Here is a 57,671-nt window from a genome sequence, read left to right on the forward strand (position 1 = left end):
TTGTACAACTAATATAATTTTTATTATAATTTATTATTGCGCCCATTTTTTGTAAAATATTAACATATTTTATATCACCTTGAATACTATTTTTATTTATATTTTTTAATTTAACTGTACCTCCTTTAATTGCAGCTGCAGATAGAAAATATGAAGCAGAAGATGCATCTCCTTCTATAGTATATTCTCCAGGAGAAATATAATTTTGTTGGCCAGAAATTTTAAATTGTTTATAATTATTATTTTCTACATGAATACCAAAAACTTTCATTAATTTAATAGTTATATCAATATATGGTTTTGATACTAAATTATTAGTAATATTAATTAAAGTATTTTGTTTTAATAAAGGACTTATAATTAATAATGAAGTTAAAAACTGACTAGAGATAGAACCTTCTATTTTAATAATATTATTACCTTGAAAACCTCCTTTTATATTTATAGGTGGAAAATTTTTTTTTTCTAAATATTTTATAATTGCACCTCCTTCTTTTAAAGAATCTACAAGATGTTTAATAGGTCTTTCTTTCATTCTTGGTTCACCAGTTAAAATAATATCACATTTATCATTTAATGATAATACAGCTGTTAATGGTCTAATTACAGTTCCTGCATTTCCAAGAAATAATTTTAATTTTTTTTTAGGTGTAAAAATTCCATTATTTCCTATAATTAAACATTCTTTTTGATTATTTGATAAAATAAATTTAATACCTAATATTTTTAATGCATTTAACATATGATTAATATCATCACTACTAGGTAAATTTATTAATTTAGTAGTACCTTTAGCTAAAGCTGATAATAAAAGTACTCTATTAGAGATACTTTTAGATCCAGGTAAAGATATAGATCCTTGAATTTTATTAATAGATTGAAGAATTAAAATATTTTTCATAATATATTATTTAAATTAAATTTTAAAATTATCATAACATTTATGAGTATATTTTTTCAAAATCATTCATAAAATTTATTAATTTTTTAATTCCTTCAAGAGGCATTGCATTATATATAGATGCTCTAATTCCCCCAATTATTTTATGTCCTTTAAGATAATATAATCCATTTTCTCTTGATTTTTGTAAAAATAAATTTTCTTTTTCAGGATTTTTTAAATGAAAAACAATATTTGTTATAGATCTATTGTAATATTTAATATTATTTATATAAAATTCACTTTTATCAATAGTAGAATATAATAATTCTGCTTTTTGTTTATTTATTTTACTAATATATTTTATACCTCCTTTTTTTTTTAACCATTTTAAAACTAATCCTGATAAATATAAAGAAAAAGTAGGAGGTGTATTAAACATTGAATTATGTTTAGATATAATTTGATAATCTAATACTGAAGGTAATTCTTTTCTTTTTTTATAATTATTTAAAATTAAATCTTTTCTTATAATTAAAATAGTTAATCCCGCAGAACCAATATTTTTTTGTGCACTTGCATATATCATTCCATAATTTTTTATATTAATTTCTTTTGCCAGAATAGAAGATGATAAATCTGCAATAATAATTTTATTTTTAAGTTTAGGTTCTTCATTTATTGCAATACCTTCTATTGTTTCATTAGGACAATAATGTATATATTTTGAATTGTTACCAAAATTCCAATATTTCATTTTTTTTATATAATATATCCCATTTTCTTTTTTTACTGGATTAATAATATTAGGTTTACAGTATTTTTTAGATTCTTCTATTGCTTTATTAGACCAATGACCAATATTTACATAATCAGCTGTTTCATTATAATATAATAAATTCATTGGTATAGCTGAAAATTGTGTTCGAGCACCTCCTTGACAAAATAATATTTCATATTGTAAAGGTATATTCATTAATTCACGTAAATCTTTTTTTATATTTTTTACTAAATTAGTAAAATCTTTACTACGATGACTAATTTCCATAACAGAAACATTTAAATTATTCCAATTTATTAATTCATTTTGAGCTTTTTTTAATACTTCATAAGGTAATGACGCTGGTCCAGGACTAAAATTAAATATTTTTTTTATGTTCATAATTAATCCTATTTAAATAATTTTAAATTATAATTTTTTATTATATTGTATTATTATGTGTATACATGGACATTATAATACCAAAATTAGCCATAATAACGACAAGAGATGAACCACCATAACTTATCAAAGGTAAAGGAATACCAACAATAGGTAATAAACCACTTACCATACTTATATTAATAAAAGTACATAAAAAAAACATTAATGTAATACCACTAATTATAATTTTATTAAAAATATTATGACATTTTAATGATAAAAATAAACTTCTTCCTATTAATAATATATATAAAGTAATAAGAAGTAATACTCCTATAAAACCAAATTCTTCTGCAAACACAGAAAAGATAAAATCAGTATGTTTTTCTGGTAAAAAATTTAATTGTGCTTGTGTTCCATGCCTCCAACCTTTACCAAATAAACCACCAGAACCAATTGCTATTTTAGATTGAAAAAGATGGTATCCTTTACCTAATAAATCGTAATTTATTTTTAATAACATTAACATTCTTTCTCTTTGATAATCATGTAATAAAAAAACCCATGCAAAGGGGATAAATATTATAAATAAAATAATACTATTTATAATTCTTTTCCAAGATAACCCAGCCAAAAATAATATAATAGAACCAGATAAACCAATTAATATTGCAGTACCTAAATCTGGTTGTTTAGCAACTAATATAGTAGGTATTAATATTAAAATTATAGTTTTTAAAAATGTTCTTGTATCAATATAATAATCAACTTTATTAATAATATGAGCTATAATTAAAGGAACAGAAATTTTAGCTATTTCAGATGGTTGAAATTTAATAAAATTAATATGTAACCATCTTTGAGCTCCTTTTGTAGTACAACCCATAAATTTTACTGCAATTAATAGACAAATAGAAAAAAAATAAAATAAAAAAGAATATTTTTCATAAATATCGGGAGGAATTTGTGCGGCTATTAACATAATTATAAAACCTATACAAATTTGTATTATTTTATTTTTTAAAAAAATATTATTTTGTATACCTATTGAACTCCAAGTTGTAAGTAAACTAATTATCAAAATTAATATAATTAATAATAATAATATTAAATCTATATGTAATATAGAATTAATGAAATAATTTAAGTTTTTTTTTTTCATAATAAAATCACATAATTAAATATTTTATATTAAAAATTTTTCTGCATTTTTAAAAATATAATTTAAAATTTTTCTTGTAATATTTCCAATTAATATATTTTTATCATTATTTTCTATAATAATAGTAATAGCTATTTTAGGGTTTTTAAAAGGAGCAAAAGCTATTATAAGCTTATGATCTCTTAATTTTTTTTCTATTGTATTAATATTATATTTTTTTATATTTTTTAAATTAAAAACTTGAGCTGTTCCTGTTTTAGCTGCAACTTGATATTTTTTTACATCAAAAAAATATTTGTATAAAGTACCGTGTTTTTTATTTACTACATCATACATACCTTTTTTTACTATGTTCCAATATTTTTCAGGAAGATTTACTACTTTTTTATATTTTGTGTGTAAATAATATTTAAAAATATTATTTAATTTTTCTTTTTTATAAAGATGTAGAGGTTTACTAATGCCATTATTAATTAATATAGTTAATGCATTATGTATTTGTATCGGAGTTGCATTCCAATAACTTTGCCCTATACCTACTGAAATAGTATCTCCTATATACCAAGGAGTTTCTATATTTTTTAATTTCCATTGTTTTGTAGGAAGATTACCTAATTTTTCATTAAAAAGATCAATATTTGTTAATTTTCCATAACCAAATTTATTCATCCATTTATGAATTTTGTTAATTCCTATATTATAGGCTAAATGATAAAAAAAAGAATCAGATGATTCTTTTATTGCTTTATTAATGTTTAAATATCCATGACCATTTTTTTTCCAATCTTTATAAATTTGATTAAATTTAGGAATTTTCCACCATCCTGGATCAAATAATATTGTATATTCATTTATTAAATTTAAATTTAATGCTGCTAAAGCAATATATGGTTTAATTGTAGAAGCAGGGGGATAAATACCTTGAATAACACGGTTAATTAAAGGATTATCATTATTACTTTTTAATAAAAAATTTAAATTATTTTTTTCATTATTATCAATAAATAAATTAGGATTAAAACTAGGTGTAGAAACCATAGCTAGAATTTCTCCGTTTCTAGGATCACTAATAATTACAGCACCTTTTTTATCTTTCATTAATGAAAAAATATATTTTTGTAAATTGTAATCAATTGTTAAATAAATATCACTTCCTGTATATGCTTCTTGTGTACAAATATCATATTTATAAAATCCTTTATTATTTATAGCAATTTTTCGATAACCAGTTGTGCCATATATTTTTTTTTGGTAATATTTTTCGATACCACTTATTCCTATTGAGGATTTATCAATATAATTTTTTACTAATTTTTTTTTTTTAAAAATAATTTTTTTTTTATTTTTACTAAAATTAATATAACCTATTACATGAGCAAATAAATTTCCTTGCGGATAAAAACGTTTTTGATAAATTTTTAAAGACATGTTAGGAAATTTATATTTATTAACTAAAAATTTTGATACTTGAATATTATTCAAATCTATTTTTAAAATTATTAGTTTTGATGGATGATTTTTTATTTTTAGTTTTATTAAATTTATTAAATTAAACTTATTAATTTTTAATTTTAATAATTTTTGTAAAAATATAATATTTCTAAAAAATGCATTAGTATTATTAGGTTTAATTTGAATATGATAAAAACTTTTATTTTTAGCTAAAATTATACCATTTCTATCATATATTAATCCTCTATTGGGTTTTAAAAAAAAAAAACCTGCATAATTACGCTCAGATTGTAATTTATATTTTCTATAAGATTTTATTTGTAAATAATATAAATTAAGTATTAAAATAAATAATAATATTGAAGATATTTTAATTAATAATTTCGTTCTTTGTAAAAAAATTTTTGATTTTATTGTATAATTTTTTAAAAAATTATATTTTATATTCATTATTATATTTATACCTATATTATTTAATATCTTTTATGAAATTAATAAAATTAATCTTTCTAAATCAATCCAAAAATATTTTTCTGTATAATTTTTTATTAAAAAACTTTTAATATTTATTTCAATTTCTAACAATAATTTAACAATTAAAAATAATTTATTATTATTAATTCTTTTTAATATTTTTTTAAAATAAATTTGTTTTAATGAAGATATTAAAAATTTTTTAAATATAAAATTTAAAGAATATTTTTTTAAATTTCTATATATTTGTAAAATTAAAAAAATATTTTTTTGTAATTTATTAAAAATTAAAAAAATATTTTGTTTAGTATTTTTCATGTTTTTAATTATTATTAAACTATTTTGAGTATTACCTTCTAAAATAGAAGTTATTAAGTTTTTATCTTTAATAAATAAAAAATTATTAAAATAATTTTTAAAAAAAAATTCATTTAATGATTTATTATTTTTTTTGTGTATATATATATCTTTTATAACTTGATTTAAGAAAATTAAATTTTTTGAATAAAAATTTTGTAATATATTACAAATATTTTTATTTATAAATAAATTTAATTTTTTAAAACGAAAATAAATCCATTTAATAAGTTGCATATTATTTAATTTATTAAATTTATAAAATAATATATTTTTATTTTCTATAAGATTCTTAATAATTTTTTCAATATATAAATTTATATAATCATGAATTTCTATAATTAGAATATTATTAATATTTGTATATTTAATCAAATTAAAAATATTTTTTTTAAATTTAAAAAAAATATTTTTATTTAAAAAAATTAAATGTATTATTTGTTTTTTACAAAAAAAATCAGTTATAATAAACTTAAGAAAAATATTTTCCCAAATAGTATTATTATCTATAATTATAAGATTATTTTTTATATAATTTAGTTGTAATAATTTTTTAAATAATAAAACTATTTTTTGTTTAATAAAAAATATTTCATCTCCACCTATAAGGTAGCAATAAAATTTTTTATTATATATATTTTTATCAAAATCTAAAGATAATATTTGGTTCATTTTTTTATTAAAATTTATTTTTTATATAAATTTTATATTAATTAAAATTATAATTATTGTTGTTATTTTTTTTTTGTTACTATATTAAATATTTTTTGTGGAATATATATTGTTTTTATAATTTTCAGATTTATTAAAAAATTAGATATTTTATTATGTGATAATATATATTTTTTAATATCATTATGTTTATTTTTATATTTTTCCGGAATAGAAAAATTATATTTCTTTTTTCCATCTATTTGTATAATAACATTAAATGTATTATTTATTTTTTTAGTATTAATATCTATAATTAGAGGCCATGATTCATAATCTATATCATTTTTTTTTCCCATATGTTTCCATAATACAAAAGAAATATGTGGAGCAAAAGGATAAAGCATTTTTAATATAATTAATAAACCATTATAAATAATCATATGATCAATATCATTATATATTTTATATTTTTTAATTTGATTAAATAATATCATAATTGATGATATTGCTGTATTAAAAGATTGATTTTTTTCAAAATTATTTGTAACTTTAATAATAGTTTTATTTATAAAATCCTGTATGAGTAATTGATTTTTATTATAAAAAATAGATAATTTTTCTTTTTTATTTTTTTGATAATTATAAGATAAATTTTTATATTCATAAACAAATCTCCATATTTTTTTTAAAAATCTATACATTCCTTTGATTCCTGTTTCCTTCCATTCTAAATCCATAGTTGGAGGTGCTGCAAACATTATAAAAAGACGTAAAGAATCTGCTCCATATTTTTCAATAATATTTTGAGGATTAATACCATTATTCTTAGATTTAGACATTTTAATCATACCATGATTAATTAATTTTCTTCCTTCATTGTCTAAAATAATATTTTTTTTCTTATCAAAAATAATGTTTTTTTCATTTACCCAATGATATTTTTTTTCTTTATCTTTATAATAGTAAGCATTAGCTAATACCATTCCTTGACATAATAATTTTTTTACTGGTTCATCAATATTTAATAATCCTATATCTCTCATTAGTTTATGAAAAAAACGAAAATATATTAAATGCATAGTTGCATGTTCTATTCCTCCAATATATTGATCTACAGGTAACCAATAGTTAGCTTTTTTTTTATTTAACATATGATTTATTTCATTAGGACAAGTATATCTTGCATAATACCATGAAGATTCGATAAAAGTATCAAATGTATCCGTTTCTAATTGTCCTTTTATTCCATTATGATTATAATTGAACCATTTTAAATTATTTTTTATTTTTTTATTATAATTTTCATTTATATTTTTACTAAACAATTTCTTTGGAAAAATAAAAGGTAAATTTTGATTTTGTAATGGTATAAATTTTCCATTTTTTTGTATAATTATAGGAATAGGTGTGCCCCATATTCTTTGTCTTGAAATACTCCAATCTTTTAAATTATAATATCTTTTATAAGATGCATTTTTTTCTAAAATTAAATTATTAATAAATAATTTATTATTATCTTTAATATTATTAAATATATTTAATTTTATATTTTGTGATAAAAATAATATATTATATTTTTGTGTCAAAATATTATCTTCTTGATTATAATGAGGTATACCAATAGTAGCTTTAATTTTATTAAAATTAGATAAATAATTTACAATTATTATTGGTATTTTTTTTTTTAAAAAAATATTATATGCAAATAAATTACTATTTAAAGATTCTATTTTTTTTTGTGAAAATTCATATCTATCTAAAATAGATAAAGATGAATATTTATTAATAAAATTTTTAATTTTTTCATTCTTTATAAAATTTTTAAGTATTGGATGATTATACAAAATTTTTATAAAAACAATATTATTAATAATATAATAATATTTTTTTTCTATAAATATATTAAATTTATAATTAGTATTATAAATTTGAAAAATAATTTTTACTCCTTCTATTTTACCTATCCAATTTTTTTGCATATTTATTACTTTTTTAGGCCAACTGTGTAATTTTTTTAAATCATTAAGTAGTTCCTCTGCATAATTAGTAATTTTTAAAAACCATTGTTTAACTAATTTTTTTTTAACAATACTATTACATCTCCAACAACATTTATTAATTACTTGTTCATTAGCTAATATAGTTTTATCTATAGAACACCAATTTACTATATCATTTTTCTTATATGCTAAACCTAAATTATATAATTTTATAAAAAACCATTGTTCCCAACGATAATAACTAGAATCACATGTTGTAATCTCTCTATCCCAATCAAAACTAAATCCTAATAATTTTAATTGTTTTCTCATATATCGAATATTATTTTTAGTCCATATATTAGGAGAAATCTTATGATTATGAGCAGCAATTTCTGCAGGTAAACCAAAAGCATCCCATCCTATAGGATGTAAAACATTCTTACCTAACATACGTTGATATCTTGCAATAACATCTCCTATCGTATAATTACGTACATGTCCCATATGTAATTTTCCTGATGGATAAGGTAACATTGAAAGACAATAAAATTTTTTTTTATTATAATTTTCAATTACTTTAAAAGTTTTTTTCAACTCCCATTTTTTTTGTACATAAAATTCTATTTCTTTAGGAAAATATTTTTTTTTCATATAAAAAAAATTCCTGAATATATTATTCAATATTTTATTAATTTAAAATTATAAATTATTTTATAAAAAAATTTTTTATAATTTTAATTATATATAAATTATATTTAAAAATATGGATTTTTGTATCCAAGTAAATTAAGCATTTTAATTTCTTTTAATTGCATTAAACATGTTTCATTAATATTTTTATGATTATATTGTAATAAATGTAAACATGCATGAATAATAATATGAGCCCAATGTGATTGTAATGATTTTTTTTGTAAAAAAGATTCATTTTCAATAATTTCTTTACATAAAATAATATCACCTGATAATGTTTTATCTGAAATATTTCTTTCTAATAAAAAAGATAAAACATTAGTTGGTTTAGAAATTTTTAAATATTTTTTATTAAGTTTAAAAATATAATTTTTTTCTACAATAGAAATATTTAATATAATTTTTTTTATATTTTTTTTTGAAAAAATTGAATATAACCAATAAAAAATATCATCTTTAAAAGGTAAATTATTATTATTTTTACAAAAACTGTAATAATTTAAGATTATATTTAATTTCATAACATTCTAAAATAAAAATTAATTTTTATAGATAGACATAAATTTTCCATATAAAGAATATATATATGAATCAATAATTTTTACATAAATAAATTGACCAATATAATTTTTTTTACAAGTAAAAAAAACCATTCTATTATTTTCAGTTTTTCCAAAATATTTATTATTTTGATTTGATATCCCTTCTACTAAAATAATTTGTATTGTATTTACCATTTTTAAACTAAATTTTTTAGTTTGTTGTTTTATACAATCTTGTAATAAATATAATCGCTTTTTTTTTTCTAAAATATTTGTATTATCTTTCATTTTACTAGCTGGAGTTCCTGGTCTAGAAGAATAAATAAAACTAAAACTCATATCTAAATCTAGATCTAAAATTAATGAAATAGTATTTTCAAAATCTTTTTTAGTTTCTCCTGGGAAACCAACTATAAAATCTGAACTAATTTGAATATTAGGTCTAACATTCTTAATTCTATTTATAATAGAAACATAATCAGATATATTATATCTTCTTTTCATTAAAGATAAAATCTTATCAGATCCACTTTGTACTGGTAAATGTAAAAAATTTACTAATTTTGGAATTTTATTGTATACATTAATTAATTCATCAGAAAAATTTATTGGATGACTGGTAGTAAACCTAATTCTTTTAATATTTTCTATTTTTGAAATTAACGTTAATAATTTTGCAAAAGTATAATGTTTTTTTCTTTTATTATCAACATAATTATAAGAATTAACATTTTGTCCTAGTAAATGTATTTCCCTTACTCCTTGAGTAGATAAATTTTTAACTTCTATAAGTATATCTTTGTAAGGTCTACTTATTTCTTTTCCTCTAGTATGTGGTACTATACAGTAAGTACAATATTTGTTACAACCTTCTATAATAGAAATAAAAGCACTTACTTTGTCTGTTTTTGTCATAGGAAAAAATTGAAATTTTTCTATTTTAGGAAAACTAATATCAATTAAATATTTTTTAAATTTACGTACTTTATATATCATTTGAGGTAATCTATGAAAAGTTTGAGGACCAAAAATAATATCTACATAGTACGCTCTATTTAAAATTTTTTTACCCTCCTGTGTGGCAACACATCCTCCTACTCCAATAATAATTTCAGGATTTTTTTTTTTAAAATACTTCCATCTTCCCAATTGATGAAATAGTTTTTCTTGTGCTTTTTCTCTAATAGAACAAGTATTTAATATTAAAATATTTGCATTTTTACTAGATTTAGTAATTTTACAATTTAATTTATTTTTCATAATATCAGCTATCTTGGAAGAATCATATTCATTCATTTGACAGCCCCAAGTTTTGATATATAATTTATCATTTGACATAATTAATAACTATAAATTTATTTTTTATTAATTTTTATAAAAAATAAAAAAAATAAATAAACCTGGGGTACCTGGATTTGAACCAGGGATGCCGGTATCAAAAACCGGTGCCTTAACCACTTGGCTATACCCCATGAATATTATTTATTATATTTTGCGGAAGACGAGATTTGAACTCGTATTATATTATAATTTCAATAACCAGAACCTAAATCTGGTGCGTCTACCAAATTCCGCCACTTCCGCAAATTATTTTTTTTTATTTTAGCTACGATGGGAATTGAACCCATGACCTCAGCGTTATGAATGCTGTGCTCTAACCGTACTGAGCTACGTAGCCAATAACTATTTTTATATTATGTAAATAATAAATTATAACGTCAACTAATTTATTTATTTAAATTTATATTTAAATTAAATTTGTGAAAAGAGTAAAAAAAATATGTATAAATATAATAATTTTTACCAAAAAAATTTTATTTTTAAAATTATTGAAAATGATATAAAAAGTAAAAAGTATAATTTAATATATACTCGATTTCCTCCAGAACCTAATGGTTATTTACATATAGGTCATATAAAATCTATTTGTTTGAATTTTTCAATAGCTAAATTTTATAATGGTAAATTTTTTTTAAGAATTGATGATACTAATCCTTCAACAGAAAATATAAAATATATTAAATCTATAAAAAAAGATTTAAGATGGTTAGGTTTTCAATGGGATGAAGAAATTAAATATACATCAAATTATTTTAATATAATGTATGAGTATGCTATTGAATTAATTAAGAAAAATTTAGCATATGTTGATGAATTAAATACAGATGATATTAGAAATTATAGAGGTACATTAATAATACCTGGAAAAAACAGTCCATATAGAGATCGTTCAATTAAAGAAAATTTAAATTTATTTGAAAAAATGCGTTTAGGTAAATTTAATGAGGGTAATTTTTGTTTACGTGCTAAAATAGATATGAGATCAAAAATAATCCTCATGAGAGATCCTGTATTATACAGAATTAAATATAAAAAACATCATCAAACTAATAATAAATGGTGTATATATCCAACATATGATTTTAGCCATTGTATATCTGATGCAATTGAAGGAATTACCCATTCTTTATGTACATTAGAATTTCAAGATAACAGAATATTATATAATTGGATACTTAATAATATTAATATAAAAAATCATCCTCAACAATATGAATTTTCAAAATTAAATATAGAATATGGTATTACTTCTAAGAGAAATATTAATATTTTAATAAAAAATAAAATAGTTAGTGGATGGGATGATCCTCGTTTATTAACTATTTCAGGATTACGTAGAAAGGGATACACAGCTTCATCTTTAAAAAATTTTTGTTATCGTATAGGAGTGACAAAACAAAATAATGTTATAGAAATTTCTTCTCTAGAATCTTGTATAAAATTAGAATTAAATAAGTTAGCTCCTAGAGCAATGGCTATTTTAAGACCTTTAAAAATTGTTATTGATAATTTACCATTAGGTAAAAAAATTAAATTATTAATTCCAAATCATCCAAATAATAAAAACATGGGATATAAAAATATTTATTTTACTAAAGAAATATATATAGATATTTTAGATTTTTCTGAAGTAGAAAAAAAAAATTATAAAAGACTTATTCTAGGAAGTAAAGTCAAATTAAGATATTCTTTTATAATTAAAGCAAAAAAAATTATAAAAGATATTAATAACAACATTATTTGTATTCATTGTATATATTATAAAAATACATTAGGGATTAAAATAGATAAGAAAAAACAAGAAGTAAAAGGTATAATTCATTGGATATCTTTTTTTGATGCTCAACCAGCCATATTTTATTTATATAATAACTTATTTTTAAAAAAAAATATTAATAAATTTGATAATATTTTACAATTTGTAAACAAAAAATCATTATTAATATGTCATGGTTTTATCGAAAAAAATTTATTAAAAAATGATAAAAATCAATATTTTCAATTTGAAAGAGAAGGTTATTTTTATTTCGATAAAAAATATTCAAGTAAAAATAATATAATTTTTAATAGAATTTTATCTTTAAGAAAAAATAAATAAACTATATAAAAAATCAATTATATTAAATATAATATAATTGATTTTAAAATTATTATATTTTTAGTTCTTTAGTAATTTGTTTAGTCCAAACTTTAATACGTAAATCAGTTAATTCCGGTTGTCTATCTTCATCTATAGTTAATCCTAAAAAATAATTTTTATTTTTTAAACTTTTAGTATCATAAAAATGATATCCTTTAGTCGGCCAATATCCAATAATTTTAGCTTTATTAGTTTTAACTATGTTATAAATAACTTTTATAGCATCACAAAAATATTCTCCATAATCTTCTTGATCACCACAACCAAATAAGCCTATATATTTATTTTTACAGTTTACTTTTTGTAAAGTAGGTAAAAAATCTTCCCAATCACATTGTACTTCTCCATAATACCATGTTGGTACTCCTAATAAAAGGATATTATATTTTTCAATATCTTTTTTATCTGTTTCAGAAATATTAAATACTGAAGAAATTTTTTTATTTAATTGTTTTTGTATATTAAAAGCAACATTTTCAGTGTTACCCGTATCGCTACCAAAAAAAATACCAATTTTTGACATTTTATATTATTTGCTTTAAAAATATTATTTATAACATAATTTTAATATTAATTTAAATACTATTTTTGTATTTTCAATATGTAATAAGTGACCAGAATTTTGAATATTATATATTTTTGCATTAGGAAATTGAAAGAAAATATCTTTATAATTAATTTTATTTATATAATTTGATTGTTCTCCTTTTAAAAAAGAAATATTACCTTTCCATCTAGGAATTATATTCCAATCTAATATTTTTTTATATTCATTTTTTAAAATTGTAAAATTAAATTCCCATTGACCATTTATAAATGTTTTCAATAATGTATTTATTACATATTCATTTTTAATATATAATTTCATTATATGAAATGCATTTTTTCTTGTTAAAATATTTTTTTTATTTATTTGATCTAATGCAAAAAATATATTTTTATTAAAATATTTGTATTTTATAGGTGCTATATCTAGAATAATAATATTTTTAATATTATTAAATGGTATAAATTGAGTAATATTCATAGCTATTTTACCACCCATAGAATGACCAATAATAATAATTTTTTGTTTTATATTTAAAAAATTTAATGTATCTAATACATCTTTAGATAAAGATATATAATCCATTTTTTTATTTCTAGGAGATAAACCATGATTTCTAATATCTAATAATATAATTTTATACTTTAAATACTTATTTATAAATTTTCCTATTGAATATAAACTATTTTTATTTCCAAATAATCCATGTAATATAATAATTGTATATTCTTTTTTAAAAGAAGAAATGTTATTTGTAATAATTGAATAATTAAGAAGCATATAGAAAAATAAAATATATTTTAAATACCAATATTTTATCACATAAAATAAAAAAATTGAATTTTTTATAAATTTAAAATTATGATATACTTTATTTTATAAAAATAAAATATTTTTTAAAAAAAATATATTTTAAAATTAATATTTTAAAATATTAAATTATCATACTATATGAAAAATATTAATCCGACAAAAACTTTTTCTTGGAAAAAATTAAAAAATCATTTTCAGGAAATTAAAAAAATAACTATTAATGATTTATTTATAACTGATAAAAAAAGATTTGAAAATTTTTCAATTAATTTTGAGAATATGATTCTTTTTGATTATTCAAAAAATATTCTTAATCAAAAAACTATAAATTATTTAGTAAATTTAGCAAAAGAAACTAAATGTTTTGATGCTATTTATTCAATGTTTAATGGTAAAAAAATTAATGTTACAGAACAACAATCAGTATTACATACTGCATTAAGATATAATAATCTAAATTTTTTTTTAAAAGATAAAAAAATATATAACAATATAGATAAAATTTTAGAAAAAATTAAAAATATTTCTAATGATATAATTTCAGAAAAATGGAAAGGTTATACAAATAAAAAAATAAAAAATATAATAAATATAGGAATAGGAGGTTCTCAATTAGGTCCTTTAATGGTTACAGAATCATTAAAATCATATAAGAATAAATTAAATTTATTTTTTCTATCTAATATTGATCCTGATCAATTAATAAGTATTATTAATCAAATAAATCCGGAAGAAAGTTTATTTATTATTTCTTCAAAAACTTTTAGTACACAAGAAACAATAACTAACGCCTTAAGTATAAGAGAGTGGTTTTCAAAAAATATAAATACAAATTTAAACAAAAATATTTTTTCTAAACATTTTATTGCAGTAACAAATAATATTAATGAAGCAATAAAATTTGGTATAGATAAAAAAAATATTTTACCATTATTATCTGAAATAGGAGGACGTTTTTCTTTATGGTCTTCTATTGGAATTTTAATTTCTTTATCTATTGGTTTTAATAATTTTCAAAAATTATTACAAGGTGCAAATAAAATGGATTATCATTTTTTTTCTACTCCTATAGAAAAAAATATTCCTATTATTATGGCATTAATTAGTATCTGGTATAGTAATTTTTGGAATACGGAAACAGAAGCAATAATTCCTTATTGTGATAATATGCGTTTTTTACCATCCTATTTACAACAATTAAATATGGAATCTAATGGTAAGTCTATAGATAGAAATGGTAATAAAATAAAATACCAAACTAGCTCAATTATATGGGGTGATGTAGGTACTAACGGACAACATTCTTTTTTTCAAATGTTACATCAAGGAACTAAATTAATACCATGTGATTTTATAGCTACAGCTATACCTAATCATAATAAATATAAAAATCATCATACTAAACTTATTGCAAATTATATTGCACAAACAAAGGCACTAGCTTTTGGAAATATTAATGATTATATATGTAAACAAAATATATATCAATGTTGTTTTGGAAATAAACCAAGTAATTCTATTTTTTTAAAGAAAATAACTCCTTATAATTTAGGATTATTAATTTCATATTATGAACACAAAATTTTTATACAAGGAGTAATTTTAAATATATTTTCTTTTGATCAATGGGGAGTTGAATTAGGTAAAAAAATAACTAATTATTTAGTTGAAAACATAAATAAAAATATTCAAAAAATAATTAAATATGATGATTCTTCTAAGGGATTAATTAATTTTTATAAATATTTTAATTAAAATTTATTTTAATAATAGAAGTTATATATATTAATATAGTAATATTTTATTATTTAAAATATTTTCTTTTAAATTTTGAATTTAAATTTTTATAATTCTTTTTAAATATTAATTTTAAATTAATATTTTTATTTAAAATTGTAATATTTTTAGAATACTTTACAATATTATTTTTAATATTAGGAGATAATTCAATAGTAGAATAATTAGTAAATAATTTTATATTACCAAGATCATTACTATTTATTTGAAGTTCATTAATAATTGCGCCGACAATATGTCGAACTTCTACTTTATCTTTTTTTCCTATATTAATTTGATAAGTTTCCATATATTTTTTTATTTTTCTATATTTTTTAGTATATTTATTCTTATTAAAATATATTTTTTTATTAAATATTTTTTTTGAGTTAATTGTATCAGGAGGTAAAATTAAAGATTTTTTACCTTGAGATAATTTTAATAAAATTATAATTAATGTTTCTTTATTTATATTATTTTTTATAATTAATGTTGATATAATATCTTGATATTTACTTAAATCGATATTTTTAATTAATTTTGATTCTTCTTCTATTTTTTTGATAAATTTTTCTAATCTTTTTTCACATAAAATTTTATTATTAGGTAATAATATTTCATCAATATGATATTTAATTTTATGTTCAATATTTTTAAGTAATCTTCGTTCTTTATATTCAATAAATGTTAAAGATTTACCTTGTCTACCTGCTCTTCCAGTTCTTCCTATACGATGGATATATGTTTCAATATCCATTGGTATATCGTAATTTATAACTAAATTAATTCTATTTACATCTAATCCCCTTGCAGCAATATCAGTAGCAATTAAAATATCTAATTTCCCATTTCTAAATTTTTCTAATGTTTGTTCTCTATTATTCTGATTCATATCTCCGTTTAATGCTGCGCCATTATAATTAAATTGTTTTAAGATATCAGCTATTTCTATTGTTAGAGTTTTAGTTTTAACAAAAATTAAAACTGCATTAAAATTTTCTGTTTCTAAAAATTTCATTAAAGCATCGATTTTTTTACCATATATTAAACAATATGTTTGTTTTATATTTGGAATTGTTTTAACATTTGTTTTTATAGATATTTCATATGGATGTATCATGAATTTTTTAGTTATATTTTTAATTCTTTTAGGCATAGTTGCAGAAAATAATGAAGTTTGATGTTTTTTAGGTATTGTAGATAATATTTTTTCTACATCTTCAATAAATCCCATTCTTAACATTTCATCTGCTTCATCTATAACTAAACTAGTTAATTTAGATAAATTAACTGTTTTTCTTTGGATATGATCTAGTAACCGTCCTGGAGTAGCTATAATAATTTGAACACCTAAATGTAAACGTTTAAATTGTATATGATAAGATTGTCCACCATATAAAGCTAAAATATTAATTCCATTTATATATTTTGCAAATATAGATGTTGCTTTAGTTACTTGTATCGCTAATTCTCTTGTAGGTGTCAAAATTAATATTTGAGTTTTTTTGATAGATATATTTAAATTATTTAATAATGGTAATATAAATGCAGCAGTTTTACCACTACCTGTTTGTGCTATTCCTAATACATCTTTTCCTAATAATAAATATGGAATACATTTTTTTTGTATAGGAGATGGTTCTACATACCCTATATCATTTAATGCTTTTAATAAAAATTTATTTAAACCAAGTGTGCTAAAAGTAATAATATTTGTCATGTAGTATAATGCCTATTTAAATGAGTATATAATTAAAAATTTAATATAAGTAATTATATAATAATTATTTGATGGGGGTATAAAAATTAACAATTACATTGTAATTATGTTTTATATTAAACATAATTACAAATATTAAAATTATTTTATATAAATAATTATTTTACAATTAATTTTTTATAAATGACTATATTTAGTAAATATTTATATTTTGAAATATTATTGATTAAAATCATTTATGTAATTATTTGTAAATAATTTTTTATAAAATAAATTTTTAAAAAATTACATTTTGTTGATAGCAGCTTTTATGCTTAATCTTATTCTTCCTTGTTTATCAATTTCCATAACTTTTACAATTACATTTTGTAATAATTGTAAATAATCACTTACTTTATTTACATGTTGATTAGTAATTTGAGAAATGTGTACTAAACCTTCTTTTCCATTACCAATTGAAATAAAAGCACCAAAATCAACAATACGTACAACTTTTCCATTATATATTTGCCCTACAATGATATCTGCTGTAATTTCTTCTATACGTCGAATTGCAAACTTAATTTTTTCATTATTTTTAGCAGCAATTTTTACAATTCCACTATCTTCTATTTCAATAATTGTATCAGTTTCTTCAGTTAAAGCTCTAATAACAGATCCTCCTTTACCTATCATATCTTTAATTTTTTCTGGATTAATTTTTATAGTATGTATTCTTGGGGCAAATTCTGAAATGTTTTTTTTAGGAATAGGAATAGCTTGTTTCATTACCTTTAAAATATGTAATCTAGCTAATCTTGCTTGAAATAAAGCTAATTTTATTATTTTATATGTAATTCCTTCTATTTTCATATCCATTTGTAAAGCAGTAATTCCCTTTTTAGTACCTGCTACTTTAAAATCCATATCACCTAAATGATCTTCATCACCTAAAATATCGGATAATACTATAAAATTATTTTTTTCTTTAATTAAACCCATAGCTATACCAGCGACAGCATCTTTAATTGGAATACCTGCATCCATCATTGCTAATGATGCTCCACATACTGAAGCCATAGAAGAAGAACCATTAGATTCTGTAATTTCAGATACGATACGAATAGTATAAGGAAATATATCTAAATTAGGCATTACTGGTATTAAAGATTTTTTTGCTAAATTTCCATGACCAATTTCACGTCTTTTAGGAGAACTAATTATTCCAATTTCACCAACAGAATAAGGAGGAAAATTATAATGAAATAAAAAATGGTCTGTTTTATTATTAAGTATATCATCTAAAGTTTGTGCATCTCTAGTTGTTCCTAATGTTGCAGTTACTAAAGATTGTGTTTCACCTCTTGTAAATAAAGCAGAACCGTGTGTTCTTGGAAGAATACCTATACGTATATCTAAATTACGTATCATATCATGTTCACGTCCATCAATTCTTAAATTTTTTTCTATAATATTTTTTCGAACTATTTTTTTTTCTAATTCATAAAAAATTTCATTTAAATAATAAATAGAAATATTATCATATTCTTTTTCTTCTTTAATTAATTCAAGAATATTTAATTTAATAGAATTAATTTTTTTCATTCTATCTTGTTTTTCTTTAATATTATATGCTTTTACTAATTTTTTATAAGATAAAAGATAAATTTTTTCTTTAAGTTTCTCATTTAAAGGATATAAAATCCATTTATAAGATTTTTTTTTTACTTTATCACATAATTGAATAATATTATTAATTAAAATTTGTTGTTGATTATGTCCATATATTATAGCATCTAAAATTTGTTTTTCAGTTAATAAATTAGATTTGGCTTCTACCATTAAAATAGCTTTTTGAGTACTAGTAACAATTAAATCTAATGAACTATTTTTCATTTCTTGAATATTAGGATTTAGTATATATTTATTATTAATATAACCAACACGTGCAGTACCAAACGGGCCATTAAATGGAATACCAGCTAAATTTAAAACTGTAGATGCACCAATAATAGCTACAATATCAGGATTAATTTCAGGATTTACTGACATTACAGTTGCAATAATCTGAATTTCATTTAAAAAACCTTTTTTAAATAAAGGTCTTATAGGACGATCAATTAAACGAGAAATTAAAATTTCACTTTCACTAGGTCTTCCTTCTCTACGAAAAAAATTTCCAGGGATACGACCAGCAGCGTATAATTTTTCTTGATAATGTACAGATAGAGGAAAGAAATTTTGTTCTAATTTTACTTCATTATTTACTACTAATGTAACAAAAACAGCAGTATCATCAATACTAACCATTACAGATGATGTTGCTTGTCTAGCTATCATTCCTGTTTCGATAGTTACAGTATTATTACCATAACAAAATCTATGAATAATCGGGTTTAACAAAATAAATATCCTTTAAATAAAAATTTTTATTTATATAAATAAAATAAATTAATTTTAAAATCTCTAGTTCAATAGAGATAATGTAAAAATATATTTATCTTCTTAACCCTAAATTTTCAATCAATATATTATAATTGTATAAATTTTTTTTTTTTAAATAATTTAACAATTTTCTTCGTTGTGATATCATATGTAAAAGTCCTCGGCGACTATGGTGATCTTTTTTATGAATTGTAAAATGTTTATGAAGATAATTAATTTTAAATGTTAACAAAGCTATTTGTACTTTTGTTGATCCTTTATCTTTAGAATTATTTGCATATTGTTTTATTATTTTTGTTTTTTTTTCTGCATTTAAGTACATAACTTAACTCCATTAAATTATTTATAAATTAATAAAATTTATTAATTTAAATTTTATTATATAATTTTTGTTATTAATTTGATAAATTTAAATAAAATTAAAAATATATTTTTTAAATATATGAAATATTTCTTAATTTATTAAAAATAATAATTTTATTTATTGTCTATTACTTATTTTTTAAAAAAAATAAGGTAAATATAATTTATTATTTTGATAGTTTATAATTTACTTTTTTTAATTTTTAAGTTATTTAAAATATTACTAATATATTTACCTTCTTTTAATGAATAATCTAAAAAAAATTTTATTTTTGGTATTTTACGTAATTTTATTTTTTTTTTAAGAATATATCTAATATATTCTGTAATTTTATTGAGATAAAAAAGTGAATTTTTTTTAATTTTTAATTTTTCTTCTTTATATGACAATATTATAAAAATTTTTGCATATGAAAAATCTTTTGATATTATTATATCAGTTATAGTACTAAATTTATTGATTCTTGTATCATTAAGATTATTTTGTATTATTTTTGCTATTTGTTTCTTTAATTCATATGCGATACGTTTATTACGATACAATAAAATACTCCTTTTTATATACATTTCAGATTAATATAATTAAAAGTAATTTTTTCGAAAATTATTTTTTTATAAGTTCAATTTTTTCAAAAATTTCTATTTTATCTCCTGTATGAATATTATTAAAATTTTTAATACTTATTCCACATTCCATACCATTACGAACTTCATTTACACTTTCTTTAAATCTTCTTAAAGAATCTATATTTCCTTTATAAATAATTTTATTATTTCTAAATAATTTAATTAAATTATTACGTTTTATTATTCCATATGTTACTATACAACCAGCTATAATACCGCTTTTAGGAATAGTAAAGATACTTCTAACTTCTGCTAATCCTAGAATTAATTCTTTATATTTGGGAGTTAGAATATTTTGTATATATTTTTTCATATAATTAATTAAATCATAAATAATTGTAAAAAATATAACTTGTATACTTTCCATTTTTATTATATTTTTTATTATATTATTTGATTTTACATTAAAACCAATAATAATTACATTTTTTTCAGCATTAGCAATTGCCATGGAAATATCTGTTTCAGTAATTTCTCCAACGCCAGAATAAATAATTTTTATATGAATATTATCATTAGATAAATTTATTAATGTATTTTTAATAGCTTCTACAGAACCTTGTACGTCTGCTTTTAATAAAAGATTTATTTCATGAATATTTTTATGATCTAAATTTAAAAATTCTTTTCTAAATTGTTTTTGTTTATCAGCTAATTTTATTTCTCTATATTTATTTTTTCTATATAATGCTATTTCCTTAGCTTGTTTTTCATTATTTACTACTATTAAATTATCACCAGCATATGGAATTTCTGATAAACCTAAAATTTTAATAGGAGTTGAAGGTCCTGCTTGTAAAATATCTAATCCTTTACAATTTATTAATCCTTTTATTTTTCCATAAGTACATCCACAAAGTACTATATCCCCTTTTTTTAACATACCTTCTTTAATTAAAATATTAGCTATAGGACCTTTTCCTTTGTCTAAATAAGATTCAATAACAATTCCTTTTGCAGCTCCTTGATTAATAGCTTTTAATTCTAATATTTCAGCTTGTAATAAAATAGCATTTAATAATTTATTTATTCCTTCTCCAGTTTTAGCTGAAATTTTAACAAAAATATTATCTCCACCCCATTCTTCAGAAATAATATTATATCTACTTAATTCATTTTTTATTTTTTTAAAATTTGAAATTTTTTTATCAATTTTATTAATTGCAACTATTATTGGTACTTTATTTTTTTTAGCATGTTCTATTGCTTCTATAGTTTGAGGCATTATACCATCATCAATAGCAATAACTAATACTATAATATCTGTAATTTGACTACCTCTAAATCTCATAGAAGTAAAAGATTCATGACCTGGAGTATCAAGAAATGTTATTTTTTTATTATTAAATTTTATTTCATATGTATTTATATATTGAGTAATACCTCCTGCTTCTTTTGCAGTAATATTACTTGAAAAAATATAATCTAATAATGAAGTTTTTCCATGATCTACATGTCCCATAATTGTTACTATTGGAGGACGAATAATTGGTAATATATTAATATTATTTTTATTAATTAATATTTTTTCTATATCATTCTCACAACGTAATGTAACTTTATGTCCCATTTCTTCTGCTATTAATTGAGCTGTTTCCTGATCTAATTGTTGATTTATATTCGAAAATTTTTCCCCCATATTAATTAAAATTTTTATCAATTCTGTATTTTTTACAGCCATCTTATTAGATAATTCAGTAATACTAATTGTATCATTAATAATGATATTACGATTAATGTTTTTTATTGGTTTATTAAAATTTTGATATAATTTAGAAAAATTTTTCTTGTATTTATTATTAATAATTTTTTTTTTATTTTCTTTATTATTTTTATATTTTTTATTTTTATTAAAAACATCAATATTTAATTTTTTATTTTTATAATATTTTTTATTTTTATGTATTTTTTTTTTATTTAATTCTAAATTTTTTTTATAATCTAAATTATAGATTTTTTTATTATTATTTTTAATAAATGATTTAAATTTTGTTAGTTTTTTTTTTTTTGATAAAAAATGATTCGTATTTTTAAGTGATGTTTGTAATAAATTTTTTTTATTTTTTGATAAAGAAACTTTTTTCTTAATTAAGAATGTATTAAATTGTTTTTTTTTTATATTTAATAATTTTAAATTTTTTATTTTTTTATTTTTTAAATATATTAAAAATTTTTTTTTTTCTTCTTTATTAACTAGATCATTTTCTAATTTAGAAATACCTAAATTAGCAAAATATTTAATTATATTTTTTACTGAAATTTTAATTTCACTAGCTAATAATTTTATAGTTATAACAGCATCAATAGCATCAATCATGCTGCCTACTCCTCTATTGTCAAAATTGATTATGTATCATTTTTTTTATTAAACCAACAAATATTTCGTGCAGACATAATGATTTTTCCTGCTTTTATTTTATCTAGATTATCTATATCAGATATATCTTCAATACTTTGTTCTGCTAATTTTTCAATAGTTAAAATTCCTTTATTTATTAAATATTCAGATAATTTATTATTCATTCCTTTAAGTTTTAATAAATTTTTTTTAAATTTATTATTAAAATTTTTCTTTTTGGTTAAAGATAAATTATTATTAATGTTTTTTACTAATTTTTTTATTTTTTTTAAATCATTAATTTTAAAATTAAAAGAATTCATAATTTTATATAACTTATCAATTGGAGTTGATATTAATTTTTTAAAAGAAGATAGTTCTCCTTTTTCAACTATTTTTTTCGATAATTCATATTTAATATTAAAATTTTTTATAAACATATTTATAATATCGTTTTTTTCTTTTTTATATTTATAATATAAATCATTTTTAGTTAAAACATTTAATTCCCAACCACTTAATTGTGATGCTAAACGAATATTTTGGCCATTTCTTCCAATAGCTTGAGCTAAATTTTTTTCTTCTACAATAATATCTATAATACGTGTTTTTTCGTTTAAAATTATCGACGATATATCAGCTGGTGACATAGCATTAATAATAAATTTTTCAGGATTAGAATCCCATAATACAATATCAATACGTTCTCCATTTAATTCATTAGAAATAGCTTGTACTCTAGCTCCTCTTATACCAACACAAGCTCCAACAGGATCTATTCTCTTATCATTTGTTTTAACAGCAATTTTTGCTCTAGATCCTGGATCTCGTGCTGTTCTTTTAATTTCAATTAATCCTTCCGCTATTTCAGGAACTTCAATATGAAATAATTCAATTAACATTTGTATTTTAGATCTACTTATAAATAATTGTGTATTTTTTTTTAAATCTTCTTTAATATAAAATAATAAACCTCTTATTCTATCTCCTAATCTAAAATTTTCTCTTGGCAACATATCAGTACGTAAAATAATAGCATTAGCTCCATGTCCTAAATCTAAATTTAAATATCCTCTATTTACTTTTTTTACAATACCACTTAAAATTTTTCCTTCTTTTTTTTTAAATTGAGCAATAGTAATTGCTTTTTCTGCTTCTCTTACTTTATGTACAATAACTTGTTTAGCAGTTTGTGTTGTTATACGATCAAAATTAATCGATTTAATTTGATCATAAATATAATCTCCTAAATTAAGACTATCATCTTCAATACGTGCTGCATCTAATGTAATCTCTTTAGTAGGAAAATTAACTTTTTTAACAATTAACCATTTTCTAAAAGTGTTAAAATTTCCATTTTTTCGATCAATATTTACTAATACTTCTATATCTTGTTCGTATTTTTTTTTTGTTGCACTAACTAAAGCACTTTCCATAGCTTCAAATATTTTTTCACGAGGTAAAGATTTTTCATTAGAAACTGCTTCAATAACAGCTAACATTTCTTTATTCATCCTAGTTATCCTTAAATATTTTAATTCTTAAAATTAGAAAACTAGATTTTTATCTTAAAAATATTAATATTATATATTAAAATTCTTTCTTTTTTAAAAAATATTTTATTATTTACGTATAAAATAAATTTATTTATCTATATAAATATATAATTTAGGATTAAAAAATAATGTGGTATTTGGTTGCGGGAGTTGGATTTGAACCAACGACCTTCGGGTTATGAGCCCGACGAGCTACCAAACTGCTCCACCCCGCGTCTACTATAATGATATGCTAAAAATATAAATAATGCAATAATAATTTTGATACCGAAGACGGGATTTGAACCCGTAAACCCAAAAAAGGGCACTACCACCTCAAGGTAGCGTGTTTACCAATTTCACCACCTCGGTAATCTTTACTTTTATTTTTTTATACTATGTAATTTAATATTTTTCATATATTTTTTTACATTCATATTACTTAATAATAAACTAATAATAAAAAATAAAGATGCAAGAAGAATAATACTTCTAGTTAGTATTTGATTAGACATATTTGTGTTAAAAGGTGATTTTGCATCACTTGATGATGCACTTATATCTATGTCATCATTATTTTGAAACATAATAATACTAACTAAAAAAATTGAAACAAAAATAAAAAAAATTAATAATAATTTATACATATAAAACCAATAAAAATACTTTCAATTAATATTACTTTTTTTTAAGTATATATTAATCAGAAATAAATACAATATAATTTTTAATTATATGATAAAATTAATTTTTTATTTTGATTAATTATTTAGTTAATTTTATTTTTCTTTAATTAAAATTTAATTATAGGTTTACAAAAATTTTTTTAAAAATAAATATTTATTTTTATTATTATTTAATAATAATTTTAAAACTAAATTATTAATCTCATTTCCAATATTATCTTTTTTTAATAAATAATTTAATTATAATTTACTATTTTCTTAAATATTTTAAGATTACTAATCTATAGTATATTAGATCACAAAAAATTTTTAAATTTAAAATTTTTATAAAGAGTTACTCTGATACTATAAAATATAGTATGTTTCTTCAAAAAATTGGATATCAGTTTAAATATTGAAATATTGAGATATGATATTTAGAATAAATGTTATCTAAATTTTTAGATATTGAATAATAATAATATTTTTATATTTTTTTGGAAAAAATTTTTTCTAACTATATTTAATTTTATAATAAAATTATAAATTATTAGAAATTTATCTAAAATATTTTAAATTTCATCAAAGCCAAAATATTTATGATATTTCATATCATAAAATTTTTATATTTTTATAAAATATCATAAATTATTTATTTTTTTTAAATTTTATTCTTTTTTTTCATAATCAGGAGGTCTAACTTCTTTCCTGGACATTAAATCATCAATTTGTATTGAACCAATTGTTTCATATTTTATTAGGATATTTTTCATTGCATGTAAAATATCAATATTATCTTTTAAAATTTTATATGCTCTATTATAATTTTCTTCTATTAAATATTTTACTTCTTGATCAATAATTTTTGCTGTTTCATCAGACATATGTTTTGCTTTAGCAACAGATCTTCCTAAAAAAATTTCTCCCTCTTCTTCTGTATATAATAAAGGTCCTAATTTTTTAGAAAATCCCCATTGTGTTACCATATTTCTTGCAATATTAGTTGCAACTTTGATATCATTAGATGATCCTGTAGATACATATTTTTCTCCATAAATTATTTCTTCAGCAATTCTACCACCATATAAAGTAGATATTTTACTTTCTAATTTTTGTCTACTCATACTAATAATATCAATTTCAGGTAAAAAAAATGTGACTCCTAATGCTCTTCCTCTAGGAATAATTGTTACTTTATGTACTGGATCATGATCTGGAACTAATCTTCCTATAATTGCATGACCTGCTTCATGATAAGCAGTTGCTTCTTTTTGTGTTTCTGTCATTACTAAAGAACGTCTTTCTGCACCCATCATAATTTTATCTTTTGATTTTTCTAACTCTAACATAGAAACATGATTATAATTATGTCGAGCTGCTAATAAAGCTGCTTCATTTATTAAATTTGCTAAATCAGCTCCCGAAAAACCTGGAGTACCTCTAGCTAAAATTTTTAAATCAACTTCTTTTGAAATAGGTATGTTTTTTATATGTATTTTTAATATTTGTTCTCTACCTCTTATATCTGGTAAACCAACAATAACTTGACGATCAAAACGTCCTGGTCTTAAAAGTGCAGGATCTAATACATCAGGACGATTAGTTGCAGCAATAACTATAATACTTTCATTATTGTTAAATCCATCCATTTCTACTAACATCTGATTTAATGTTTGTTCCCTTTCATCATGTCCTCCTCCTAAACCAGCTCCTCTTTGTCTTCCTACAGCATCTATTTCATCAATAAAAATAATACATGGAGCTAATTTTTTAGCTTTATTAAACATATCTCTTACTCTTGAAGCACCTACACCTACAAACATTTCTACAAAATCAGAACCAGAAATAATAAAAAATGGTACTTTTGCTTCTCCTGCAATAGCTTTAGCTAATAAAGTTTTTCCTGTTCCCGGAGGGCCAACCATTAGGATACCTTTCGGGATTTTTCCTCCTAATTTTTGAAATTTTTTAGGTTCTTTTAAATAATCTACTAATTCTCTAACTTCTTCTTTTGCTTCATCACATCCTGCAACATCATTAAATGTAGTTTTTATTTGATCTACTGTAAGTATTTGTGCTTTACTTTTACCAAAAGATAAAGCTCCTTTACTACTATTTTGTAATTGTCGAATAAAAAAGATCCAAATTCCAATTAATAAGAACATTGGGAACCATGAAATAAAAATAGATAATAATATGCTAGGTTTTTGAAGAGGTTCTCCTAATATTTTAATTTTTTTTAAAAAAAGTATTTTTAATAAATTTGGATCATGCATTGGTAAATAAGTAATATAATTACTATTATTTTTCCTAAAAACATGAATTTTTCTACCATTAATACTTGTTTTTATAATTTTATTTTGGTTAATTTCAGATAAAAAAGTTGAATATGAAATTTGTTTTTTTTTATTAAATTTATTTAGATTTAAACTCTGGAAAACAGATATTAATATGACTGTAATTGCTAACCAGAGAATTAGATTTTTTGCCATATCTTTCAAAAAGTAACCCCTTGTAACTTTATAGTATATTTTATATTAATTTTTATATTTTTTTGCAACAATATAAATTTCATTTGATTGAGATCTTGAAGCTTTAGGTTTTCTAATTTTAACTATTTTAAATATAGAATTAATTTTATTATAATATTGGATTAATTCTTTACTCTGAAAAGTTTTTACTAAAAAAATTCCATTATGTTTTAATTGAGAATAGCATAATTTCAATGTTAATTCATTTAAATAAATAATCCGGGGTATATCTATTTCTGGTATACCAGAAATATTAGGAGACATATCGGACATTATCATATGTACTTTTGATTTATTAAGTTTTTTTATAATTTTATTTAAAAAAATAGGATTACATATATTACCTTGGTAAAAACTAACATTTTTAATAAAATTCATTGGTAATATATCACAAGCAATAATTTTTCCTTTACTACCAATTTTTAATGAAGCAAAACTAGACCACCCTCCAGGAGAGGAACCTAAATCAATTATCTTCATATTTTTTTTAAAAATTTTATCTATTTTTTCTATTTCTGCTAATTTAAACCATGATCTTGATCTATATTTATTAATATTTTCTTGAACTTTTTTTATATAAAAATCTTTAAAATTATTTTTTAACCATATTTTAGATTTTTTTTTTTTTTTATAATTCATAAGATTATTTATTAAAATAATAATAATTATTTATTCTTAAATCTTAATTTTATTAAAAAATTATCTTAAATTATATCAAAAAAAATAAAATATTACAATTTGTAATAAATGAACTAATTATATTAAAATAAAATAAATATATATATTTTAATTAGCATTTAATAATTCAGTTAAATTAGCAGCAGCAGAATCTGCTGAAGAAATGTTATTTATTTTTTTATTAATCTTTTTTTTATTCATACGATTTGTATGATAAGAATATCCAGTTCCAGCAGGAATTAATCTGCCTACAATTACATTTTCTTTTAATCCTTTTAATTTATCACTTTTACCTGCTACAGCAGATTCTGTTAAAACTCTTGTTGTTTCTTGGAAAGAAGCTGCTGAAATAAAAGAAGAAGTTGCTAAAGAAGCTTTAGTAATACCTAATAAATCACGATTATATCGTGCAATAGTTTTTCCTTGATCTTTTAATTTTTTATTTTCTATATTAATTATAGAAACTTCTACTTGTTCTCCTTCTAAAAATTTAGAATCTCCCATTTTTGTTATTGTAGCTTTACGTAACATTTGACGTATAATAACTTCTATATGTTTATCATTAATTTTTACACCTTGTAATCGATAAACATCTTGAACTTCATTAATTATATAATTAGTAACTGCATTTACACCTCTTAATCTTAAGATATCATGTGCAGATTCCGGACCATCCGAAATAATATCTCCTTTATTAATTAATTCTCCTTCAAAAATATTTAATTGTCTCCATTTTGGAATCATTTCTTCATATGGATCTATATCTGTGTTTATAGGAGTAATTATTATTCTTCTTTTCCCTTTTGTTTCTTTACCAAAAGAGATAATACCACTAATTTCTGCTAAAATAGCTGCATCTTTAGGTTTTCGTGCTTCAAATAAATCTGCTACTCTTGGTAATCCTCCAGTAATATCTTTTGTCCCTCCTGATTCTTGAGGTACTTTTGCTAAAATATCACCTATATTAATCATACTTTCATCTTTTAAATGAATAATAGATTTATTAGGTAAAAAATAATGTGCAGGCATATCTGTACCAGGTATAATTATATCTTCGTTATTTTTATCTAAAATTTTAATCATAGGTCTGAAATCTTTACCTATAGAAGGTCTTTCGGAAGTATCTAATACAACAATAGATACTAATCCTGTTAAATCATCAGTTTGTTTTATAACAGTTTGTCCTTCTAGCATATCAACAAACTTTATCTTGCCACTAACTTCAGTAATGATTGGCATAGTATGAGGATCCCAATATGAAACTATTTCACCAGCAATAATATTAGATCCATTTTTTTTTGTTATAATAGCTCCATATGGTATTTTATAACTTTCTATAATTTTATTAAGATGATCAAGAACTTTTAGTTCAGCATTTCTAGAGATTACTACTAATTTATTAGCGTTATTTATTACTGATTTTGTGTTTATTAATTTTATAATACCATTATCTTTAACTTGTATACTAGATTCTGCAGCAGAACGTGAAGCAGCTCCTCCTATATGGAATGTTCTCATTGTTAATTGTGTTCCTGGTTCTCCTATAGATTGAGCAGCAATAACACCTATTGCTTCTCCTTTATTAATAATGTGTCCTCTAGCTAAATCACGACCATAACAATATGCACATACACCAAAAGAAGTTTCACAACTAACAACAGATCTAACTTTAATATTATCAATTCCATTTTGTTCTAAAATATTACAATATTTTTCATTTAATAAAGTATTTCTATAAATTAGAATGGTTTTACCGTCTATTTTTAAAATATCTTCTGCTGTTACTCTACCTAAAACTCTTTCTTTTAATGATTCTTTAATATCTCTTCCTGTAATAATAGAAGAAATCCTTATTCCTCCTAAAGTAGAACAATCATTTTCTGTTATTACTAAATCCTGTGCTACATCTACTAATCTTCTAGTTAAATACCCAGAATTAGCTGTTTTTAAAGCAGTATCTGCTAATCCTTTTCTAGCACCATGAGTAGAAATAAAATATTGTAAAACATTTAAACCTTCTCTAAAATTAGCGATAATTGGAGTTTCAATAATAGAACCATCTGGTTTTGCCATTAATCCTCTCATTCCAGCTAACTGTCTAATTTGTGCCGCAGAACCTCTAGCACCAGAATCTGCCATCATAAAAATATTATTAAAAGAACTTTGTTTAACTACATATCCCTTTTTGTTAATTATTTGTTCAACTGATAAATTTTTCATCATAGCTTTAGCTACTTTTTCATTAGCAGCAGCCCATATATCAATAACTTTATTATATCTTTCTCCAGCAGTAACTAAACCTGATTGAAATTGTTCTTGAATTTCATTAACTTCTAATTTTGCTTCATTAATAATTTCAGTTTTATTATTAGGTATAATAATATCATCTATTCCAACAGAAGCTCCTGATTTAGTTGCGTATTGAAAACCAGTATACATGATTTTATCGGCAAAAATAATTGTAGATTTTAATCCTAAAATTCGATAACATATATTAAGTATATTAGAAATATCTTTTTTACCTAAAGTTTTATTAATCATAGAATATGGTATTCCTTTAGGAACTTGATTCCAAAAAATAGCTCTGCCAATAGTAGTATTAACAATAATACTATTTTTAATCCATTTATTTGTTAATAAATCTTTTGTATATTCTTTAATTCTAACTTTAACACAAGCATGTAAATCTACTTGTCCTACATAATAAACACGTTCTGCTTCTTTAGGATCTGTTAATATCATTCCTTCACCATATGCATTAATCTTATCCTTCGTCATATAGTATATTCCTAATACTACATCTTGTGATGGAACAATAATTGGTTCTCCATTTGCTGGAGACAAAATATTATTAGTAGACATCATTAAAATTCTTGCTTCTAATTGAGCTTCTAATGTTAAAGGAATATGAACTGCCATTTGATCTCCATCAAAATCAGCATTATAAGCAGCACATACTAAAGGATGTAATTGTATTGCTTTTCCTTCAATTAAAATTGGTTCAAAAGCTTGTATACCTAATCTATGTAAAGTAGGAGCTCTATTTAATAATATAGGATGTTCTTTAATTACTTCATCTAGTATATCCCATACTATGGATTCTTCTTTTTCTACCATTTTTTTTGCAGATTTAATAGTAGTTGCAAAACCTTTAATTTCTAATTTACCATATATAAATGGTTTAAATAATTCTAATGCCATTTTTTTAGGTAAACCACATTGGTGTAAATGTAAATAAGGACCTACTGTAATAACAGATCTACCTGAATAATCAACTCTTTTACCTAATAAATTTTGTCTAAATCTTCCCTGTTTACCTTTTATCATATCTGCTAATGACTTTAAAGGACGTTTATTAGAACCTGTAATTGCTTTTCCTCTTCTTCCATTATCTAATAATGCATCAACAGCTTCTTGTAACATTCTTTTTTCATTTTTTACTATAATGTCAGGAGCTGATAATTCTAATAAACGTTTTAATCTATTGTTTCGATTGATAACTCGACGATATAAATCATTTAAATCTGATGTTGCAAATCTACCTCCATCTAAAGGAACTAAAGGTCTTAAATCAGGAGGTAAAACAGGTAATACATTCATTATCATCCATTCAGGTTTATTACCTGAATATATAAAAGATTCTAATAATTTTATTCTTTTGGCTATTTTTTTTCTTTTAGTTTCTGAATTTGTATTATGTATTTCATTACGTAATAATTTACATTCTTGTTGTAAATCAATATTTTTTAATAAATATTGAATAGCTTCAGCACCAATTTTGGCTTCAAATTCATCTCCAAATTCTTCTAATAAATCTAAATACTTTTCTTCAGATAAAATTTGTTTTTTTTCTAATGAAGACATACCTTCTTTAACAACAACATATGATTCAAAATATAAAATTTTTTCTATATCTTTTAAAGGCATATTTAATAATAAACCAATTCTGGAAGGTAAAGATTTTAAAAACCATATATGTGCAATAGGAGAAGCTAATTCAATATGCCCCATTCTATCTCTTCTTACTTTAGTTTGTGTAACTTCAACACCGCATTTTTCACAAATTACACCTCTATGTTTTAAACGTTTATATTTACCACATAAACATTCATAATCTTTAATAGGGCCAAAAATACGGGCACAAAATAAACCATCTCTTTCTGGTTTAAAAGTACGATAATTAATTGTTTCAGGTTTTTTAACTTCTCCAAAAGACCAAGATTTTATCATATCAGAAGAAGCTAAAGAAAGTTTTATTGAATCAAATTCTTCTATTTTTCTTTGTGATTTTAAAAAATTAAATAAATCTTTCACAAACTCATTACCTCAATTATATTATAAACCAGTAAAATTTTAATATAAAATTATTATTTATTTTCTAAATTAATATTTATACCTAATGAACGTATCTCTTTAAGTAATACATTAAAAGATTCTGGAATACTAGCTTCCATTTGATGATTTCCATCAACAATATTTTTATACATTTTTGTTCTACCATTAACATCATCAGATTTAATTGTTAACATTTCTTGTAAAGTATATGCGGCACCATATGCTTCTAAAGCCCAAACTTCCATTTCTCCAAATCTTTGTCCTCCAAATTGAGCTTTTCCCCCTAAAGGTTGTTGGGTTACAAGACTATATGAACCTGTAGATCTAGCATGCATTTTATCATCTACTAAATGATTTAATTTTAACATATACATATATCCTACAGTAACTGGTCTTTCAAAAGCCTCACCTGTACGTCCATCATATAATTTTATTTGACCAGAAACTGGTAAATTAGATAATTTTAATAATTCTTTTATTTCTTTTTCTTGAGCTCCATCAAATACTGGAGTAGCAATAGGAATTCCCTTTTTTAAATTATTTGCTAATAAAATAATTTCATTATCAGTAAAATTATTAAAATTTATATTTTGACGTGTATTATTACCAATATGATATACTTTATGGAGAAAACTACGTATTTTTTCTATATTTTTTTTTTCTTTTAATAAAATATTGATTTTATTACCAATACCTTTTGCCGCCATTCCTAAATGTGTTTCTAATATTTGTCCTATATTCATTCTAGATGGTACTCCTAATGGATTTAAAATAATATCAATAGGAACACCATTTTCGTCATAAGGCATATCTTCTATAGGGCAAATTTTAGAAATTACTCCTTTATTTCCATGTCTACCTGCCATTTTATCACCTGATTGTATTTGTCTTTTTACAGCTAAATTTACTTTAATTATTTTTAAAATACCAGGTGCTAAATCATTTCCTTGTGTAATTTTAATTTTTTGTATTTTAATTTTTTTTTTAAAAGTATTTTTTATTTCTTTATATTGTTTTATAAAATTATCTAGTTGTTTTTTTTTTAATTTAGTTTGTAAAGAAATAACAAAATTTATATCAAAAATTTTAATATTTTCTTTTTTAAGAAAATTTTTTTTTAACAAAAAATTTTGTATATTTAATAACATATTTTGTTCAAAAATTTTTTGTTCAGCAAGTAAATCTTCTTTAATTTGTTTTAATTGCATTTCTTCAATTTCTATAGTTCTTTTATCTTTTTTTACACCTTCTCTTGTAAAAATTTGTACATCAATAACAGTACCATATACTCCATTTGGAACACGTAAAGAAGTATCTTTTACATCAGATGCTTTTTCTCCAAAAATAGCACGTAATAATTTTTCTTCTGGCGATAATTGTGTCTCTCCTTTAGGAGTTACCTTTCCTACAAGGATATCTCCATTTTTTACTTCTGCTCCAATATAAACAATACCACATTCATCTAATTTAGATAAAGAAGATTCACTTACATTTGGTATATCAGATGTTATTTCTTCTGGACCTAATTTAGTATCACGTGATATACAAGATAATTCTTGTATATGTATAGTAGTAAATTTATCTTCTTGAACAACTTTTTCTGATAATAAAATAGAATCTTCAAAATTATAACCATTCCATGGCATAAATGCTACCCTCATATTTTGTCCTAAAGCTAATTCACCTAAATCTGTTGCAGGACCATCCGCTAATATATCTCCTTTTTTTACTAATTCTCCCAAATTTACACATGGAACTTGATTAATACATGTATTTTGATTAGATCTTATATATTTTTCTAAATGATATATATCTATATTATTTTGATTATTAAAAATATTATTTTCTTTTTTAACAATAATACGTGAAGCATCTACATACTGTATAATTCCAGAATTTTCAGCGATAACAGTCACACCTGAATCTATTGCTACAATTCTCTCCATGCCAGTACCTACTAAAGGTTTTTCTGTTTTTAGTGTAGGAACTGCCTGTCTTTGCATATTAGCTCCCATTAAAGCACGATTAGCATCATCATGCTCTAAAAATGGTATTAAAGAAGCTCCGATAGAAACAATTTGTTGTGTAGAAACATCCATATAATGAACTTGTTCTTTTTTAAATAAACTTGATTCACCTTTATAACGACATATAATAAATTTATCAATAATATATTTATTTTCATTAATATTAGTATTAGCTTGAGCAATAATAAAATTACCTTCTTCTATTGAAGATAAATAATTAATTTTATTAGTAACAAATCCATTTTTGATTAAAATATATGGTGATTCTAAAAATCCATATTGATTTGTTCTTGCATATACTGATAATGAATTTATTAAACCTATATTAGGACCTTCTGGAGTCTCAATAGGACATATTCTTCCATAATGTGTAGGATGTACATCTCGAACTTCAAAACCAGCTCTTTCTCTAGTTAATCCCCCCGGTCCTAAAGCAGAAATACGACGTTTATGTGTAATTTCTGATAAGGGATTATTTTGATCCATAAATTGTGATAATTGACTTGAGCAAAAGAATTCTTTTAAAGCAGCAGAAATAGGTTTAGCATTAATCATATCTTGAGGCATTAAAGTTTCGATATCTCCTAAAGATAATTTTTCTTTAACTGCTCTTTCAACCCGTATTAAACCTATACGAAATTGATTTTCTGCCATTTCACCAATAGAACGAATTCTTCTATTACCTAAATGATCAATATCATCAACATCTCCAGTACCATTTCTAATATTAATTAATTTTTTAATAACATCGACAATATCGTTTTTACTTAAAATACCAGTACCTGAAATAGATTCACGTGATAATGATCGATTAAATTTCATTCTTCCTACAGGAGATAAATCATAACGATCTTCTACAAAAAATAATTTTTTAAATAATAATTCCGCAGCCTCTTTTGTAGGAGGTTCTCCAGGACGCATCATTCTATAAATTTCTACTAAAGCATCTAAACGATTATTTGTATTATCTAATTTTAATGTTTCTGAAATATAATTACCATGATCTAAATCATTAGTAAAAATAGTTTCAATACTATTATTATGTTTAAAAATTCTATTAATAATATCTATTGATAAAGGATAATTAGCAGAAATAATAATTTCTCCTGTTGTTTTATCAATATAATCTTTTACAACTCTTTTTCCAACCATATATTCTATGGGAATATTTATACATTTTATATTATCTTTTTTCAATCTATTAATATGACGTATTGTAACTCTTTTACCTTTCTTTATATAAATAATATCATTTTTTTTAATATTAAAAAATGCTGTTTCCCCTCTTAATCTATCTGGTATTAACATCATTTCTATTTGGTTATTTTTTAATGTATAAATATTTTTTTCAAAAAAAATATCTAATATTTCTTCTATATCATAATCTAAAGCACGTAAAATAACTGTAACCGGTAATTTTCTTCTTCTATCTATACGTACAAAAATATTATCTTTAGGATCAAATTCAAAATCTAACCAAGATCCTCTATAAGGAATAATACGGGCATTATATAAAATTTTTCCTGATGAATGTGTTTTTCCTTTATCACTATCAAAAAAAACACCTGGACTTCTATGTAATTGCGAAACTACAACACGTTCAATGCCATTAACTATAAAAGTACCATTTTTTGTCATTAATGGTATTTCTCCCATATATACTTCTTGTTCTTTTATATTTTTAATAGATAATCCAGGTTTTTCTTTATCATAAATAATTAATCGTAATATTACTTTTATAGGAGCAGAATAAGTCATTCCTCTTGTATGACATTCTTTTACATTAAAAAGAGATTTTCCTAAATGATAACTTACATATTCTAATTTAGCATGACTATTATAACTAGATATAGGAAATATACTCTTGAATGCAGCTTCTAAACCATATTGCCCTTTAAGATCTTTTTTTATAAATTTTTTAAATGAATCAATTTGAATAGATAGTAAATATGGAATATTTAAAACCTGAGGTCTTTTTCCAAAATCTTTACGAATACGTTTTTTTTCAGTTTGAGAATAAACCATATGGTTCCTCAGTTATCTGATAAATTAAACAATTTAATTAAAATCTTATTTATCTTTATAATAAATACTATTTATATAAATAAATTTTCTATCAAAATTATTATAAAATTATTTAATTTCTATTTCTGCTCCAGAATTTTTTAATTTAGATTCTAAATCTAATGCTTCCTCTTTATTAAGAGATTCTTTTAATATAACAGGAGCTGATTCAACTAAATCTTTAGCTTCTTTTAATCCTAAATTCATTATGCTTCTAACAGCTTTTATAACAGAAATTTTATTTTTTCCTATACTTTTTAAGTATACATTAAATTCTGTTTTTTCTTCTTTCTCTTCTTTTTTTTGATTATTAATTTTTTCATTTGTTATCATACTAGATACATTAAATTTTTTTTCTATAGAACTTATTAATTCCATTATATCCATAATAGACATAGATTCTATAGCTTCTATAATTTGTTCTTTAGTTATTGACATAATACTTTCCTAAAATAATAACGTTTCTATTAAAATAAACTAAATTTATTTTATATTTTTAATTGCGAGTAAAACTCTAAAAAATTTTCCTACAGAAATATCTTTTATGATTATTAAAAAACGTGTTATAGCTTCTTTATATGTAGGTAAATTAGCTAAAAGATTAATATCTTCACTCTGTATTATTTTATTTTCAAATGCTGCTGCTTTAATTTTTAAATTTTCATCTATTTTATTAAAATTTTTGAATAAACGAGCAGCAGAACCAGGATGTTTAAGAGAATAAGCTATTAATATAGGACCGTGTATTAACGGAGCTAAACCTTCAAAACTACTATTTTTGATAATTAATTTTAATAATTTATTCCTTATAATATTAATAATAACATTATTTTCCCTACTTTCTTTTCTTAATTTATTTAAATTATTACTATTAACACCACAAAAATCAGCAATTACAGCTGATAAAGCTTTTCGATTTATTTTAATCATTTTTGCAACAATCATTTTTTTTTTTGTAATATTTAATGACATTATAAAATAATTGCACTCCCATTTTTTTATAAATAAAAGAATTATTATTATAAGATATAATGCTCATTTTAACAAAAAATTAAATTTTTTGTTAAAAATTATGATTGTAATATAAAAAAAATTTTTGTAAAGTAAAATATTAGTTTATTAAATTCATACAATCTTTAGTAATTTCTATCGAAATTCCCATAGTAGATGATATATATATTTTTTTGAAATAATTTCCCTTTAATTTTAAAGGTTTATATTTTTTTAAAATTTTTAATAATGATTTTAAATTTGTTTTAATTTTCATATTTTCAAAATTAATTTTTCCTATACTAGAATGAATAATACCATTTTTATCATTACGAAAATTTATTTGTCCATTACGTATTTTTTTTATTGTTTCAGTTATATTATTTGTTATAGTACCTAATTTAGGATTTGGCATTAATCCTTTAGGTCCTAAGATAGGACCTAATTTACTAACTATATCCATAGCTTCTGGTGTAGATATTACTATATCAAAATTTTTTTCACCTTTAGTAATTTTCATTGACAAATCGTTCATTCCAACTAATTCTATTCCTAATTTTTTTGCTGTAATTGCTTCTTGATTATTAGCAAAAACTGCAAATTTGATATTTTTACCAGTACCATAAGGTAAACAAACATTCCCTCTAATATTTTGTTCTGTTTTTTTAGGATTTATACCTAAATTAACAGCAATATCAATACTTTCAATAAATTTTACTTTACTTAAATTTTTTAAACTATTAATAGCATTTTCAATAGAAAATTGTTTTTTTAAATTTATATTTTTATACATTAAATCCATACGCTTTGTGAATTTTACCATTATATTTTAATCCTCAATAACTAAACCCATTGAACGTGCAGTACCTTCTATAGAAGACATCATAGATTTAATATTTATACCAGTCATATCAACATATTTAGTTTCTGCAATTTTTCTAATTTGATCTTGTGTTATGACTCCTATTTTATCTATTTTAGGTTTACTGGATCCCTTTTTAATTCCAAGTATTTTTTTTATCATTGCTGATACTGGAGGAGTTTTTGTAATAAATGTAAAAGTTTTATCAACATAAATTGTAATTATTACTGGAATAGGAGTACCTTTTTCTAGAGTACTAGTTTTAGAATTAAAAATTTTACAAAAATTCATAATATTTACACCATGTTGTCCTAATGCAGGTCCAATTGGTGGACTAGGATTTGCACTACCAGCAGGCACTTGTAATTTTACATAAGTTTTAATTTTTTTTGCCATAAATATATCTCCATTAGTTTAATGTTTTATCCTTTTTCTACTTGACGAAAATCTAATTCAACAGGAGTTGATCTTCCAAAAATTGATACAGAAACTTTTAATCTACTTTTTTCATAATCTACTTCCTCTACTATTCCATTAAAATCAGAAAAAGGTCCATCTTTTACTCTTATTACTTCTCCTGGATCAAATATTGTTTTTGGTCTAGGTTTATCTCCAATTTTTTGTAAACGATTTATAATTATGTCTACTTCTTTATCACTAATAGGTAAAGGATTATCAGATTTTCCTCCAATAAAACCTAAAACTTTAGGTACACTTTTTACTAAATGCCAACTTAATTCTTTCATAATCATATGAATTAATATATATCCTGGAAAAAATTTACGATCACTTTTATATTTTTGTCCTCCACGTATTTCAATTACAGCTTCTGTAGGAACTAAAATTTTACCAAAAAAATTATTCATATTATGAATTTTAATATATTCTTTTAATGATTTAGCAACATGATGTTCAAAACCAGAACGAGCTTGAATAACATACCATTTTTTTTTTAAAGATTTATTCATTATTATAACCTTGTTCCAGTTAAAAATGATATTAAATAAATTAAAAAATTATCTAATATATAAAAAATCATAGATATTATTGTAATAATTAGCATTATTATTAATGCTGTCTTCCAAGTATCTTGATAAGATGGCCATATAACTTTACTAGTTTCTATACGTGCATCATATATAAAAGAAAATAATTTTTTACCTTTTTTTGTAGATGATATGATAAAAATAATTAAAATTAATATAAAAAAAAATAAAATTAAACAAAGAAAAGAATGTATATTCCGGTAAAAATAATTAAATATTAAATCAAAAAATAACAAAATCATACTAACAAACCATTTTATGGTGTCTGTAGTATGTTTTTTTATATTTTTTTTAAATTCTACAATATTCATTGTATATTAACCAAAAAAACTATTATAAAATAATATATAAATTATATAGAAATATTACTAATAGTTTATTAAAATTTTAATATTTTAAAAAAAAGAATCAAAGGGAAGGGAGTACGTACTTACTTATTTTTTCCCTTATCTTCTTTTATATTATTATTTATTGTAAAACCTTAGTAACCACTCCTGCACCAACAGTATGACCTCCTTCACGAATAGCAAAACGTAAACCATTAGTCATTGCTATAGGATAAATTAATGTAACAATCATATTAATATTATCTCCTGGCATAACCATTTCAATATTTGAAGGTAATTCTATAGTTCCAGTTACATCTGTAGTTCTAAAATAGAACTGAGGACGATATCCCTTAAAAAAAGCTGTATGTCTACCTCCTTCTTCTTTAGATAATATATAAACTTCAGCTTCAAATTTAGTATGTGGTTTAATTGATCCTGGTTTAGCTAAAACTTGTCCTCTTTCTATATCTTCTCTTTTAATTCCTCTAAGAAGAATTCCTACATTTTCTCCTGCACGTCCTTCATCTAGTAATTTACGAAACATTTCTACTCCAGTACAAATAGATTTTATAGTATTTCTAATACCTATAATTTCTACTTCTTCTCCTACTTTTATAATACCTCTTTCTACTCTTCCTGTAACTACAGTACCTCTACCTGAAATTGAAAAAACATCTTCTATTGGTAATAGAAAAGGTTTATCAATTTCTCTTATAGGATTAGGTATATAATTATCTAAAGAATTTGCTAATTCAATAATTTTTTTCTCCCATTTTTTATCACCTTCAAGTGCTTTTAAAGCTGAACCTTGAATGATAGGAGTAGTATCTCCTGGAAAATTATATTGTGTTAATAAATCACGTACTTCCATTTCTACTAATTCTAATAATTCTTCATCATCGACCATATCACATTTATTAAGAAAAACTATAATATAAGGTACACCTACTTGTCTTGCTAATAAAATATGTTCTCTAGTTTGAGGCATAGGACCATCTGTTGCAGCAACTACTAGTATAGCACCATCCATTTGAGCTGCTCCTGTAATCATATTTTTTACATAATCAGCATGTCCTGGACAATCTACATGAGCATAATGTCGGTTTTTAGTATCATACTCTACATGAGATGTATTTATTGTTATACCTCTTGCTTTTTCTTCTGGAGCATTATCAATTTGATCAAAAGCTTTTGCTGAACCACCATATTTTTTAGATAAAACAGTAGTTATTGCCGCTGTTAGAGTTGTTTTACCATGATCAACATGTCCTATAGTACCTACATTAATATGAGGTTTAGAACGTTCAAATTTTTCTTTAGACACTGATTAATATCCTTCTTAAATAAATTAATACATATTCTTTTATTATATAAAATTTTATAATTTAGATCTAGATTCAATAATTATTTTTGAAATACTATTAGGTGCTTTAGTATATTTTAAAAATTCCATAGTATATGACGCTCTTCCTTGACTATAAGAACGTAAATCAGTAGCATAACCAAACATTTCTGATAAAGGAACACAAGCACGTATAGTTTTTCCAGTAGGAATGTTATTCATACCTTCTATAATTCCTCTTCTACGATTTAAATCTCCAATTACATCCCCCATATATTCTTCAGGAGTTTCAACTTCTACTTTCATTATAGGTTCAAGTAAAATAGGATTAGCTTTTTTAAATGCATTTTTAAAAGCAATTGCTGCTGCTAATTTAAAAGCTAATTCAGAAGAATCTACATCATGATAAGATCCAAAATGAAGTCTTACAGCAATATTTACTACAGGATAATTTGCCATAGGTCCTGATTTTAATTGTTCCTGAATACTTTTATCTATAGCTGAAATATATTCATTAGGTATTACACCACCTTTTATATCATTAGTAAATAAATAACCTACATTATTTTTTTGTGATTTTAATGGAGAAATATCTATTACTACATGTCCATATTGACCTCTACCTCCAGTTTGCTTGATATATTTTCCTTCTATATTAGTTATACTATTTTGTATAGTTTCTCGATAAGAGACTTGTGGTTTCCCAATATTTGCAGAAACATTAAACTCTCTTTTCATTCTATCAACAATTATTTCTAAATGTAATTCTCCCATACCAGCAATAATAGTTTGATTTGTTTCTTCGTTTGTCCAACTTCTTAATGAAGGATCTTCTTTAATAAGGCGGTTTAAAGCTAAACCCATTTTTTCTTGATCTATTTTAGTTTTAGGTTCTATCGCAATTGAAATAACAGGTTCTGGAAATTCCATTGTTTCTAATATAATACATTTATGAATATCACATAATGTATCACCTGTAGTTACATTTTTTAATCCAATAGCTGCTGCAATATCTCCAGCATAAACTTTTTTTATTTCTTCTCTTTTATTAGCATGCATTTGAACAATTCTACCAATACGTTCTTTTTGTTTTTTTATAGAATTATATATAATTTCTCCACTACTTACAGTTCCAGAATATACTCTAAAAAAAGTTAAATTTCCTACAAAAGGATCATTAGCAATTTTAAAAGCTAAGGCAGAAAATAATTCATTATCATTAGTACTACGAGTTATTAATTTTTTTTTTTCATTATTAGATATTCCTTGAATTGGAGGAATATCTTTAGGTGATGGTAAATAATCAACTATTGCATCTAATAATGCTTGTACTCCTTTATTTTTAAAAGCAGAACCACATGTTATTAAAGTAATTTCATTATTTAAAACTCTCTTTCTTAAAGAATTTTTAATTTCTTGTGTAGAAATTTCATATCCATTTAAATATTTTTCTAATAATATTTCATTAGATTCAACTGCTGTTTCTATTAACTTTTGACGCCATAATTTTACTTGACTTTTCATATTTAAAGGTATATCAGTGTAACTACAACTTATTCCCTGATCTTTTTCATTCCAATTTAAAGCTTTCATTTGTATTAAATCAATAATACCAGTAAATTTATGTTCCGATCCTATCGGTAGTTGTAATGGAACAGCTTCTGTTAATAAATTATTTTCTATTTGTTTAATTACTTTTATAAAATTTGCACCCATTCTATCCATTTTATTTATAAAAGCAATTCTAGGTACTTTATATTTATTAGCTTGTCTCCATACTGTTTCCGACTGAGGTTGTACTCCTCCTACCGCGCAATAAATCATAACAACACCATCTAATACTCTCATAGAACGTTCTACTTCAATTGTAAAATCTACATGTCCTGGTGTATCAATAATATTAATTCTATGTGATTTATATTGATTAAACATTCCTGACCAAAATGTTGTAGTAGCAGCTGAAGTAATAGTAATCCCTCTTTCTTGTTCTTGTTCCATCCAATCCATTGTAGCCGCTCCATCATGAACTTCACCTATTTTATGATTTACTCCTGTATAAAATAAAATTCTTTCTGTCGTAGTTGTTTTACCTGCATCAATATGTGCGCTAATACCAATATTACGATATCTTTTTATAGGAGTTTTACGACCCATATATTATTCCTCTATTTTAGAGATAAATTTTAAAATTATATTAATAACATTTAAATAAAATATTAGATATTGATTTATTAGCTACGCATATTTTTTAATTAATTGATTCATTTTATTTTAAATTGTTTAATTTAACATTTTACCAACGATAATGTGCAAATGCTTTATTTGCTTCTGCCATTTTATGTATTTCTTCACGTTTTTTAACAGCGTTTCCTTTATTTTCTAGAGCATCTAATATTTCATTTGTTAGTTTTAAAATCATAGATTTTTCTTGTCTTTTCCTTGCAGCATTAATTAACCAACGCATAGCTAAAGTATTTCTTCTTATTGGTCTTATTTCAACAGGAACTTGATATGTTGATCCACCTACTCTTCTTGATTTTACTTCAACTACAGGTTTTACATTTTCTAATGCACTTAAAAATATGTCTATTTGTTTTTTACCTATTTTTTTTGTTATTATATTTAATGCAGAATAAACAATAGATTCTGCAATAGATTTTTTACCATTAATCATAATTATATTAATAAATTTAGCTAATACATCTGATTCAAATTGAGAATCTGGTAATATTTTTCTTTGACTAATTATACGTCTACGAGACATGAAAATTTACTCCATTTTTAATAAAACTTAAATAAATATAAATAAAATAATATTTAATAATATTATTTAGGTTTTTTTGTCCCATATTTTGATCTACCTTGTTTGCGATTTTTTACTCCAGTACAATCTAAAGAACCTCTAATAGTATGATATCTAACTCCAGGTAAATCTTTTACTCTTCCTCCTCTAATTAAAATTACAGAATGTTCTTGTAAATTATGTCCTTCTCCTGAAATATAGGAGGTAACTTCAAAACCATTTGTTAATCTTACTCTACAAACTTTTCGTAATGCAGAATTTGGTTTTTTAGGAGTTGTTGTATATACTTTTGTACACACACCTCTTTTTTGAGGTGAAGAATTTAAAGCAGGCACATTTGTTTTAATTATTTTTTTTTTTCTATTTTTCCTTACTAATTGATTAATTGTTACCATATTTTCTCCTAAATTTATATTTTAAATATTATCTTTTTAAAATTACCATAATATTTGTTGTTTGTTTTTTATAACTAAATCAACAAATTTTATATAATCTATTCGTATAATTTTTGTTGAAATATTTATATTTAACCCTCTAGCCAATATATCATCATTTATTGCAAATATTAATATTTTCGTTTTTTGTTGCATTTTAATAATTTCTTCCATAAAAATACTATTTTTTAATCCAGCTATTACTCCATCTTGAATTAATAATAAATCATCGTTTTTATTTAAAATATTTAATAATAAAGAAAAATTACAAGATGATGGAGAATTAAATAAGGTATATAACATATAAGAATATTTTATTTAATTAAAAATTAATAACTATATTATAAGTATTAATTATTTTTTGCCATATTGATGGATTTATAATTTTAATAGGTATAACCCAATTATTTTTGTTATATTTTATTCCTAATATTTTTAAAGATTTTGAACAAACAAAATAATTATTAATATTACATAATTTTAAAACACTAAAACTAATATTATAATTTTTTAATAAAAAATTTTTTGTTTCTTGTTGTTTCTGTATTTGTAAAATACCATCTCCTATAAAAAACAAAGCTATATCCTCAGTTAATGAGGATATAGAAATTACTGCATCAAGTCCTTCTTTTCCAATACTATTTCCATAAGGAGATCTTGAAAATATAAATGCTATTTTATTCATTAAAATTGAACTAAGCGATCACAAGTTAATATAGATTTTGTAAATGTACTTAAAGTAGTTATTTTAAAGTAATTACTAATTATGTTATTTTTATTATTATAATTAATAAAATTATCTTTATAAGAATTATTTTTTTTTTCGAAAATTAAACCTCTTTTTTTAGCAGAAGTAATACATAAATATAAATTTATATGATATTTTATACTTAATTTTTTCCAAGATTTTATTAAATTAAATTCATTATCATCAAATCTAATATTTTTATTAGCATTACATACTCCATCTCGATAAAAAAAAATATTTTGTACTATTTTTTTTTTCTTTATTACTGCTTTCGTAAATAAATATGCAGAATAAGAATTTTGCTTATTATATAAAGCATTTGTTATTAATATTACAAAAACCATATAATTTAAAATCCAAAAATAATAACACATTTTAAATTAAAAAATTTATTTTCTTTACTTATAATTTTTTATGAATAAAAATTTTTTTATAAAAATAATATATTAATTAATAAACAATTATTTTTTAGATATTGAGTCTCTTATATCTATAAGTTCAATTTCAAATATTAAAGTAGAATTAGTTGGTATTCCGGAAATTATTTCTGTACCATAAGCTAATTTAGGAGGTATAACTAATGTTATTTTACCACCTTTTTTAATATATTTTAATCCTTCTTTCCAACCAGCTATTACTTGTTGTAAACTTATATATAAAGGTTTATTTGGCTCTGTACTATCAAATTCAGTACCATCAATTAATTTTCCTGTGTATTTAATTCCAATAAATTGATGATTATTTGTAATTTTTTTACCAAACCCCATTTTATTAATTTTATATATTAATCCACTTTTACTTTTTTTTACATTTTTCCCATTTAAAAATTTTTTTATATATTTTTGACCTTGAATTTTATTTTTTTTTGCTTCATCTTGTGTTTCATCTGGAGTAAAATTTTTTATATTAGTATCATATAATTGAATCATTCTTTCAATTTCATCATTAGAAAGTTTATATTTTCCATCTAAAGAATCAGCAACACCTTGAATAATTAATTTTTTATCTAATAATATTTTTAAATTTTTTTGTATTTGATATGTATGAGTTAAATATTTTCCAATTATTATACCTAAAGCATAAGACATTTTATCATTATCGTTTTTGAAAATTTCTTTTTTCTTTTTATTTTTTAAATTTTGTTTTTTTTTTTGGTGTTTTATTTTTTTTTTAATAATAGTTTTAGTTTTATTTTTATTCCACCATGACACATCGTGTATAAGTGCATTTGCAGTAGATATATTTAATCCAATACTTAAAATCAATATAATAAATATTGATGCTTTTTTAGTAAAAAATTTCATTTTTTCTCCAAAATTTTTTAGTAAGATTAAAATTTATATATATTAAAATATATAAAATAAGATATTTAATTATCTTATTTTATATAAATATTACTTTTAATAAAGTAAAAAAACAAGTTTAAATATCAATTTCTATAAAAAATTTAAATTAATAATTTTAACATTCGTCTTAATGGTTCAGATGCTCCCCAAAGTAATTGATCACCTACTGAAAAAATTGAAAAACAATTTTTATCTATATTTATTTTTTTTATTCTACCTACAACAATATCTAATTTCCCACTAACAAAAGCTGGAGTCAGAAAATTAATTGTATCATCAAAATTATTTGGTATAATTTTAACCCATTTATTATGAGAATTAATAATTTGAGTCAAATTATCTATAGATAAATTTTTATTTAATTTTATTGTAAATGATTGACTATGTGAACGTAAAGTAGCTATTCTGACACATACACCATCAATAGGGATTATTTTATTTGTGTTTAAAATTTTATTAGTTTCAAATTGACCTTTCCATTCTTCTTTTGTTTGTCCATTATTATTCATTTTTTTATCTATCCATGGAATTAAATTATTAATTAAAGGTATATGAAAATAATTTTTTGGAAAACTGGAAGAATACATTTGTTTTGAAATTTTTTGTTCTATATCCAAAATATTATAAGAACTATTATAAGCTAAATTAGGTATATTTTTAGAAATATATTGTATTTGTAAAATTAATTCTTTCATAAATTTTGCACCAGCTCCTGATGCAGCTTGATATGTAGAAACATAAAGCCAATCAATTAGATTATTTTTAAATAATCCTCCTAAAGCCATTAACATTAAACTAACTGTACAATTACCTCCTACAAAGGTTTTTACTCCCATATTTAATTTTTGTTGTATGTACTTTAAATTAATAGGATCTAAAACAATAACAGAATCATTTAATGTTCTTAAATTAGAAGAAGCATCTATCCAATAACCATTCCAACCTATTTTACGTAATTTAAAATAAACTTTATCTGTATATTTACTGCCTTGACATGTTATAATTATATCTAATTCAAATAGTTTTTTAAAATCATAAGCATTTTCTAATTTTTTATGTTTATTTTTTATATTAAAATTAGATGTAGATTTTCCATACTGAGAAGTAGTAAAAAAAATAGCATTGATATTATCAAAATCTTTTTTTTTTAACATTCTCTGTATTAAAATTGATCCTACCATTCCCCGCCAACCAATAAAACCTACATTTTTCATTATTTCACCTTATAAAAGTTATATTTTTTATTTTATATAAATTTTAATTTAAAAAAGTTTACTTAAAATTTTTTTAAAAAATATTTTAATATAAAATTTTAAATTTAATAAAAAATTAAAATAATTATATAATATTTTAAAATAAATATTATTATTTAATTTAATAAATTTTATTTTATTAAAATAAAAAACTAGATAATTTTTTTTATATTCCAATTAATTGGTGTTTTTTTTTTTAAAATAAGATATTTATTTGTTTTAGAAAAATGTTTACAAAAACAAAATCCTTTATGAAAGGATAAAGGAGATGGATGTGATGTTGTTAAAATTAAATGTTTTAAAGTTATTAAATACATTTTTTTTTTTGCATATGTTCCCCATAATAAAAAAACAATATTTTTATAATTTAAATTAATTATTTTAATTACATTATTTGTAAAAATTTCCCAACCTATATTAAAATGCGATTGTGGTTTTCCTTTTTCTACAGTTAAAACAGAATTTAATAACATAACTCCTTCATTAACCCAATTTATTAAATATCCATGATTAGGAATCCTAAAATTAGGAATATCTAATTTTATAGCTTTATAAATATTTTTTAATGTAGGTGGAATAATTATATTAGGCATAACTGAAAAAGCTAAACCATTAGCTTGATTAACGCTATAATAAGGATCTTGACCAATAATTACTACTTTTAATTTATTAAAATTTATTTTTTTAAAAATATTAAAAATATATTTTTTTTTAGGATAAATTATTTTATTATTATTGATATCTTTATTAATTTTTTCAATTAATCTTATAAAATACTTTTTTTTTTTTTCTTTTTGAAAAAAATTTTTCCATATAAAATTTTTATTTTTCATTATAATATATAATTTTAAAAATATAAATTTATGTATAATTTTAAAATATTATATATTATTATTAAAAAAAATAAAATTTTATTATATTTAAATTCTTGTTTTTAATTTTTTATTAAAAACTATAACCATAAGAAATATTAAAATGAAATATTATGAAATAGTATTAATGATAAATCCAGACCAAAGTAATCAAATAAATAACATTGTAGAATATTACAAAAAATTTATTATTACAAATAATGGTTCTATTTCTAGATTTGAAGATTGGGGAAGAAGACAATTAGCTTATCCTATTTTAAAATTACATAAAGCTCATTATATATTAATAAATATAACATTAAGTAATACTAATACAATAAAAGATCTTGAAAAAAATTTAAGAATTAATGAACATATAATAAGATATCTCATAATTAAAACAAAAACAGAAAGAAAAAATATTTCTTGTATTTTGAAATCAAAAGATGAACGTCAAGAAAAACGTAATGATGTTATAAAAACAATATAAAGTTCTATAAATATAAATTTATTTAATAATTATTTGGAGTATATAAAATGATACGCTATTTTCGTCGTCGTAAATTTTGTCGTTTTACAGCAGAAGGAGTTAAAGAAATTGATTATAAAGATATTTATATTTTAAAAAATTTTATTACTGAAAGTGGAAAAATTGTACCTAGTAGAATTACTGGTACTAAAGCAAAATATCAACGACAGTTAACTAAAGCTATAAAATTAGCAAGATATTTATCTTTAATTTCTTATACTGATCATCATAAATAAATTTATAAAATTATTATTTTTTGTTTTAACAAAATTTTTAATTATAAAGAGTATTAAATAATGAAAATAATTTTATTAGATTCTATTTTAGGTTTAGGAAAAAAATTTCAAATTATAAATGTTAAACCTGGATATGCACGTAATTTTTTAATACCTAAAAATAAAGGTATTATTGCTACAAAAAATAATATTAATTTTTTAGAAAAAAAAATTTTAGAAAAAAAATCTAAAATATTAGATATTTTAAATAAAGCAAAATTAAAATTAAAGAAATTTAATTATATAGAAAAAATAATAATTAAAGCTAAAGCAGGAAAGAATGGTAAATTATTCGGATCAATTGGAAAAAATGATATTTTAAAAAAATTAAAATCAATGAAATTTGAAATTTTAAAAAAAGAAATACAACTCCCTAAAGGGGGTTTTAAAAAAATAGGAGAATATAATGTTATTTTTCAATTTCATGAAAAAATTTTAACTGAAAAAATAGTTAGTATAATAAATGCTGAATAATTAATTTATTTTATTTAATATTAATATATTGACTAATTAATAATTTTTTATGTATAATTATTACATATGGAACATGATTATTTAAAACAATATTATTTTACAAACCCAGTCAGGTCTGGAAAGAAGCAGCTGTAGTAAAAATAATATGTGTAAAAAAATAATCATGTTCTATTTAATTAATTTAAAATATATTATAAAATGAATTCTCATGTTTTAGCCATAAAATGGCGTCCTCGATCTTTTAATGATGTTGTTGGTCAAAATCATGTAGTACAAGCTATAAAATATAGTTTATTTACAAAAAAAATACATCCTGCTTGGATTTTATCTGGTAGCAGAGGAATTGGTAAAACAACAATAGCACGGATTTTTGCAATGGGTTTAAGTTGTTTAAAAGGTATAACAAAAAATCCATGTGGATTATGTGAAAACTGTATATCTATAAAAAATAATTCTTTTTTAGATTTGATTGAATTAGATTCTGCCTCTAAAACTAAAGTAGAAGATATTAGAGAAATTTTAGAAACAATTTATTATCTCCCTGTTAAAGGGAGATATAAAATATATATTTTTGATGAATTTCATATGTTATCAAAACATAGTTTTAATGCTTTATTAAAAATAATAGAAGAACCACCTGAATATATAAAATTTATATTTGCAACAACAGAATTACAAAAAATACCTATAACTATTACATCTAGATGTATGCAATTTAATTTAAAATTAATAGAAAAAAATCTTATTTTAGATCAATTAAAAAAAATTTTAAATAAAGAAAAAATAAAATATAATCAAGAAGCATTAGATATTTTATCAGATGCTGCATATGGAAGTATGAGAGATGCATTGAGTTTAACAGATCAATTAATATCTATGGGATCATTTACTGTAGAAAATGTTCATTTAATGTTAGGATTAGTAAAAAAAAAATATTTATTTTTATTAATATATAATTTTAAAAATAAAAAACATAATTTAGTATTCAATTTAATTAATAAAATTTCTATGTTTAACATTAATTGGGAAAATATTATCACAGAAATGATGATATTATTACATAATATTTTAAAAATTAAAATTTTAAAATATAATTCTGATTATTTTTTCCAAAATTTAAATTTTGAAAAAAATATATCAATATTTTCTCAAAAAATATTTAATGATTTTTCAGAAAATGAATTAACATTCTTATATAAATTTTTAAATACAGGTAAAAAAAATTTATATTTAGCACCAAATCCTAAAATAGGATTTGAAATGATAATATTAGAAATATTATTATACTTTAGTAATTAATTATGAAATATATTAAAAATATAAAAATTTATTTTTAAAATTAAAATATTTTATATAGGAAAGGGAAAAAATATTTATGCATAAAAAAGAAACCAGAAGTTTTCAATCTGAAGTTAAACAATTATTGCATCTAATGATTCATTCACTTTACTCAAATAAAGAAATTTTTTTAAGAGAATTAATTTCTAATTCTTCTGATGCTGTTGATAAATTAAAATTTAAAACATTATCTAATCCTGAATTATACGAAAATAATTCAATTTTAAAAGTACAAATTTCTATAAATAAAGAAAAAAGATTAATTACCATTAATGATAATGGTATTGGTATGTCTCGCACAGAAATAATTGAAAATTTAGGTACAATTGCAAAATCTGGTACTAAAGATTTTATAAAATCTTTAAATTTATCTTCTGATAAAAAATCAGAACAAAATTCACAATTAATAGGTCAGTTTGGAGTTGGATTCTATTCTGCTTTTATAGTTGCTGATAAAGTTTCTGTTAAAACTAGACTAGCTGGATCTCCTATAAATGAAGGTGTATTTTGGGAATCTACAGGTGAAGGTAATTATTATATAGCTAATATTAACAAAGAATTAAGAGGTACTGAAATTATATTACATATACGTCCTAAGTTTGATGAATTTTTAGATACATGGCGTATAAAAACAATAATTAGTAAATATTCAGAACATATAGCATTACCTATTGAAATAGAAATGTATAATGATAAAGAAAAAAAATATTATTGGGAACAAATTAATAAAGCACAAGCACTTTGGTTACGTAATAAATCAGAAATTAGTGTAAAAGAATATAAAGAATTTTATAAACAATTAACTTATGATAATATTGATCCAATTACTTGGAGTCATAATCATGTAGAAGGTAAACAAGAATATATTAGTTTATTATATATTCCTTCAAATATTCCCTGGGATATACGTAATCGAGATTATAAAAATGGATTAAAATTATATGTACAAAGAGTTTTTATTATGGAAGATGCAGAACAATTATTACCTAAATATTTAAGATTTATAAGAGGTTTAGTAGATTCAAATGATTTACCTTTAAATATTTCAAGAGAAATTTTACAAAAAAACAGTATAATTCATAACATGAAGATTACATTAACAAAAAAAGTTCTTAATATGTTAATGAATCTTAGTAAAGATAAAAATAAATATAATGATTTTTGGCAAAAATTTGGTTTAGTTTTTAAAGAAGGACCAGCAGAAGACATAAACAATAAAAATATTATAATAAAATTATTAAGATTTAATTCTACATATAATAATAATTCAGAACAAAACGTATCCTTAGAAGAATATTCAAAAAGAATGATAAAAGGACAAAATAAAATATATTTTTTAACATCAGATAATTATATTTCTGCAAAAAATAGTCCTCATTTAGAATTTTTTTACAAAAAAGGAATTGAAGTATTATTATTAATAGATCACATTGATGAATGGATGATGAGTTATATTACTGATTTTGAAGGAAAAAATTTTCAATCTATTAGTAAACAGGATGATTCATTAGATGAATTTATTAAAAATAAAGATAATATCATAAAAGATGAAATAAAAAAAGAATTTAAACCTTTCTTAAAAAGAATACAAAATTTATTAGGTAATAAGATTAAAAAAGTAAAATTAACAAATAGATTAATTAATACACCTGCTATTGTTACTACAGATATTAATGAAATGAGTACTCAAATGGCAAAATTATTTGCTGCAGCAGGACAAGAAACCCCAGAAATAAAATATAATTTTGAATTAAATCCTAATCATATTTTAATAAAAAAAATTTTAAAAATAAAAGATGAAAAATATTTTTCTGAATTTATTTTTCTATTATTAGAAGAAGCAATTTTAGCAGAAAAAGGTACTTTAGATAATCCGCATAAATTTATTAATCGTATAAATACTTTTTTATCTAAAATATAAATACATAGATAAGATAATTATCTTAATGATTATCTTATCTTTTAAAAGATATTGTTTTAAATTTTTTTTTATTAATTATTATAATTATTTAAATATGTATAATTAAAATAATTTAATTCTATTAAAATTTAATTTATATAAAAATTATATTTAGTTAGTTATAATAAATTGTTTACTATTTTAAAAAATCGTCTTATGATTTAACTTAAAATATTAAAAATTTCTTTTAAGAAATTTTATATAAAAAATATATATCTTATCTTTCTTAAGAAGAGATAAGAATTTTATTCACAATCTTAATAAATTAATAATATAAAAAAAATGGCAGAAAAAAGAAACATATTTTTAATAGGACCTATGGGAGCAGGTAAAAGTACAATTGGACGTCATCTTGCAAATTTATTAAAAATGGATTTTTTTGATTCAGATCAAGAAATTGAACGTAGAACAGGAGCTGATATTAATTGGGTTTTTGATGTAGAAGGTGAAAAAGGTTTTAGAAAACGTGAAAAAAAAATCATTAATGAAATAACTCAAAAACAAGGAATTATATTAGCAACAGGAGGTGGTTCTATTAAATCAAAAGAAACAAGAAAATTTCTCTCTTCTAGAGGTATTGTAGTATATTTAAAAACTACTATAGAAAAACAGTTAAGTCGTACTAAAAGAGATAAAAAACGTCCTTTATTAATAAAAAATAAAAATAAATTAGCAAAAGAAATATTAGAAAAATTAGCTAAACAAAGAAATCATTTGTATGATGAAATTGCAGATATTATAATTAAAACAGATGAAAAAAGTGCAAAAATTGTTGCTAATCAGCTTATTAACTTATTAGAAAAAAATTAAAAGGATATAATATTATATATGAGGAAAACTATTTTAGTTTCAACAAAAAAACATAATTATCCTATTATTATCGATTTTAATTTATTTGATAAACCATTATCTTTACCTTTTTTAAAAAAAGGAGATAGTGTTATGATTGTAACTAATAAAATAATTTTTTCTTTATATTTTAAAAAAATATCTAATCAACTTAATAATGTAGGAATAAAAGTTAATTATGTAATAATTCCTGATGGTGAAAAATATAAAACATTAATTACTGTAAATATTATTTTTACAGCATTAATTAAAAATTCACATAATAGAGATACTACTTTAATTGCTTTAGGTGGGGGTGTTATTGGAGATATAACTGGTTTTGCTGCATCTAGTTATCAAAGAGGTGTAAAATTTATACAGATACCTACAACTTTATTATCACAAGTAGATTCTTCTGTTGGAGGAAAAACAGCTGTTAATCATATTTTAGGAAAAAATATGATTGGTAGTTTTTATCAACCAAATATTGTAATCATAAATTTAAGTTGTTTATATACTTTATCAAAAAGAGAATTTTCCGCTGGTTTAGCTGAAGTTATAAAATATAGCATTCTTTTTGATGAAAAATTTTTTTCTTGGTTAGAAAATAATGTTAATAAATTATTTAATTTAGATAAAAAAACTTTGATCTATTGTATAAGTAAATGTTGTAAATTAAAATCTCAAATTATTCATGAAGATGAATTCGAAAAAAATAAAAGAGCATTATTAAATTTAGGTCATACTTATGGACATGCAATTGAATCAGAAATTGGATATGGTAAATGGTTACATGGAGAAGCTATATCAGCTGGTATTGTTATTGCATCTTTAACATCTAAAAAACTTAATTTTATAAATAATAAAGATATAATAAGAATTATTAATTTATTAAAAAAATGTAATTTACCAATTAAAGGTCCAATTAATATGAATACAGAACAATATTTTAAACATATTTATAGAGATAAAAAAACATATAAAAATAAAATTCATATAATTCTTCCTATTAAAATTGGAAAAGCAATTATATATAAGAATATTTCTGAAAAAATTATTACTAATGCTATAAATGAAAATAAAAATATAATTTAAAATAATTATTTATATTAAATAAAAAAATTTAATAAAATGAAAAATAAATTAATTGCTGCATCTATTTTATCTGCTAATTTTACTTGTTTAGGAAAAGAAATTAATGATGTTTTAAAAGCTGGAGCTAATATAATACATTTTGATGTTATGGATAATAATTATGTACCTAATTTATCTATTGGTCCTTTAGTTTTAAAATCTTTAAGAGAGAATAATATTAATTGTCAAATTGATGTACATATAATGGCAAAAAATATAGATAATTTAATAATTAGTTTTATAAAATTAGGTGTAAATAGTATTATCATACATCCAGAAAGTTCACTTCATTTAGATAAAAGTATATCATTAATAAGAAAATATGGATGTAAAGCAGGATTAGCGTTAAATCCTTCTACATCTTTAAATTGTCTAGATTATTTAATACATAAATTAGATTTAATATTAGTTATGTCGGTTAATCCTGGTTTTGAAGGACAAAAATTTTTAGATTATATCTATAAAAAAATTATTCAAATTAAAAAAATTATTAATAAACAGAAAAGGAATATTCTACTAGAAGTAGATGGGGGTATAAATATTAATAATATAAAAAAAATAGCTATTTCAGGAGCAGATGTATTTGTTATCGGTTCAGCTATATTTAAAAATAAATTACCATATAATAAAATTATAAAAAATTTAAAATTAGAATCAAATTACTTTTTTAAAAAATAATATTTAATTTATTTAAAAAAATAAAATAGTATATAAAATACATTATGAAAAAAAAAATAATATTTAGTGGAATACAACCAACTGGGTCACTTACTATTGGTAATTATATTGGAGCTTTAAGTCAATGGAGAAAATTGCAAAAAAAATATTTTTGCATTTTTTGTATAGCTGATTTACATTCTCTTACTATATATCAAAAAAAAGATGTATTAAATAAAAATATATTAGATATTTTAGCTATATGTTTAGCATGTGGAATTAGTCCTGAAAAAAGTATTATTTTTGTACAATCTCATGTTCCTCAACATTCTCAATTAAATTGGATTTTAAATTGTTTTACTAATTTTGGAGAAATGAAGAGAATGACTCAATTTAAAGAAAAAATATATTTAAATAAAAATATTAATATTGGTTTATTTAATTATCCTATATTAATGGCTTCAGATATATTATTGTATCAAACAAATAAAGTACCAGTAGGTAAAGATCAGATTCAACATATTGAATTAACTAGGGATATTGCTTATAGATTTAATAATATTTATGGTAATATATTTACTATCCCTGAAAAGATACTTAATACTAATGGTTCATGTATTATGTCATTAACTAATCCACAAAAAAAAATGTCTAAATCTGATCCTGATAATAATAATATTATTGATTTATTTGATAGTGATTTTATAATTAAACAAAAAATTAAAAATGCAATTACTGATTCTAATTACCCTCCTAATATAAAATATGATTTTAAAAATAAACCAGGAATTTCTAATTTATTAATTATACTTTCTAATATAACTGAATGTTCTATAAAAAAATTAGAACAAAATTTTAAAAATAAAAATTATAATAATTTAAAAGAATCAATTATCGATAATTTATGTATATTTTTAAATAAATTAAGAAAAAAATATTTTTTTTACAGAAATGATGAAAAATATTTAAAAAATATTATGTTTAATGGAGCAAAAAGAGCAAAAAAACAAGCTAATATTACTCTAAAAAAAGTATATGATACTATTGGATTAAGTTTTAAATAAACTTTTATAAAAAATATAATTTATCTAGTTCCATAAATAACAATTGTTTTACCATGAGCATAAATTAAATTACGTTGTTTAAGTATTTTTAAGGTACGACCTACTGTTTCTCGAGAACAACCTACTATTTTACCTATTTCTTGT

48 protein-coding genes, 5 tRNA genes, 1 other RNA gene and 1 pseudogene (2 of these 55 running past the window's edge) are annotated in these 57,671 nt (G+C 21.2%); 12 read left to right on the forward strand and 43 right to left on the reverse strand.

Going from position 1 to position 57,671, the window contains the following annotated elements:
- The 11 genes from aroA to GJU02_RS01495 all read right to left on the reverse strand — a co-directional run.
- Positions 1–901, reverse strand: partial view of a 3-phosphoshikimate 1-carboxyvinyltransferase gene (aroA, locus tag GJU02_RS01445; protein ID WP_168919315.1) — the 5' portion only. Its footprint begins 392 nt before the window's first position; 901 of the gene's 1,293 nt are visible here — the first part of the coding sequence; it begins with the start codon at positions 899–901; the stop codon falls past the left edge of the window.
- 40 nt (positions 902–941) lie between these two features.
- Positions 942–2,036 carry a 3-phosphoserine/phosphohydroxythreonine transaminase gene (serC, locus tag GJU02_RS01450; protein ID WP_425482343.1) on the reverse strand — a complete coding sequence of 365 codons (1,095 nt, stop codon included), beginning with the start codon at positions 2,034–2,036 and terminating at the stop codon, positions 942–944.
- Positions 2,037–2,082: 46 nt separating this feature from the next.
- Positions 2,083–3,186 carry a rod shape-determining protein RodA gene (gene rodA, locus GJU02_RS01455; RefSeq protein ID WP_168919317.1) on the reverse strand — a complete coding sequence of 368 codons (1,104 nt, stop codon included), beginning with the start codon at positions 3,184–3,186 and terminating at the stop codon, positions 2,083–2,085.
- A 24-nt stretch (positions 3,187–3,210) separates the two neighbouring features.
- Complete coding sequence (gene mrdA, locus GJU02_RS01460; RefSeq protein WP_168919318.1) at positions 3,211–5,088, reverse strand: penicillin-binding protein 2; 1,878 nt, start codon at positions 5,086–5,088, stop codon at positions 3,211–3,213.
- A 33-nt stretch (positions 5,089–5,121) separates the two neighbouring features.
- A complete protein-coding gene (holA, locus tag GJU02_RS01465) occupies positions 5,122–6,141 on the reverse strand; it encodes a DNA polymerase III subunit delta (protein ID WP_168919319.1) in 1,020 nt (339 codons plus the stop codon).
- A 62-nt stretch (positions 6,142–6,203) separates the two neighbouring features.
- Positions 6,204–8,756, reverse strand: a complete 2,553-nt coding sequence (gene leuS, locus GJU02_RS01470) for a leucine--tRNA ligase (RefSeq protein WP_168919320.1) — start codon at positions 8,754–8,756, stop codon at positions 6,204–6,206.
- Between the two features lie 104 nt (positions 8,757–8,860).
- Positions 8,861–9,319 (reverse strand): rRNA maturation RNase YbeY, encoded by a 459-nt coding sequence (ybeY, locus tag GJU02_RS01475; RefSeq protein ID WP_168919321.1) that lies wholly within the window; start codon positions 9,317–9,319, stop codon positions 8,861–8,863.
- Positions 9,320–9,337: 18 nt separating this feature from the next.
- Positions 9,338–10,678, reverse strand: coding sequence for a tRNA (N6-isopentenyl adenosine(37)-C2)-methylthiotransferase MiaB (gene miaB / locus GJU02_RS01480; protein ID WP_168919322.1), 1,341 nt, complete (start codon positions 10,676–10,678; stop codon positions 9,338–9,340).
- A gap of 62 nt (positions 10,679–10,740) precedes the next feature.
- Positions 10,741–10,812: transfer RNA gene (locus GJU02_RS01485), tRNA-Gln, on the reverse strand.
- 21 nt (positions 10,813–10,833) lie between these two features.
- Positions 10,834–10,924, reverse strand: a tRNA-Leu gene (locus GJU02_RS01490).
- Positions 10,925–10,943: 19 nt separating this feature from the next.
- Positions 10,944–11,018: transfer RNA gene (locus GJU02_RS01495), tRNA-Met, on the reverse strand.
- Between the two features lie 102 nt (positions 11,019–11,120).
- Between GJU02_RS01495 and glnS the strand changes: the two genes are divergently transcribed.
- Positions 11,121–12,779: a glutamine--tRNA ligase gene (gene glnS / locus GJU02_RS01500; RefSeq protein WP_168919323.1), complete on the forward strand. Its 1,659-nt coding sequence runs from the start codon at positions 11,121–11,123 to the stop codon at positions 12,777–12,779.
- Between the two features lie 52 nt (positions 12,780–12,831).
- Here the strand turns inward: glnS and fldA are convergent, their stop codons facing one another.
- Both fldA and GJU02_RS01510 read right to left on the reverse strand, forming a co-directional pair.
- Positions 12,832–13,344 carry a flavodoxin FldA gene (gene fldA, locus GJU02_RS01505; RefSeq protein WP_168919324.1) on the reverse strand — a complete coding sequence of 171 codons (513 nt, stop codon included), beginning with the start codon at positions 13,342–13,344 and terminating at the stop codon, positions 12,832–12,834.
- A 24-nt stretch (positions 13,345–13,368) separates the two neighbouring features.
- Positions 13,369–14,148, reverse strand: a complete 780-nt coding sequence (locus GJU02_RS01510) for an alpha/beta fold hydrolase (protein WP_168919325.1) — start codon at positions 14,146–14,148, stop codon at positions 13,369–13,371.
- A 171-nt stretch (positions 14,149–14,319) separates the two neighbouring features.
- Between GJU02_RS01510 and pgi the strand changes: the two genes are divergently transcribed.
- Entirely contained in the window at positions 14,320–15,936 is a 1,617-nt protein-coding gene (pgi, locus tag GJU02_RS01515) for a glucose-6-phosphate isomerase (RefSeq protein WP_168919326.1), read from the forward strand.
- A gap of 49 nt (positions 15,937–15,985) precedes the next feature.
- On the opposite strand, the gene GJU02_RS01520 is transcribed toward pgi, so the two are convergent.
- The 29 genes and pseudogenes from GJU02_RS01520 to ung form a co-directional block, all read right to left on the reverse strand.
- Entirely contained in the window at positions 15,986–17,677 is a 1,692-nt protein-coding gene (locus GJU02_RS01520; protein WP_168919327.1) for a DEAD/DEAH box helicase, read from the reverse strand.
- A 285-nt stretch (positions 17,678–17,962) separates the two neighbouring features.
- The gene (gene pnp / locus GJU02_RS01525; RefSeq protein ID WP_168919328.1) at positions 17,963–20,059 is read right to left on the reverse strand and encodes a polyribonucleotide nucleotidyltransferase; all 2,097 of its coding nucleotides are present in this window, start codon (positions 20,057–20,059) and stop codon (positions 17,963–17,965) included.
- 94 nt (positions 20,060–20,153) lie between these two features.
- Positions 20,154–20,423, reverse strand: a complete 270-nt coding sequence (rpsO, locus tag GJU02_RS01530) for a 30S ribosomal protein S15 (RefSeq protein WP_168919329.1) — start codon at positions 20,421–20,423, stop codon at positions 20,154–20,156.
- A gap of 221 nt (positions 20,424–20,644) precedes the next feature.
- Positions 20,645–21,007: a 30S ribosome-binding factor RbfA gene (gene rbfA, locus GJU02_RS01535; RefSeq protein ID WP_211080495.1), complete on the reverse strand. Its 363-nt coding sequence runs from the start codon at positions 21,005–21,007 to the stop codon at positions 20,645–20,647.
- Positions 21,008–21,068: 61 nt separating this feature from the next.
- Positions 21,069–23,408: a translation initiation factor IF-2 gene (gene infB / locus GJU02_RS01540; RefSeq protein ID WP_168919331.1), complete on the reverse strand. Its 2,340-nt coding sequence runs from the start codon at positions 23,406–23,408 to the stop codon at positions 21,069–21,071.
- Between the two features lie 29 nt (positions 23,409–23,437).
- Positions 23,438–24,943 carry a transcription termination factor NusA gene (gene nusA, locus GJU02_RS01545; protein WP_168919332.1) on the reverse strand — a complete coding sequence of 502 codons (1,506 nt, stop codon included), beginning with the start codon at positions 24,941–24,943 and terminating at the stop codon, positions 23,438–23,440.
- Between the two features lie 180 nt (positions 24,944–25,123).
- Positions 25,124–25,200 (reverse strand) — tRNA-Met (locus GJU02_RS01550).
- Positions 25,201–25,250: 50 nt separating this feature from the next.
- Positions 25,251–25,336 (reverse strand) — tRNA-Leu (locus GJU02_RS01555).
- A gap of 11 nt (positions 25,337–25,347) precedes the next feature.
- Positions 25,348–25,611, reverse strand: a complete 264-nt coding sequence (gene secG / locus GJU02_RS01560; RefSeq protein WP_168919333.1) for a preprotein translocase subunit SecG — start codon at positions 25,609–25,611, stop codon at positions 25,348–25,350.
- Positions 25,612–26,318: 707 nt separating this feature from the next.
- A pseudogene (ftsH, locus tag GJU02_RS01565) lies at positions 26,319–28,121 on the reverse strand (ATP-dependent zinc metalloprotease FtsH); the annotation flags it as partial.
- 45 nt (positions 28,122–28,166) lie between these two features.
- A complete protein-coding gene (locus tag GJU02_RS01570) occupies positions 28,167–28,799 on the reverse strand; it encodes an RlmE family RNA methyltransferase (RefSeq protein ID WP_168919334.1) in 633 nt (210 codons plus the stop codon).
- Positions 28,800–28,946: 147 nt separating this feature from the next.
- Positions 28,947–33,152 carry a DNA-directed RNA polymerase subunit beta' gene (gene rpoC, locus GJU02_RS01575; RefSeq protein WP_168919335.1) on the reverse strand — a complete coding sequence of 1,402 codons (4,206 nt, stop codon included), beginning with the start codon at positions 33,150–33,152 and terminating at the stop codon, positions 28,947–28,949.
- 53 nt (positions 33,153–33,205) lie between these two features.
- Entirely contained in the window at positions 33,206–37,225 is a 4,020-nt protein-coding gene (rpoB, locus tag GJU02_RS01580; RefSeq protein WP_168919336.1) for a DNA-directed RNA polymerase subunit beta, read from the reverse strand.
- A gap of 108 nt (positions 37,226–37,333) precedes the next feature.
- Positions 37,334–37,702, reverse strand: coding sequence for a 50S ribosomal protein L7/L12 (gene rplL, locus GJU02_RS01585; RefSeq protein ID WP_168919337.1), 369 nt, complete (start codon positions 37,700–37,702; stop codon positions 37,334–37,336).
- A gap of 45 nt (positions 37,703–37,747) precedes the next feature.
- On the reverse strand, positions 37,748–38,236 hold the full coding sequence (gene rplJ / locus GJU02_RS01590; protein WP_168919338.1) for a 50S ribosomal protein L10: 489 nt from the start codon (positions 38,234–38,236) through the stop codon (positions 37,748–37,750).
- Positions 38,237–38,375: 139 nt separating this feature from the next.
- Positions 38,376–39,077, reverse strand: coding sequence for a 50S ribosomal protein L1 (rplA, locus tag GJU02_RS01595; RefSeq protein WP_168919339.1), 702 nt, complete (start codon positions 39,075–39,077; stop codon positions 38,376–38,378).
- Between the two features lie 6 nt (positions 39,078–39,083).
- Positions 39,084–39,512 (reverse strand): 50S ribosomal protein L11, encoded by a 429-nt coding sequence (rplK, locus tag GJU02_RS01600; protein WP_168919340.1) that lies wholly within the window; start codon positions 39,510–39,512, stop codon positions 39,084–39,086.
- 26 nt (positions 39,513–39,538) lie between these two features.
- On the reverse strand, positions 39,539–40,084 hold the full coding sequence (gene nusG, locus GJU02_RS01605; RefSeq protein WP_168919341.1) for a transcription termination/antitermination protein NusG: 546 nt from the start codon (positions 40,082–40,084) through the stop codon (positions 39,539–39,541).
- 2 nt (positions 40,085–40,086) lie between these two features.
- Positions 40,087–40,473 carry a preprotein translocase subunit SecE gene (secE, locus tag GJU02_RS01610; RefSeq protein WP_168919342.1) on the reverse strand — a complete coding sequence of 129 codons (387 nt, stop codon included), beginning with the start codon at positions 40,471–40,473 and terminating at the stop codon, positions 40,087–40,089.
- A gap of 157 nt (positions 40,474–40,630) precedes the next feature.
- Positions 40,631–41,815: an elongation factor Tu gene (gene tuf, locus GJU02_RS01615; protein WP_168919343.1), complete on the reverse strand. Its 1,185-nt coding sequence runs from the start codon at positions 41,813–41,815 to the stop codon at positions 40,631–40,633.
- A gap of 54 nt (positions 41,816–41,869) precedes the next feature.
- Positions 41,870–43,987 (reverse strand): elongation factor G, encoded by a 2,118-nt coding sequence (gene fusA, locus GJU02_RS01620; protein ID WP_168919344.1) that lies wholly within the window; start codon positions 43,985–43,987, stop codon positions 41,870–41,872.
- 139 nt (positions 43,988–44,126) lie between these two features.
- Positions 44,127–44,597, reverse strand: a complete 471-nt coding sequence (gene rpsG, locus GJU02_RS01625; protein WP_168919345.1) for a 30S ribosomal protein S7 — start codon at positions 44,595–44,597, stop codon at positions 44,127–44,129.
- 62 nt (positions 44,598–44,659) lie between these two features.
- Positions 44,660–45,031: a 30S ribosomal protein S12 gene (gene rpsL, locus GJU02_RS01630; RefSeq protein ID WP_168919346.1), complete on the reverse strand. Its 372-nt coding sequence runs from the start codon at positions 45,029–45,031 to the stop codon at positions 44,660–44,662.
- A 42-nt stretch (positions 45,032–45,073) separates the two neighbouring features.
- Positions 45,074–45,373, reverse strand: a complete 300-nt coding sequence (gene tusB / locus GJU02_RS01635; RefSeq protein ID WP_168919347.1) for a sulfurtransferase complex subunit TusB — start codon at positions 45,371–45,373, stop codon at positions 45,074–45,076.
- Positions 45,374–45,392: 19 nt separating this feature from the next.
- Positions 45,393–45,755 (reverse strand): sulfurtransferase complex subunit TusC, encoded by a 363-nt coding sequence (gene tusC / locus GJU02_RS01640; RefSeq protein WP_168919348.1) that lies wholly within the window; start codon positions 45,753–45,755, stop codon positions 45,393–45,395.
- Entirely contained in the window at positions 45,755–46,162 is a 408-nt protein-coding gene (gene tusD, locus GJU02_RS01645; RefSeq protein WP_168919349.1) for a sulfurtransferase complex subunit TusD, read from the reverse strand. Before tusD ends, tusC begins: the two co-directional genes overlap by 1 nt.
- 117 nt (positions 46,163–46,279) lie before the next feature.
- Positions 46,280–47,122 (reverse strand): FKBP-type peptidyl-prolyl cis-trans isomerase, encoded by an 843-nt coding sequence (fkpA, locus tag GJU02_RS01650; RefSeq protein WP_168919350.1) that lies wholly within the window; start codon positions 47,120–47,122, stop codon positions 46,280–46,282.
- 143 nt (positions 47,123–47,265) lie between these two features.
- Positions 47,266–48,378 carry an aspartate-semialdehyde dehydrogenase gene (gene asd, locus GJU02_RS01655; RefSeq protein WP_168919351.1) on the reverse strand — a complete coding sequence of 371 codons (1,113 nt, stop codon included), beginning with the start codon at positions 48,376–48,378 and terminating at the stop codon, positions 47,266–47,268.
- A 191-nt stretch (positions 48,379–48,569) separates the two neighbouring features.
- The gene (ung, locus tag GJU02_RS01660) at positions 48,570–49,250 is read right to left on the reverse strand and encodes a uracil-DNA glycosylase (RefSeq protein ID WP_168919352.1); all 681 of its coding nucleotides are present in this window, start codon (positions 49,248–49,250) and stop codon (positions 48,570–48,572) included.
- A 142-nt stretch (positions 49,251–49,392) separates the two neighbouring features.
- Here ung and rpsF point away from each other — a divergent pair, with 142 nt between their 5' ends.
- From rpsF to trpS, 10 genes are all read left to right on the forward strand, one after another.
- Complete coding sequence (gene rpsF, locus GJU02_RS01665; protein WP_168919353.1) at positions 49,393–49,758, forward strand: 30S ribosomal protein S6; 366 nt, start codon at positions 49,393–49,395, stop codon at positions 49,756–49,758.
- 47 nt (positions 49,759–49,805) lie between these two features.
- Positions 49,806–50,033, forward strand: coding sequence for a 30S ribosomal protein S18 (rpsR, locus tag GJU02_RS01670; protein WP_168919354.1), 228 nt, complete (start codon positions 49,806–49,808; stop codon positions 50,031–50,033).
- A 60-nt stretch (positions 50,034–50,093) separates the two neighbouring features.
- Entirely contained in the window at positions 50,094–50,546 is a 453-nt protein-coding gene (gene rplI / locus GJU02_RS01675) for a 50S ribosomal protein L9 (RefSeq protein WP_168919355.1), read from the forward strand.
- 73 nt (positions 50,547–50,619) lie between these two features.
- Positions 50,620–50,714: signal recognition particle sRNA small type (gene ffs / locus GJU02_RS01680), an RNA gene on the forward strand.
- Between the two features lie 30 nt (positions 50,715–50,744).
- Positions 50,745–51,845, forward strand: a complete 1,101-nt coding sequence (dnaX, locus tag GJU02_RS01685; protein WP_168919356.1) for a DNA polymerase III subunit gamma/tau — start codon at positions 50,745–50,747, stop codon at positions 51,843–51,845.
- A gap of 70 nt (positions 51,846–51,915) precedes the next feature.
- Entirely contained in the window at positions 51,916–53,805 is a 1,890-nt protein-coding gene (gene htpG, locus GJU02_RS01690; RefSeq protein ID WP_168919467.1) for a molecular chaperone HtpG, read from the forward strand.
- A gap of 321 nt (positions 53,806–54,126) precedes the next feature.
- Positions 54,127–54,654, forward strand: coding sequence for a shikimate kinase AroK (aroK, locus tag GJU02_RS01695; RefSeq protein ID WP_168919357.1), 528 nt, complete (start codon positions 54,127–54,129; stop codon positions 54,652–54,654).
- Positions 54,655–54,672: 18 nt separating this feature from the next.
- Complete coding sequence (aroB, locus tag GJU02_RS01700; RefSeq protein ID WP_168919358.1) at positions 54,673–55,767, forward strand: 3-dehydroquinate synthase; 1,095 nt, start codon at positions 54,673–54,675, stop codon at positions 55,765–55,767.
- 36 nt (positions 55,768–55,803) lie between these two features.
- On the forward strand, positions 55,804–56,484 hold the full coding sequence (gene rpe, locus GJU02_RS01705; protein ID WP_168919359.1) for a ribulose-phosphate 3-epimerase: 681 nt from the start codon (positions 55,804–55,806) through the stop codon (positions 56,482–56,484).
- Between the two features lie 44 nt (positions 56,485–56,528).
- Positions 56,529–57,527: a tryptophan--tRNA ligase gene (trpS, locus tag GJU02_RS01710; RefSeq protein ID WP_168919360.1), complete on the forward strand. Its 999-nt coding sequence runs from the start codon at positions 56,529–56,531 to the stop codon at positions 57,525–57,527.
- 20 nt (positions 57,528–57,547) lie between these two features.
- On the opposite strand, the gene crp is transcribed toward trpS, so the two are convergent.
- Positions 57,548–57,671, reverse strand: the 3' portion of a protein-coding gene (gene crp / locus GJU02_RS01715) for a cAMP-activated global transcriptional regulator CRP (RefSeq protein WP_168919361.1). It continues 506 nt past the right edge of the window; only the last 124 of its 630 coding nucleotides appear in the window; its start codon lies beyond the right edge, outside the window; the stop codon is at positions 57,548–57,550.

Source organism: Enterobacteriaceae endosymbiont of Donacia thalassina (assembly GCF_012568245.1).
Taxonomy (GTDB): domain Bacteria; phylum Pseudomonadota; class Gammaproteobacteria; order Enterobacterales; family Enterobacteriaceae.

Bases quoted from the DNA above. Each gene is read 5' to 3' on its own strand.
- rpsR (WP_168919354.1), top strand. From the start codon at position 49,806: ATGATACGCTATTTTCGTCGTCGTAAATTTTGTCGTTTTACAGCAGAA.
- GJU02_RS01570 (WP_168919334.1), bottom strand. From the start codon at position 28,799: ATGAATTATAAAAAAAAAAAAAAATCTAAAATATGGTTAAAAAATAAT.
- aroB (WP_168919358.1), top strand. From the start codon at position 54,673: ATGAGGAAAACTATTTTAGTTTCAACAAAAAAACATAATTATCCTATT.
- dnaX (WP_168919356.1), top strand. From the start codon at position 50,745: ATGAATTCTCATGTTTTAGCCATAAAATGGCGTCCTCGATCTTTTAAT.
- secE (WP_168919342.1), bottom strand. From the start codon at position 40,473: ATGAATATTGTAGAATTTAAAAAAAATATAAAAAAACATACTACAGAC.
- GJU02_RS01510 (WP_168919325.1), bottom strand. From the start codon at position 14,148: ATGCTTCTTAATTATTCAATTATTACAAATAACATTTCTTCTTTTAAA.
- infB (WP_168919331.1), bottom strand. From the start codon at position 23,408: ATGATTGATGCTATTGATGCTGTTATAACTATAAAATTATTAGCTAGT.
- glnS (WP_168919323.1), top strand. From the start codon at position 11,121: ATGTATAAATATAATAATTTTTACCAAAAAAATTTTATTTTTAAAATT.
- mrdA (WP_168919318.1), bottom strand. From the start codon at position 5,088: ATGAATATAAAATATAATTTTTTAAAAAATTATACAATAAAATCAAAA.
- rpoB (WP_168919336.1), bottom strand. From the start codon at position 37,225: ATGGTTTATTCTCAAACTGAAAAAAAACGTATTCGTAAAGATTTTGGA.
- tusC (WP_168919348.1), bottom strand. From the start codon at position 45,755: ATGAATAAAATAGCATTTATATTTTCAAGATCTCCTTATGGAAATAGT.
- rpsO (WP_168919329.1), bottom strand. From the start codon at position 20,423: ATGTACTTAAATGCAGAAAAAAAAACAAAAATAATAAAACAATATGCA.
- rpe (WP_168919359.1), top strand. From the start codon at position 55,804: ATGAAAAATAAATTAATTGCTGCATCTATTTTATCTGCTAATTTTACT.
- fusA (WP_168919344.1), bottom strand. From the start codon at position 43,987: ATGGGTCGTAAAACTCCTATAAAAAGATATCGTAATATTGGTATTAGC.
- rplL (WP_168919337.1), bottom strand. From the start codon at position 37,702: ATGTCAATAACTAAAGAACAAATTATAGAAGCTATAGAATCTATGTCT.
- rpsL (WP_168919346.1), bottom strand. From the start codon at position 45,031: ATGGTAACAATTAATCAATTAGTAAGGAAAAATAGAAAAAAAAAAATA.
- nusA (WP_168919332.1), bottom strand. From the start codon at position 24,943: ATGAATAAAGAAATGTTAGCTGTTATTGAAGCAGTTTCTAATGAAAAA.
- tusB (WP_168919347.1), bottom strand. From the start codon at position 45,373: ATGTTATATACCTTATTTAATTCTCCATCATCTTGTAATTTTTCTTTA.
- secG (WP_168919333.1), bottom strand. From the start codon at position 25,611: ATGTATAAATTATTATTAATTTTTTTTATTTTTGTTTCAATTTTTTTA.
- rplI (WP_168919355.1), top strand. From the start codon at position 50,094: ATGAAAATAATTTTATTAGATTCTATTTTAGGTTTAGGAAAAAAATTT.
- rpsG (WP_168919345.1), bottom strand. From the start codon at position 44,597: ATGTCTCGTAGACGTATAATTAGTCAAAGAAAAATATTACCAGATTCT.
- fldA (WP_168919324.1), bottom strand. From the start codon at position 13,344: ATGTCAAAAATTGGTATTTTTTTTGGTAGCGATACGGGTAACACTGAA.
- trpS (WP_168919360.1), top strand. From the start codon at position 56,529: ATGAAAAAAAAAATAATATTTAGTGGAATACAACCAACTGGGTCACTT.
- rpsF (WP_168919353.1), top strand. From the start codon at position 49,393: ATGAAATATTATGAAATAGTATTAATGATAAATCCAGACCAAAGTAAT.
- rplA (WP_168919339.1), bottom strand. From the start codon at position 39,077: ATGGTAAAATTCACAAAGCGTATGGATTTAATGTATAAAAATATAAAT.
- asd (WP_168919351.1), bottom strand. From the start codon at position 48,378: ATGAAAAATGTAGGTTTTATTGGTTGGCGGGGAATGGTAGGATCAATT.
- aroK (WP_168919357.1), top strand. From the start codon at position 54,127: ATGGCAGAAAAAAGAAACATATTTTTAATAGGACCTATGGGAGCAGGT.
- miaB (WP_168919322.1), bottom strand. From the start codon at position 10,678: ATGTCAAATGATAAATTATATATCAAAACTTGGGGCTGTCAAATGAAT.
- tusD (WP_168919349.1), bottom strand. From the start codon at position 46,162: ATGGTTTTTGTAATATTAATAACAAATGCTTTATATAATAAGCAAAAT.
- holA (WP_168919319.1), bottom strand. From the start codon at position 6,141: ATGAACCAAATATTATCTTTAGATTTTGATAAAAATATATATAATAAA.
- ybeY (WP_168919321.1), bottom strand. From the start codon at position 9,319: ATGAAATTAAATATAATCTTAAATTATTACAGTTTTTGTAAAAATAAT.
- GJU02_RS01520 (WP_168919327.1), bottom strand. From the start codon at position 17,677: ATGACAAATATTATTACTTTTAGCACACTTGGTTTAAATAAATTTTTA.
- pgi (WP_168919326.1), top strand. From the start codon at position 14,320: ATGAAAAATATTAATCCGACAAAAACTTTTTCTTGGAAAAAATTAAAA.
- nusG (WP_168919341.1), bottom strand. From the start codon at position 40,084: ATGAATAAATCTTTAAAAAAAAAATGGTATGTTATTCAAGCTCGTTCT.
- rplK (WP_168919340.1), bottom strand. From the start codon at position 39,512: ATGGCAAAAAAAATTAAAACTTATGTAAAATTACAAGTGCCTGCTGGT.
- fkpA (WP_168919350.1), bottom strand. From the start codon at position 47,122: ATGAAATTTTTTACTAAAAAAGCATCAATATTTATTATATTGATTTTA.
- rodA (WP_168919317.1), bottom strand. From the start codon at position 3,186: ATGAAAAAAAAAAACTTAAATTATTTCATTAATTCTATATTACATATA.
- leuS (WP_168919320.1), bottom strand. From the start codon at position 8,756: ATGAAAAAAAAATATTTTCCTAAAGAAATAGAATTTTATGTACAAAAA.
- rplJ (WP_168919338.1), bottom strand. From the start codon at position 38,236: ATGTCATTAAATATTACAAAAAAAAAAATGATTGTTGCAAAAATGATT.
- ung (WP_168919352.1), bottom strand. From the start codon at position 49,250: ATGAAAAATAAAAATTTTATATGGAAAAATTTTTTTCAAAAAGAAAAA.